General features: G+C 63.6%; 41 protein-coding genes (1 of these 41 running past the window's edge). 22 read left to right on the top strand and 19 right to left on the bottom strand.

Annotation, left to right across the window (positions count from 1 at the left end; translation table 11 throughout):
- Window positions 1–268: 268 nt before the first annotated feature.
- From ltrA to THIDRDRAFT_RS04385, 7 genes are all read right to left on the bottom strand, one after another.
- Window positions 269–1,603: a group II intron reverse transcriptase/maturase gene (ltrA, locus tag THIDRDRAFT_RS04355; protein WP_007039593.1), complete on the bottom strand. Its 1,335-nt coding sequence runs from the start codon at window positions 1,601–1,603 to the stop codon at window positions 269–271.
- Between the two features lie 615 nt (window positions 1,604–2,218).
- Window positions 2,219–3,706 (bottom strand): antiviral reverse transcriptase Drt5, encoded by a 1,488-nt coding sequence (gene drt5 / locus THIDRDRAFT_RS04360; RefSeq protein WP_007039594.1) that lies wholly within the window; start codon window positions 3,704–3,706, stop codon window positions 2,219–2,221.
- Window positions 3,707–4,149: 443 nt separating this feature from the next.
- A complete protein-coding gene (locus THIDRDRAFT_RS04365; RefSeq protein WP_007039595.1) occupies window positions 4,150–5,298 on the bottom strand; it encodes a VWA domain-containing protein in 1,149 nt (382 codons plus the stop codon).
- Entirely contained in the window at window positions 5,295–7,586 is a 2,292-nt protein-coding gene (locus THIDRDRAFT_RS04370; protein ID WP_007039596.1) for a DUF5682 family protein, read from the bottom strand. The genes THIDRDRAFT_RS04365 and THIDRDRAFT_RS04370 overlap by 4 nt, the downstream gene beginning before the upstream one ends.
- Window positions 7,583–8,680, bottom strand: coding sequence for an ATP-binding protein (locus tag THIDRDRAFT_RS04375; RefSeq protein ID WP_007039597.1), 1,098 nt, complete (start codon window positions 8,678–8,680; stop codon window positions 7,583–7,585). The genes THIDRDRAFT_RS04370 and THIDRDRAFT_RS04375 overlap by 4 nt, the downstream gene beginning before the upstream one ends.
- On the bottom strand, window positions 8,677–10,248 hold the full coding sequence (locus tag THIDRDRAFT_RS04380; RefSeq protein ID WP_007039598.1) for a DUF5691 domain-containing protein: 1,572 nt from the start codon (window positions 10,246–10,248) through the stop codon (window positions 8,677–8,679). Before THIDRDRAFT_RS04380 ends, THIDRDRAFT_RS04375 begins: the two co-directional genes overlap by 4 nt.
- Window positions 10,248–11,615, bottom strand: coding sequence for a coiled-coil domain-containing protein (locus THIDRDRAFT_RS04385; RefSeq protein ID WP_007039599.1), 1,368 nt, complete (start codon window positions 11,613–11,615; stop codon window positions 10,248–10,250). Before THIDRDRAFT_RS04385 ends, THIDRDRAFT_RS04380 begins: the two co-directional genes overlap by 1 nt.
- A 285-nt stretch (window positions 11,616–11,900) precedes the next feature.
- Between THIDRDRAFT_RS04385 and THIDRDRAFT_RS04390 the strand changes: the two genes are divergently transcribed.
- A complete protein-coding gene (locus THIDRDRAFT_RS04390) occupies window positions 11,901–13,070 on the top strand; it encodes a polyamine ABC transporter substrate-binding protein (protein ID WP_007039600.1) in 1,170 nt (389 codons plus the stop codon).
- Window positions 13,071–13,090: 20 nt separating this feature from the next.
- Complete coding sequence (locus THIDRDRAFT_RS04395; protein ID WP_007039601.1) at window positions 13,091–16,072, top strand: diguanylate cyclase; 2,982 nt, start codon at window positions 13,091–13,093, stop codon at window positions 16,070–16,072.
- A 133-nt stretch (window positions 16,073–16,205) separates the two neighbouring features.
- On the opposite strand, the gene eno is transcribed toward THIDRDRAFT_RS04395, so the two are convergent.
- The 6 genes from eno to THIDRDRAFT_RS04425 all read right to left on the bottom strand — a co-directional run bounded on the left by eno (window position 16,206) and on the right by THIDRDRAFT_RS04425 (window position 24,518).
- Window positions 16,206–17,471: a phosphopyruvate hydratase gene (eno, locus tag THIDRDRAFT_RS04400; protein WP_007039602.1), complete on the bottom strand. Its 1,266-nt coding sequence runs from the start codon at window positions 17,469–17,471 to the stop codon at window positions 16,206–16,208.
- A 209-nt stretch (window positions 17,472–17,680) separates the two neighbouring features.
- Window positions 17,681–18,019, bottom strand: coding sequence for a hypothetical protein (locus THIDRDRAFT_RS04405; RefSeq protein ID WP_007039603.1), 339 nt, complete (start codon window positions 18,017–18,019; stop codon window positions 17,681–17,683).
- Window positions 17,998–19,641, bottom strand: a complete 1,644-nt coding sequence (locus tag THIDRDRAFT_RS04410; protein WP_007039604.1) for a hypothetical protein — start codon at window positions 19,639–19,641, stop codon at window positions 17,998–18,000. Before THIDRDRAFT_RS04410 ends, THIDRDRAFT_RS04405 begins: the two co-directional genes overlap by 22 nt.
- Window positions 19,638–23,471: a DUF4132 domain-containing protein gene (locus THIDRDRAFT_RS23560; protein ID WP_007039605.1), complete on the bottom strand. Its 3,834-nt coding sequence runs from the start codon at window positions 23,469–23,471 to the stop codon at window positions 19,638–19,640. The genes THIDRDRAFT_RS04410 and THIDRDRAFT_RS23560 overlap by 4 nt, the downstream gene beginning before the upstream one ends.
- A 162-nt stretch (window positions 23,472–23,633) precedes the next feature.
- The gene (locus THIDRDRAFT_RS04420; RefSeq protein ID WP_007039606.1) at window positions 23,634–24,038 is read right to left on the bottom strand and encodes a hypothetical protein; all 405 of its coding nucleotides are present in this window, start codon (window positions 24,036–24,038) and stop codon (window positions 23,634–23,636) included.
- Between the two features lie 33 nt (window positions 24,039–24,071).
- Window positions 24,072–24,518 (bottom strand): hypothetical protein, encoded by a 447-nt coding sequence (locus tag THIDRDRAFT_RS04425; protein ID WP_007039607.1) that lies wholly within the window; start codon window positions 24,516–24,518, stop codon window positions 24,072–24,074.
- Between the two features lie 154 nt (window positions 24,519–24,672).
- Here THIDRDRAFT_RS04425 and THIDRDRAFT_RS04430 point away from each other — a divergent pair, with 154 nt between their 5' ends.
- The 5 genes from THIDRDRAFT_RS04430 to THIDRDRAFT_RS04455 all read left to right on the top strand — a co-directional run bounded on the left by THIDRDRAFT_RS04430 (window position 24,673) and on the right by THIDRDRAFT_RS04455 (window position 31,362).
- Window positions 24,673–25,149: a MarR family winged helix-turn-helix transcriptional regulator gene (locus THIDRDRAFT_RS04430; protein ID WP_007039608.1), complete on the top strand. Its 477-nt coding sequence runs from the start codon at window positions 24,673–24,675 to the stop codon at window positions 25,147–25,149.
- A gap of 277 nt (window positions 25,150–25,426) precedes the next feature.
- Complete coding sequence (locus tag THIDRDRAFT_RS26655) at window positions 25,427–25,801, top strand: hypothetical protein (RefSeq protein WP_007039609.1); 375 nt, start codon at window positions 25,427–25,429, stop codon at window positions 25,799–25,801.
- Between the two features lie 5 nt (window positions 25,802–25,806).
- Entirely contained in the window at window positions 25,807–26,106 is a 300-nt protein-coding gene (locus THIDRDRAFT_RS26660; protein ID WP_245535783.1) for a transposase, read from the top strand.
- A 21-nt stretch (window positions 26,107–26,127) separates the two neighbouring features.
- Entirely contained in the window at window positions 26,128–27,963 is a 1,836-nt protein-coding gene (locus tag THIDRDRAFT_RS04445) for a sensor domain-containing diguanylate cyclase (protein ID WP_083827433.1), read from the top strand.
- Window positions 27,964–30,318: 2,355 nt separating this feature from the next.
- Entirely contained in the window at window positions 30,319–31,362 is a 1,044-nt protein-coding gene (locus tag THIDRDRAFT_RS04455; RefSeq protein WP_007039613.1) for a thioredoxin family protein, read from the top strand.
- Here the strand turns inward: THIDRDRAFT_RS04455 and THIDRDRAFT_RS04460 are convergent.
- The 5 genes from THIDRDRAFT_RS04460 to THIDRDRAFT_RS04480 form a co-directional block, all read right to left on the bottom strand.
- Window positions 31,352–32,086: a hypothetical protein gene (locus THIDRDRAFT_RS04460; RefSeq protein ID WP_007039614.1), complete on the bottom strand. Its 735-nt coding sequence runs from the start codon at window positions 32,084–32,086 to the stop codon at window positions 31,352–31,354. The two genes, THIDRDRAFT_RS04455 and THIDRDRAFT_RS04460, sit on opposite strands and share 11 nt — an antisense overlap.
- A gap of 13 nt (window positions 32,087–32,099) precedes the next feature.
- The gene (locus THIDRDRAFT_RS04465; RefSeq protein WP_007039615.1) at window positions 32,100–32,654 is read right to left on the bottom strand and encodes a cyclin-dependent kinase inhibitor 3 family protein; all 555 of its coding nucleotides are present in this window, start codon (window positions 32,652–32,654) and stop codon (window positions 32,100–32,102) included.
- Between the two features lie 957 nt (window positions 32,655–33,611).
- On the bottom strand, window positions 33,612–34,817 hold the full coding sequence (locus tag THIDRDRAFT_RS04470) for a VWA domain-containing protein (protein WP_007039616.1): 1,206 nt from the start codon (window positions 34,815–34,817) through the stop codon (window positions 33,612–33,614).
- A complete protein-coding gene (locus THIDRDRAFT_RS04475) occupies window positions 34,807–37,191 on the bottom strand; it encodes a DUF5682 family protein (protein WP_007039617.1) in 2,385 nt (794 codons plus the stop codon). The genes THIDRDRAFT_RS04470 and THIDRDRAFT_RS04475 overlap by 11 nt, the downstream gene beginning before the upstream one ends.
- A complete protein-coding gene (locus THIDRDRAFT_RS04480) occupies window positions 37,182–38,294 on the bottom strand; it encodes an ATP-binding protein (RefSeq protein WP_007039618.1) in 1,113 nt (370 codons plus the stop codon). The genes THIDRDRAFT_RS04475 and THIDRDRAFT_RS04480 overlap by 10 nt, the downstream gene beginning before the upstream one ends.
- A 425-nt stretch (window positions 38,295–38,719) precedes the next feature.
- Between THIDRDRAFT_RS04480 and THIDRDRAFT_RS04485 the strand changes: the two genes are divergently transcribed.
- From THIDRDRAFT_RS04485 to ccmI, 11 genes are all read left to right on the top strand, one after another.
- Window positions 38,720–39,136, top strand: coding sequence for a YajD family HNH nuclease (locus THIDRDRAFT_RS04485; RefSeq protein WP_007039619.1), 417 nt, complete (start codon window positions 38,720–38,722; stop codon window positions 39,134–39,136).
- A gap of 147 nt (window positions 39,137–39,283) precedes the next feature.
- Window positions 39,284–41,446 carry a bifunctional 23S rRNA (guanine(2069)-N(7))-methyltransferase RlmK/23S rRNA (guanine(2445)-N(2))-methyltransferase RlmL gene (gene rlmKL / locus THIDRDRAFT_RS04490; protein WP_007039620.1) on the top strand — a complete coding sequence of 721 codons (2,163 nt, stop codon included), beginning with the start codon at window positions 39,284–39,286 and terminating at the stop codon, window positions 41,444–41,446.
- A gap of 115 nt (window positions 41,447–41,561) precedes the next feature.
- The gene (ccmA, locus tag THIDRDRAFT_RS04495) at window positions 41,562–42,179 is read left to right on the top strand and encodes a cytochrome c biogenesis heme-transporting ATPase CcmA (protein WP_007039621.1); all 618 of its coding nucleotides are present in this window, start codon (window positions 41,562–41,564) and stop codon (window positions 42,177–42,179) included.
- 6 nt (window positions 42,180–42,185) lie between these two features.
- Complete coding sequence (gene ccmB, locus THIDRDRAFT_RS04500; RefSeq protein ID WP_007039622.1) at window positions 42,186–42,857, top strand: heme exporter protein CcmB; 672 nt, start codon at window positions 42,186–42,188, stop codon at window positions 42,855–42,857.
- 57 nt (window positions 42,858–42,914) lie between these two features.
- On the top strand, window positions 42,915–43,673 hold the full coding sequence (gene ccsA / locus THIDRDRAFT_RS04505; RefSeq protein ID WP_007039623.1) for a cytochrome c biogenesis protein CcsA: 759 nt from the start codon (window positions 42,915–42,917) through the stop codon (window positions 43,671–43,673).
- Window positions 43,670–43,840 (top strand): heme exporter protein CcmD, encoded by a 171-nt coding sequence (gene ccmD / locus THIDRDRAFT_RS04510; RefSeq protein ID WP_007039624.1) that lies wholly within the window; start codon window positions 43,670–43,672, stop codon window positions 43,838–43,840. The genes ccsA and ccmD overlap by 4 nt, the downstream gene beginning before the upstream one ends.
- Entirely contained in the window at window positions 43,837–44,307 is a 471-nt protein-coding gene (ccmE, locus tag THIDRDRAFT_RS04515; protein ID WP_007039625.1) for a cytochrome c maturation protein CcmE, read from the top strand. The genes ccmD and ccmE overlap by 4 nt, the downstream gene beginning before the upstream one ends.
- On the top strand, window positions 44,307–46,301 hold the full coding sequence (locus THIDRDRAFT_RS04520; protein WP_007039626.1) for a heme lyase CcmF/NrfE family subunit: 1,995 nt from the start codon (window positions 44,307–44,309) through the stop codon (window positions 46,299–46,301). Before ccmE ends, THIDRDRAFT_RS04520 begins: the two co-directional genes overlap by 1 nt.
- A gap of 21 nt (window positions 46,302–46,322) precedes the next feature.
- A complete protein-coding gene (locus tag THIDRDRAFT_RS04525; protein WP_007039627.1) occupies window positions 46,323–46,868 on the top strand; it encodes a DsbE family thiol:disulfide interchange protein in 546 nt (181 codons plus the stop codon).
- Window positions 46,865–47,356: a cytochrome c-type biogenesis protein gene (locus tag THIDRDRAFT_RS04530; protein ID WP_007039628.1), complete on the top strand. Its 492-nt coding sequence runs from the start codon at window positions 46,865–46,867 to the stop codon at window positions 47,354–47,356. The genes THIDRDRAFT_RS04525 and THIDRDRAFT_RS04530 overlap by 4 nt, the downstream gene beginning before the upstream one ends.
- 7 nt (window positions 47,357–47,363) lie before the next feature.
- The gene (gene ccmI / locus THIDRDRAFT_RS04535) at window positions 47,364–48,674 is read left to right on the top strand and encodes a c-type cytochrome biogenesis protein CcmI (protein WP_007039629.1); all 1,311 of its coding nucleotides are present in this window, start codon (window positions 47,364–47,366) and stop codon (window positions 48,672–48,674) included.
- Between the two features lie 22 nt (window positions 48,675–48,696).
- Here ccmI and THIDRDRAFT_RS04540 read toward each other — a convergent pair whose 3' ends face one another.
- Window positions 48,697–49,185: a YbhB/YbcL family Raf kinase inhibitor-like protein gene (locus tag THIDRDRAFT_RS04540; protein WP_007039630.1), complete on the bottom strand. Its 489-nt coding sequence runs from the start codon at window positions 49,183–49,185 to the stop codon at window positions 48,697–48,699.
- A 349-nt stretch (window positions 49,186–49,534) separates the two neighbouring features.
- On the opposite strand from THIDRDRAFT_RS04540, the gene fusA reads away from it, so the two are divergent.
- The 4 genes from fusA to lpdA form a co-directional block, all read left to right on the top strand.
- The gene (gene fusA / locus THIDRDRAFT_RS04545; protein WP_007039631.1) at window positions 49,535–51,580 is read left to right on the top strand and encodes an elongation factor G; all 2,046 of its coding nucleotides are present in this window, start codon (window positions 49,535–49,537) and stop codon (window positions 51,578–51,580) included.
- 841 nt (window positions 51,581–52,421) lie between these two features.
- Window positions 52,422–55,076, top strand: coding sequence for a pyruvate dehydrogenase (acetyl-transferring), homodimeric type (gene aceE / locus THIDRDRAFT_RS04550; protein ID WP_007039632.1), 2,655 nt, complete (start codon window positions 52,422–52,424; stop codon window positions 55,074–55,076).
- A 34-nt stretch (window positions 55,077–55,110) separates the two neighbouring features.
- On the top strand, window positions 55,111–56,445 hold the full coding sequence (gene aceF, locus THIDRDRAFT_RS04555; RefSeq protein WP_007039633.1) for a dihydrolipoyllysine-residue acetyltransferase: 1,335 nt from the start codon (window positions 55,111–55,113) through the stop codon (window positions 56,443–56,445).
- Window positions 56,446–56,668: 223 nt separating this feature from the next.
- On the top strand, window positions 56,669–57,671 hold the 5' portion of the coding sequence (lpdA, locus tag THIDRDRAFT_RS04560; protein WP_007039634.1) for a dihydrolipoyl dehydrogenase. Its footprint extends 704 nt past the window's final position; the window shows 1,003 of its 1,707 coding nt (coding positions 1–1,003); it begins with the start codon at window positions 56,669–56,671; its stop codon lies beyond the right edge, outside the window.

Below are 57,671 nucleotides of genomic sequence, written 5' to 3' on the forward strand. Positions count from 1 at the left end.
AGTTTTTTGCGGAGCTGGATCTCTATGCGCCCCAACTGCGCACGCTGCTTGCTGAGAACTTCCAGATTATCGGTAATTGAGAACCGAAATCCTGCATTCGCTAGGTATAGAGTAGAGAGCAGGCATCCCGCACCCGTAGACCCGGCCTATCTGTTGCCGCCCCTTTCGTTTGGCGGTGCCTCACTAGCCGAATCATAGGCACAGGAGACCAGCCCTCCCTCATCAATCCGTGCATACGGTTTTCCCGTACACGGCTTTCCGATGTGCTTCACGCCGAGGCATGCGCCGATGTCCAGCCTGCGGTGGTTGGGACTTTGAACAGTCCAAGGTGGTCGTAGAGATGCGCGTTGGAGAACCGGATGTATCCTTGCGCCCGGCTCTGGAGCTTGTGGCGGCGACGCAGTTGCGTACGTATCCGCTCCTCGGCATGCGTTTTGACCCGACCAAGAACCTTTGAGCAGTTGCGGTAGTGGAAGTAGCCTGACCAGCCCCTGAGGGCTTGATTGACCTCCCCGATCATGTCCCTGAGCGCCACCGGGGTTCGGCGACGCGCCGTCAGTTCCTTAACCCGGTCCCTGATGCGCTGCTCGGCGCGTTTCGATGGCTCGACGTGCGGATAGCCTTTGCCGCTGCGACGACTCGTTCGCCAGGCAATCCGAAACCCCAGAAACTCGAACCCGTCGGCGCGCGCATCGACCACATGGGTTTTCTGCACGTTGAGCGTAAGGTCCAACTTCTCGAGGACCGCCGTGAAGACGGCCATGGGCTTCTCGGTGCTGTGGCGACAGAGGATCACCGCATCGTCGGCATAGCGCACCAGCCGTGCACCGAGTCGACGCTCCAAGTCGTGCCGCACCCAGATCCGGTCCAAGAGATGCAGATACAGGTTTGCCAGCAGAGGCGACGCAACGCCACCCTGCGGGGTTCCCCGTCGATTCCCTTTCCCACCCGTGGGACGGTGCTGGCCTCGCTCATCTTCCTCAATGACCGGGGCCTTCAGCCATTGCCGAATGAGTCCTAGAACAGGGCCATCGACAAGGCGCTCGGCGATCACGCCCATCAGCTTGGCGTGGGGAATCGTGTCGAAGTATTTCGACAAATCCGCATCAATGACCTGGGTGTGTCCCCGTAAGAGGGCCTCGGCAATCGCATCGATCGCATCATGGGCCGAGCGTTGCGGGCGGAATCCATACGAGTGTTCGCAGAAGTCCGCCTCGAAGATCGGCTCCACCACCAGCTTGAACGCCATCTGGACGATCCGGTCCCGGATCGTGGGAATCCCTAAGGGGCGCTCGCTGCCGTCCGGCTTGGGTATCCAGACCCGACGCACGCCATCCGCGCGGTACGTCTTCTGTTCCAGTTCCTCCCGCAGGGCCGCCACGTAGGCGTCTTTCCCGATTCCTGCCTCAATGGCCGTGAACGTGACACCATCGATTCCGGGTGCCCCGCGATTGGCTCGGACGCGCTCGTAGGCATGACTCAGAATGTCCGCCCGAGAGAGCTTGTCGTACAAGGCATAGAAGCGGAACGCCGGCTCTTGCTTGGCCTTGGCGTAGAGCTTCCGCTGCAGCGTCCTGATCGTTTCCGGAGTTGTTAGCGACATGGCCGCAATCTCCTGATCCTCCGCGCGTTGGTTGCATGCACAAAGTAGGGCTCCTTTCCTCGGGCCGGGTTATGTTGTCCCAGGCCCTCAAGCGGTACTATGAGCCCCTCCGACTCCCGTGATGGCCCCCGTCGACTTCGGACTTGCCTTATACGACGCGGTTGACGGTTCTGGGCCGCCACCACCACGGGTCTCCCGCACTGGGACTGATTGACTTCCACCACATGCCACCCCTGCTACCCCGGAAGAATCGGCGGGACGCTCTCGTTGTCTCTTCCCACCGGCGGCGGCCTTCCCCTTCTGACCACAGGGTCGGCTTCTTCGATTGAGTGACGAGGCTACATCTCGGTTCGCTTGCGCTGCGGCCTGCGGTTTTGCACCCACGAAACTCACGACCCTTGGTTACCCAAACGCCGCTCCGGGGCACTACAATGGTGTACGAGCAACTCCATCGGCGGAACTTGAATCCGCAAGTTAATCAGCATGTTACGGCATACGGTCAGGTCTTGCTTATTACGCAAAAAACAAGACCTGACCCCGTGTGACCCCGTGACCCCCGAAAAGCTTCAAGCGCTTTTGGGGTCGGCTTGATTCACTCGTTAGCTGTCGCTGCACCTACATAGACTTTTTGACGCCTTCTGAAACAAGGAAGTTCATAGGCGATGCTTTCGCGAAATATGACAACACGTAGTTTCGCTCATCGACTTTCAAGTTCTGAGAGCCGACGGCCGACGACCAGGAGAGCCAATCTGACTGCCCTGTCTTGAGGTATTCGCCACGAATTTCCTTAAAGCCGAAGTCCTGGACGGGAATCTCAAGCACTTTAGCTCTGGCAATCTTGAAATTCGGCGTTAGCTCATAGAGCCTGAGCAGTATGTCGCCGTAACAACCGTGACCAAGAAGATGGTCTTCGACGATAGCACCAATCCAGAAAAGCTGATACTCCAAGAATTCTTCAGATTCCTTTAGGTATTCCAGGATAACTTCCGACAGTGCGGCCTTTTCGCCAACCTCAGAACATACTGAATGAATATGCTTGATCAAATTCGGAAATCTTCGGAACAACGTTGGCAGATACTCGAGCAAACTGTCACTGTGCATCCGAAGGAAGCTCAAGATTCGATCAGCATCCGATTCTTCCAGGGATTCGTTTTGAAGGAGTTCGAGCAAGGCGTCAACCTGCTCTGGACTCAAGGAATTCTCGATCTCGACATCCGTCTCTTCTAGCTCGACGCCTGACGCAGTGGGTACCTCTTCGTACTCCGTGATGATTTCCTTTAACGACTCACGTAGTTCGGATAGGGTTTCCTTGACATCGCCAACCGAATTGTCAAAGGCCGTTTTGGACGGATTGATATTGAGTGCAACCTGGCCTAGAAGCTTCTGAATGGTCTGGAAATCTCTCATCAATACATCGGGATCATTGTCGAACAGGTGGAAATCATCCATGAATCGCACGATTTTGTGAGACTTCAACGGGCCGTAAAGATCGACGAACTTGAGGAACTCATTCCCAATCATTTTCGCGGGATAGATACCGTGAGGCATGAAGTCGACGCTTCGGCCAGAATTGATTTCACGGCAGAACTGAGAAAGCGCTGCTGAATCGACTGCTGCCACGTTGTCTTTTGCACTGAACCAGTGCGCAACATCATGGTGGTACATGCTGTTGAAATAAGAAGCGATATCAAACTGAATATTGTGACTATAGTTAGTCGAGCATGCGTTCAGTTCTTGTTTGTATCGTGCATACGCAATGTGCACGGGAATGTGATGACCATCTACGAATCTGTATCCGAAACTTCGTCGGAGTTCGCTAACCTCCGGCCGGAATATTCCACGATTGCGATACACGACGTCGTAGAGAAAATATTCGGCTACCGGATCCAATTTTGCAGTTCTCCGGAGATGCCCGCGAGGCTTCGTGGCAAAAACGCGTTGCTGCGAAAGGAAGTTGTCCTCTGGGTGGGCGTCATTCAGGACGCGCTGATAGATGTAGTCGGAGATTTCCGCGCTGTGCTTCTGAACGAGCAGTAGGTTCGTCTTAAGCGGAAACAAGGTTCCGGAAAAGTCACGCTCAAAAAAACTTACTGCTGAGGTCACATTTTTCTCCTACGCACAAAGGCAGCTAACAGTTAAATTGGCTGACGTCCGCATATGCGGTGCTAGGCTGACAGCAGCCTACTGCAATACTGGCCGACCGCAATACGCAGGCGCTAAACGTCGACAACATCCGATGCCCCAGCCCGTCTTGAAGTCGGTCTCCCGTTCGGTTGGGGCCAACATCTCTGGTAAATCGGTATCCCTTTATTCTCTGAATCGCCAGAATTTCTGTGCTTCGTCTATTGTCAGAGCACAAGCACATTGATGAATTCAGGTATTTTTAGGCGAGAACCTGCGTCTGGTCAAAACACACATCGCGTTGTCCGGGCGATGAACAGTCAACAGACCTGAACCCAAGCCAAACGCCTTCAACCGAATTCCCGCAAGCACTCGCTCATCGTGCCCAACGTCTCGCACCCCCAACCCTCACCAACCACTCAACCTCACCCCCGCGTAGTCACAATCTCCTCCCGCGCAGCCCAAGCATTAACATCCTCATGCCCAATCGCGGCAGCCATCAACGCCGGAAACTGATCCGGGGTGCAGGCGAAGGTCGGGATTCCCATGGCGGCGTATTGGCCGGCAATCTGGTGATCGTAGAAGGGAGCGCCCTCGTCGCTCAGGGCCAGTAAGGTGATGAATTCGACGCCCGATGCCTTGATGCTGGCGGCGCGCTTGAGCATCTCGGTCTGATCGCCGCCTTCGTAGAGGTCGCTGATGAGGACGAAGACCGTGTCGCTTGGGCGTCGAATGAGGCCCTGGCTGTAGGTGAGCGCCCGGTTGATGTCGGTTCCGCCGCCGAGCTGCACGCCGAAGAGCAGATCGACCGGATCGTCCTGAAGGGCGTCGCTCATGTCGACGACGGCGGTGTCGAACACCACCAGTCGGGTGCTCAAGGCCGGCAACGAGGCCATGACGGCCGCGAAGATGCTGGAATAGACGACCGAGGTGGCCATGGAGCCGCTCTGGTCGACACAGAGCACGACATCGCGCAGTGAAGAGCGCTTGCGCCCGAAGCCGATGCGCACCTCCGGGACGATGGTGCGTTGCGCCGGCTGGTAGTGCTTGAGATTGGCCTTGATGGTGCGGTGCCAGTCGATCTCCTTGAGCCTGGGCCGACGGTTGCGGACGGAGCGGTTGAGCGCGCCGGTCACGGCCTGACGCATGGGCTGCTCGAGCCGGCGCATCAGATCCTCGACCACACGGCGGACGACCTGGCGCGCGGTGTCCTTGGTGCGCGCGGGGACGACGTGCTTGAGGGTCACGAGGGTGGCGACCAGATGGACATCGGCCTCGACCGCCTCCAGCACCTCGGGCTCCAGCAAGAGTTGCTCCAGCCCGAGCCGCTCGATGGCGTCCTTCTGCATGACCTGTACGATCGAGGACGGGAAATACTGACGGATGTCGCCCAGCCAGCGGGCCACGTTCGGCGAGGAGCCCGCCAAGCTACCGCGCCGTCCCGCCTGACCGTAGACAGCGTTGAGGCATTGATCGATTCGGACATCCTCGCCTTGCAGGTCCAGCCCGATGCCGTCGGATTGCTCGCCGCCCAGGATCAGGCGCCAGCGCCGCTCGCGTGCGTCTTGACTCATTCACCCTCCTCCAGACCGAGCAGCCGCGACAAGAGCGGCAGCGTCGCCTCCGCTCGCGCGCGGTCGAGCTCGCCGAGATGATCGTGCGTCGAACCGAGCGCCATGGGTCCGCGTTTGACGCGCTCGCCCATCTGACGCCGCTCGGCGGCCTCGAAGCTGGAAAAGGTCCGTCGCAGCAGCGGGATGACCTGCATGAAGGTCTCTTCGGGAAGCTGGCACACCCATTGGTCGACGAGCTGCCAGAGGGCGTGGTCGTGGATCAGGAGCTGACCGCTGTCACGCAGAAAGCCGTCCAGCCAGGCGGCGGACTGACCGGGCTCATTGGCCCTCGACAAGGCCAGACCGAGCTGGCGTGCGGCGCCCTCCTCGTCCATCGCGCCGGTATCGAGCAGCAGCCGGCAGCAGCGCCCGCGAATGATGCCCTGCAGACTCTGGGTGTCGGCAAGCTGGCTCAGGGTGCGCTGCCATTGGGCTTGGAGCCGCGTGTCGTCGAGGAGCTGAAGCCCCTCGTGGACACCCTGGATGTGGTCGAATAGGGTCTCCGCCGCCTCCTCGTTGATGCCGCTGCAGGCATTGGGGAGGCCGATGAAGATGCGCGCCAAGAGGCCGTCCAAGAGTGTGTCGACGCGCTCGACCGCCGTCTTGCGGACATCCCCGTAGCGGGCCAGCCGGGCCAGCTCAGGGACGGCCTGCATCAGCACCAGCACATCGGCGGCGAGCGCCGCTCGGGCCTGGAGCTGTTCGATCACGGGCTCGATGGCCTCGCCCAGGTCGGCGAGCAGCGCCTGCCGCGCCAAGGCCGCCAGCTGGCCGATGTCCTCGCGCCGATGCGCCTCCTGCACGACCGCCGCCGTCGCCGCCTGCGCGATGCTGTTGCCCCAGCGGCCCGCCTCGATCAGCGCCACCTCGAAGTCCGGCTCCCACTTGATCCGCCAGGACTCCTTGAAGGTGCCCTTGCCCGCTTCGCGTCCGCCGTTGCGGCCCCAGGGGACATCGAGAAGCCTCAGCCGATGCAGGAGATGGCTGCGGGCCAAATCGTTCGGCTTGCGCAGATCGAGCAACAGTGACTGATCGCTCACGCTCGGCTTGAGCCGCAGACGCCGCTGCTGGGCGCGCAGATCCTCCTGCAGCGGCGTCGAGGGCGTCGAGTCGGGCACCTGCCCCAGCCGCTCGCCGACGATGAGACGCGCCTGGATGAGCTGCATCGGCGCCGATTCACCGAAGAGCATGACGGACTGGGTCGCGTCGTTGAGCTCGGCGAGCGACGGCAGGGGCCGAGCACGCATGGCCGCCAAGGTCTCGGCGAGGCGTACGGATTCGATGACATGGGCGCTGGAGATATCGATCCCCTCGGCCCGAAACGCCTGGGCGACCTTGATCAGCCAGGGAGTCGCGACGTCGCCGGACTGGGACCAGAGGTGGTCGTACCAGCCGGGCGACCCGATCCCGGCACCGTAACCGCTGTGGTAGCTCAGACGCCCATAGGTCCAGGGAACCCAGGTCGCGGTCACCTTGACCTTGGGCAGACCCTTGAGGAGCCGGTTGTCCTCACTCTGCTTGGGGCGCTTCTCCAACGCCGGGACGTGCCAGGCGCCGCAGACGACGGCGATGCGCTCAAAGCCCTCCTTCTCGGCCGCGCGCAGGATCTTGCGCATGGCGGCCTCGCGATAGCGCTCCAGGATCGGCGGATCCTGCACAAGCTCAGCCTCGACATGCTCGCGCAGCGCGGTCATGGCGGTGCGGATGCCGTCGAAGAGCGACTCGGTGTCGCGACGCTCCTCGACCATGTGCTCCCACCAGCGCTCGCTGTCCTCGTAACCGGCGGCCTGCGCGATCAGCGCGACTGGATCGCCGCGCCAGGGCTCTGCTGGCTCGGCGCTCGGCGGCTCGGCCCCGTCATCCTCCGAGGGGTCCGCGTCCGGTGCGGCACGCTCGGCAGCCTCCTCACGTTCCTCCCGTTCCCGTCGCCGAAGCGCAATGCGATTGGCGAGCGGCAGGTCCATGAAGCGTATCGGGAGGTCGCGCCCCAGGGCGTAGTGGATCGCCTGCCACTCGGGCGAGAACCGGGCGAAGGGATAATAGGAGGCGTCGCTCGGATCGTCCGGCGCATAGACCAGCATGGCGACCGGTGGGCGCATCTGGGCGTGACTGGCCAGCGCGACCAACGCATCGCCTTCCGGCGGGCCTTCGATCAGGACGATGTCGGGCGCCAGACGCTCAAGGGCGTCGAGCAGACTGCGCGCGGAGCCCGGACCATGGTGGCGGACACCGAAGACATGGGTGCTCATAGCACCTCGCGGCAGGCCCGATAGAGATCCTTCCAGTCCGAGCGCTCCTTGACGACGGTCTCCAGGTACTCCTGCCAGACGACCTTGTCCTGCACCGGGTCCTTGACGATCGCGCCGAGCAGCCCGGAGGCCACGTCGCCCGCGCGCATCTGGCCGTCGCCGAAATGCGCGGCCAGGGCCATGCCGCTGTTGACGACGGAGATCGCCTCGGCCGTGCTCAGGGTGCCGGAGGGCGTCTTGAGCTTGGTCTTGCCGTCGGCGGTCATGCCCTGGCGCAGCTCGCGGAAGACGCTGACGATGCGCTGGATCTCCTGGAGCGCGGGCTTCTCGGCCGGCAGCTCAAGCGCCCGCCCGAGCCGCTCGACGCGCTGCTCGACGATCTCGGTCTCTTCCTCCAGGGTCGCCGGCACCGGCAGCACCACGGTATTGAAGCGGCGCTTCAAGGCGCTCGACAGCTCGTTGACGCCCTTGTCGCGGTTGTTGGCGGTGGCGATGACGTTGAAGCCCTTGCGTGCCTGGACCTCTGTATTGAGTTCCGGCACGGGGAGCGTCTTTTCAGACAGGATGGTGATGAGGCTATCCTGCACGTCCGCCGGGACGCGGGTCAGCTCCTCGACCCGGACCAGGGCGCCGTGCTCGAGGGCGTGCATGACCGGACTCGGCACCAGCGCGGCCCGCGACGGACCGTCCGCAATCAGTCGCGCATAGTTCCAGCCGTAGCGCAGCGCCTCCTCGCCGATACCCGCCGTGCCCTGAACCACCAGGGTGGAATCGCCCGAGATCGCCGCGGCCAAGTGCTCGGAGACCCAGGACTTGGCGGTTCCCGGGAGCCCATAGAGCAAGAGGGCACGATCGGTCGCCAGCGTGGAGATGGCGATCTCCATCAGCCGGGCCTGGCCGATGTACTTGGGGCTGATCTCGACCCCATTGCTCAGCGTGCCGCCCATGAGGTAGGTGCGCACGGCCCAGGGCGAGAGCGTCCAGTTGGGCGGCCTGGGATGCTCGTCGACCGCCTTGAGCGCCTCGATCTCGTGGGCGAACTCCTGCTCGGCGTGCTGGCGCAGGATGGCTTCGTTGGGGCTTTGGGTGCTCAAGGCGTACCTCGTTGGTCTGATTCGATGCGCGCGGATTCGATGGCTTGGATCATGTCGTTGCGAAACCTCAGGGTGTCCAGCATCTCGGTCGCGATCTTCTGCCACGGGGAGGACGTCTGAAGGTACGGCCCCAGGCCCTGCTCCATGACCGGATATCCGCCCGGATCGAGATGTGCCGCAACCTGACGGAGGATGGCGTAGCGGGCATAGTTGGCGTCCGGCGTCTGCTCGCGGAACAGCTTGAGACAGGCCTGGAGCACGACCGACGAAAAGGACGGGCTCCAACGGTGCCCCAGATGACCGAGACGATCGAAGGCCCGCTTGAACGGCTCGCCCTTGCTCGGCATGGCGAGGGACTGGGTCAGCGCGTCCTCCTGCTCCGAGGGACTCAGGATCGCCCAGAGCGCGGCCTCGGAGTCGGAGTCGACTGTTCCCGCGATCAGCGCGCGCGCCCATGCGCCATTGCTGAAATGCCGGGTGGCGCGCCGCCAGCCCGCCAGCAGCGTGCCCTGCCACTCGTGCCCCTCGACCATGCGGAGGATCTCGGGGGGTGAGAGCTGCCAGCGTTCGACCCAATGGTCGGGGTCGACCAGACCCAGCAGCTGCTCCAGCCACCAGGCCTTTCGTCCCATCCCTTTAGGTGGTTTCTCGTGGATGCCGATCGTGGTCCAGGCGCTGTCCCAGTCCTCAGGCAGGGTGACGCTCAGCTGCCCCTTGCGGCCTTTGAGCGTCCCCATCAGTCCGGCCTTGGACTCGAACCCGAGCCAGCCATCCAGCAGCTCCACCGCACGTGTCTGAACCGTCGAGCCGGGTATCCGGGCCAGGAGTCCAGCCGCATCGCCGCGCACGTCCTTGCTGCGATCCGCGAGGGCGGACTCCAGGAAGGCCACATCCGCCGATCCGGGTGCATCACTCAAGACCCCCAGCAGCTTGCGTCGCTCACGGGCACCTTCTTGCGACCAGACGGCGGCCAGCAGCTCGACGGCCTGTGCGGGATCCTCGCGGCGCGTCTGGGCCAGATAGGCCAGTCGCTGCTCCGGTGTGCCGGTCTCCCACAGCGCCGCGTCGAGCCGCCCGAGATCCGCGACGCTCAGCAGGGATTCCCACTCCGGGCTCTGTCCCGCCAGCCACAGGCCCTTCGAGCCGATGACGGCCATGATGGCCCGCCGCAGATCGGGACTCCGCGAGGCCAGTCCCAGGAGCGTCGGAATGCTGGCCTCCGGGGCACGCAGCCCATGCTCGGCGATCAGCGCCAGCCATTCGGGAAACAGCGACTTGAGCCGATCGTCCTGGAGCAGGAGTCGCAGATGCCGGGTGCTGCCGAGGGCGGGTCGTGGATCCGGCTCGGCCGGCGATGGCGCTGCCGATGCGAGCCGAGCCGGCAATCGCCCGGCTTGCGCAAAATTGCCCACGACCGCCGAACAGCGCAGCAGCTGGACCGGGGCGTCCGTTTCTTGGACTTGCAGCCTGGACAGAACCGTCCCGAGCACATCGGGCGCGTCCCAGGTCCGGGTACCGCGCTCCGTGCCGAGCAGCGCGGTGCGCGTGAGGTCGTTCCAGAGCTCCATCACGAAAGCTCCATGTGCAGTGCATAAAAGCCCTGAAGACGCGCACCGTCCGCGATGGTCAGCGGAAAGAAGACATCTCCATCCCACTCACCGAACAGCTGCACCGGTTCGCCGCCGCCCATGGCCAGCAGCTCCCAGCGCAACGGGAACTGACGCGCGAGCGGGATCTGTCGGCGCTCCGCGTCGATCAGCAGCCAGTGGTCGTTCACCTTGATCGGGGTCAGGTCATGCAGAGCGGCCGGAATCCGCTCTAGCCAGGGGGTCGCGGCCAGACGCTCGGCATAGGTGCGGTAGAGTCCGTCGAGCCCGTCGCATGCGGCCATCAAGGTGTTCGGCTGCGCCGGTTCGATCCCCTGCTGCGTCTTCAGGAGCGCGCGAACGGGCCAGGTCGCCGGATAAAAGGCCAGCTCGCCCTCGATGCCGGCGCCCTCCTCCGGGGTGATCGGCAGCACGGCGTTCGCAACCGCGAAATCCAGCAGCAGCGCCCAGCGTCGAGTCCGCTCGCCGCGCAGCCAGGTGCGCTGGACCTGGAGACGATCCGCGTCGCTGGTCCACTTGCCCATGACCCGCCAGGTATCGGCGACGCCAGGCTGGGCCAGGATCCTCTCCTTGCCTTGGGTGACGCCAAGCAGCTCGTACAGATCCGCCCGGACCGGCTCCGGCAGCGTCTCGCGGCGCTGATAGGCGTCCAGAATCAACTGGAGACGCGACAAGGCCTGCAAGGCGGTGCCCTGCCACTGCTCGGAGCCATAGCGCGCATCCTGGCAGCGGCGGAGCCAGCGCGCCAAGCCCGGGATCTGCGCATCGACCAGACGTGCCGTCATGTGATCCCAGGGCTGATGCTGTTCCATGGCGCGAGCCAGGCCCTGGCGCAGGGTATCGGCGAGCCAGCGCTGCAGCTCCTCGACACCCGCCTGCATCTTCTCCTCGCGCTGCTCGCGGCGCTTTTCTTGCGCGGCGGCGCGGCGCTGCTCGGTGGCCGGGTCGAGCGGCTCGGTCGTCTTGGTCTGGCGTCGCGCCTCACGCTCCGAGCGCGCCTCGCGCTTGTCCAGCCATTCGGCGACCCACTGGGGCGGGGCATCCGTGGCGAAGGCCGAGGCGGACGCGGCATGGACCAGGGCAAGCCCCAGACTGTGCTTGCAGGGGAACTTGCGGCTCGGACAGGAGCACTTGAAGGCCGGGCCGGCGGTGTCGATGCAGGTCTGGTAAGGCGTGCTTCCGCTGCCCTTGATCTCGCCCCAGATCAGCCGATCCGTCTGGCCGAGCCTCTGCCACTTGGCGGCGCTCGCCAGCTTGCGACCCGCGCCGATGGACGCGGTGTCGGGCGCCATGCCGTTGACCTGCTCGACCGTCCAGGGTGCCGCCATCGCTGCGCTAGCCCAGCACGTCCGTCAGATCCTGGAGTCGCATCCGGCGGTCCATGAAGCAGCGAGCGGCGAGGGTCTGGCTTTGAGGTGCGTTCATCGAGCGGAGGATCCTTGATCGGAGTGAGCGCGCAAGCGGCGACTGGACGCTAGAATAACAGCGCAAACCTTACCAAGATTAGACCCATTACACATCCGATCCAGCACGTCAAAACGCTGTATGTTTTCGCGAACGTTTTCGGATGAATTCTTCGTCGCCGAAGCGGTGTCGAGCCCTGGAGGACTGTTGTGAATCCAGCATCAATCCGAGTCGGTCTATCCTGGCTCAAGCTGTCCCGAGGGTCGTGGGGCGCTTTGGCGAGCTGGCCGGAACTCTGTCTGCTCGGCCTCCTGACGATGCTCTGGCCGGCCTCCAACGGCCTGGCGCAGCCGGACCAAGCCGAGGGTCAGGGCACTCCAGACTCGGCCGAGGAAACAGCACCACCACGCGAACTGGTGTTCTACAACTGGACGGCCTATGTGGATCAGGACGTCGTTAAGGCGTTCGAACGCACATATAACGCGCGCGTGGTGCAGCGCTATTTTCAGTCCGCCGATGAGCGTGACGAAACCCTGATGCGCAACAAGGGCAAGGGCTTCGACGTGCTGACGGTGACTGCTGCCGATCTGCCGCCCTACATCCAGCATGGCTGGCTGCAACCGCTCGACAAGTCCGCAATCCCCAATCTCGTCCATGTCGACCGGCGCTGGATCGACGGCTTCGAGGGCGTGGATGACTATGCCGTGCCCTATCTCTGGGGCACGACCGGACTGATATGGCGCTCGGATCTGGTCGACGAGCCGCTGCGTCGCTGGGGCCAGTACTACGTGCCCAAGAAAGCCTGGAAGGGCCACATGATGGTGCTCAATCAGTACCGTGTTGCCTTCGGCATGGCGCTGAAATCACTGGGGTACTCCTTCAACTCGACCGAGCCGGCCGAAATAGAGGACGCCGCCCGGCTACTGCGCGCCCAGAAGCCCTTCGTACAGAATTACGGCTACTTCAAGACCGATGCCAACTCGGGCATTGTCTCCGGCGAGACTTGGATCGGCCAGACCTGGAATGGCGATGCGCTGCTATTGATGGAGCGCAATCCGGCGATTCGCTACAGGGTTCCCGAAGAGGGCGGCGAGCTGATGATCGACTACCTCGTCATCACGGCCAAGGCGCGCGATCCTGAACTGGCCAACGCCTTCATCAACTGGCTGCATACGCCTGCACATGCGGCGGCCTGCGCGGAGAGCCTTCGGTTCGCGACCACCAATCTAGCGGCCAATGCCCTATTGCCGGATGACTTTCTGAACAATCCCGTCATCTACCCGCCAACCGAGGTGCTTGAGCGCAGCGAGGTGCAAAAGCCGCTCCCGACGGAGGTCCAGCACCAGATGATCAGCATCTGGGCGCAACTGATCAACTAGCCGTGCCACCGCCCGCACCCATGAAACTGATGTCCCTGCGCGCCAAGCTGCTGCTGTTCCTGTTGCCATTGGTCATCGGCCCCTTGCTGGGGCTTGGGTGGCTGGCCTACGACCGTTTGCGCACCAATGCCCAGACCACGCTGCTGCGCGAGATGGATACCCTGCTTGAGCAAGTGGCGCTGAGCGAAGAGACCCACCGGCGCTCGGCGTTGGCCAATGCCAAGCTCTTTGCCGGTTCCAGTTTGCTCAAGCGCTATCTGTTCGCACCCGAGGACGAGCGCGTCAATTTTCTGTTGCTGCCGCTGCTGAATCTGTTTGCGAGTTATCACGACGCCTACGGCGACTATGGCGATATTCGCCTGGTCGATCCGGACGGTCAGGAGCTTGCGCGTTACCTGTCCGATGAACATACCGATGACTCGGCGCTGCTTGGCCTGGACGCCTATCTCGCCGAACTGAAAGCAAGCGACGCGGACGCACTGGCGCGCTATGTGCGCAATGAGAAGGGCGATCCCCTGTTGTTAGTCGGGCACAAGCTGGTGTTCGTCGATCCCACGTTTGAAGACAACAGCATTGCCAAGCCGTCGTTGCGCGGATATCTGCTGTTAGTCATTTCACCCGAGCATCTGCGCCGACAGGCGGAAAATAGCCACTTTGGACGAGCCGGGCGGATTCTGTTCGTCGATGCCCAGGCACGACGCTTGTTTGCCGATGAGTCGGCATCTGCGGATTCGCGGCTCGAAGCCGAGTTGCGCGATGCGGTCCAGGCCGCCGCCTCAACGCACAGCGCGCGGCAAGCCAAGCACAAGGGCCAGCGAATGCTTGTACGAGCGCGGAAACTCACCGACAACCTGTCGCAGATTGCGCTCTTACCAGAGGACGAACTCGACACCGCCAGCGCCGCACTGGGGCAAAACGTCGCGGTGATCGCGATGGTGACCCTGCTCCTGTCTTCCGCGCTCTTGCTTGTGGTCTTGCATGTGCTGGTGTTGCTGCCGGTGCAACGGCTTGAGCGCGGTGCCGCAGCGATCGGTGCCGGCGATCTGCGCGCGCGGGTTCCGGTACGCGGGCACGACGAACTGGCCCATCTGGCGTCGGTGTTCAACCACATGGCCGCCAACCTCGAAACCTCGCAGCAGGACAAGGACCGCGCGCAACAGGAAGCCCTGGCCAGCAAGCAGTTGGCCATCGATAGTCTGCGCCAGGCCGACAGACTGAAAGACGACTTTCTGGCCAACACCTCGCATGAACTGCGCACCCCACTGCACGGCATTATCGGTCTCGCCGAGAGTCTGCGCGGCGGTGCCGCCGGCCCGCTCACCCAGGCAGTGGACGACAATCTGCGTCTGATCGTCGCCTCCGGGCGGCGCCTGGCGACCCTGGTCAACGACATTCTGGATTTCTCCCGCCTGCGCCACCATGCGCTGGTGCTGAATCTGACTGCGGTCGACCTGCGCTCGGTTTGCGATCTGGTGCTGCAACTGGTGGCCAATCTGGCCGAACCGAAGGGACTTGAGCTGATCAACAGGGTGCCGCCGGGACTACCGCCGGCATGGGCCGATGAAAATCGGCTCCAGCAGATTCTCTATAACCTGGTCGGCAATGCCATCAAGTTCACCGATCAGGGCTGGGTGCAGCTGTGTGCCGGCATCGATGACGATGGACTGATCGCCGTGAGCGTTTGCGACACTGGCCCCGGTATTGCGCCATCGCAGCACGAGGCGATCTTCGCCTCCTTCGAGCAGCTCGACAGCGGTGCCGGTCGCGCGCATGGTGGCACCGGCCTCGGACTGGCGGTGACCCGCTCGCTGGTCAATGCACTGGGCGGAACCATTCGGCTCGAATCCCAGCCCGGTGCCGGTGCCTGTTTTCACTTCACCCTGCCGATGGCGGATTCAGTGACGGACCAGGACAGCCCGCCTGGAAAGGAGGCCCATGCGGTCGACAGCGCCCTGGCCGCCGATTCCACTCAGACCGAGGAGACCGAGACCGCGCCGTCTGTGATGGACGCCTGGCGCGGCGACAATCAGTTGGTGCTGGTCGTGGATGACGATCCCATCAATCTGCGCGTGCTGACCAACCAGCTCGGCATTCAGGGCTTTCGCGTTCAAACCGCCACCGATGGCGAAAAGGCATTGACCTGGATGAGCCAGACCGATGCCGACGAGACCTGCGTGGTGTTGCTTGACGTCATGATGCCGCGCATCAACGGCTTTGAGGTCTGTCGGCGGCTGCGCGAGCGCTTCTCGGCGAGCGAGTTGCCGATTCTGTTCCTGACCGCGCGCAATCAGGAGCGCGATCTGCTCGAAGGTTTCCGTGTCGGCGGCAATGACTATCTGCCCAAGCCCTTCTCGCGCGGGGAGCTGATCGCGCGCGTCCACGTCCATGTCAGCCTGGTCGAACGCACACGCGCGCTGCACCAACTCACCCAGGAACTTGAGCAGCGGGTAGCCGAGCGCACGCAGGCGCTGGAGCAGGCCCATGCCGAAATGGAACGCCTGGCGATGCGCGACTCGCTCACCCAGTTGTTCAATCGCCGCTATCTCGATCAGGCCCTGGCACGCGAGTGGGGACGCGCTCGGCGCCATAGCGAGCCGCTCGCGGCGCTGATGATCGATGTCGACTTCTTCAAGCAATACAACGACTGCTATGGGCATCCCATGGGCGATCGCTGTTTGCAATCGATCGCGGCCCTACTGTGCGAGCACGCGCGTCGCAGCGCGGATATTGTCGCCCGTTATGGCGGTGAAGAGTTCTTCGTGATCGTGCAGGACGACGCCGAGCAAGCACTCACGCTGGCCGAACAGCTGCGCGCGGCGGTCGCCGCGCTGGCCATCGAGCACCGCGACTCAACGGTGGCCGAGCATGTGACCGTCAGCATCGGCGTCGCAACCCTGACGCCAGATTCCACCAACCAGCCTGAGGATCTGCTCAGCCAGGCCGACACGGGCCTATACCAAGCCAAACAGCAGGGACGCAATCGCGTTGTTGCGCACGCATAGGGTCTGACCCGGTTGAGAAGGCGGAAGGCGTTGGAAAGCGTCGCGTCACCAACCGCCCTTTCGACGATGGCCGAGTCTGGGCTCAGCCATGTCCACAAGCCCCCAACACAACGCATATCGGGTAGTGAAAGGCTCAGCGCCCAAAGCGGGCCGCCGCCCCGAGTTCCCGCTCGATCTCCAGTAGGCGGTTGTACTTCGCAATGCGCTCCGAGCGGCACGCCGAGCCGGTCTTGATCTGGCCACCGCCCATCGCCACCGCGAAGTCCGCCATGAAACTGTCCTCTGTCTCGCCCGAACGATGGGAGATCACGATCCCCCAACCGGCGTTGCGACAGAGCTGAATGGCGGCGATGGTCTCGGTCACAGTACCGATCTGGTTGAGCTTGATGAGGACCGCATTGCAGGCGTGCTCGCCGATGGCGCGCGCAATGAACTTGGTGTTGGTCACGAGCAGGTCGTCGCCGACGATCTGGATCTTGTCGCCGAGGGCGGCGGTCATGCCCTTGAAGCCCTCCCAATCGTTCTCGGCATGGCCGTCCTCGATCGAGACGATGGGGTATTTGTTCACCCACGCCTTGAAGATCTCGGTCATTTCCTCGGCGTTCTTGTCTCCTTGACCACTGCGCGAGAGCCGGTATTGCCCCTCCTCGTAGAAAGAGCTGGCCGCCGGATCCAAAGCGATGGCGATATCCTCGCCCGGTCTGTAGCCAGCGGCGACGATCGCCTCGACGATCAGCTCGCAGGCTTCGTCGTTGCTCTTCACCTGCGGGGCGAAACCGCCTTCATCACCGACCCCCGTGGCATAGCCCTTGGCCGCCAGGATCGTCTTCAGGGCATGGAAGGTCTCGGCACCGTAGCGTAGCGCCTCGGCGAAGCTCGGCGCCCCGATAGGGAAGATCATGAACTCCTGAAAATCCATCCCTGAGTCGGCGTGCTTACCGCCGTTGAGCACGTTCATCATGGGCACAGGCAGATGCACCGCGCCCACACCGCCGAGGTAGGCATAGAGCGGCAGACCGCAGCTTTGGGCCGCCGCGCGGGCAACCGCCTGCGAGACCCCGAGTATCGCGTTGGCGCCCAGGCGCGCCTTGTTCTCGGTACCGTCGAGGTCGATCATGGCCTGATCGATCTGCGCCTGCTGGCGTGGATCGCATCCAGCAAGGGCCGGAGCGATGGTGTCGTTCACGTTGGCGAGCGCCTTCAAGACACCCTTGCCGCCATAGCGGGCGGCGTCGCCGTCGCGCAGCTCGACCGCTTCGTTCTCACCGGTCGAGGCGCCAGAGGGCACCGAGGAGGTGCCTGTGATGCCGTTATCCAGATGGACGTTGACCCGCAGCGTCGGGTTGCCTCGGGAGTCGAGAATCTCAAGGGCGTCGATGGCTTGGATGCGTGGTGTCATGGTCGTGCTCCCTTCTCGGTATCTCAGGTTGATGGACAGGACCGCAGCACTTGGACCCATGCGACAGACATGGGCGGTGAAGAGATCATCAAGATGCGCACAATGTCGGCGCCTCGCGTAATAGCCGCATGGCGGCGAGAAGCGGACGGCTTGGCTTCAAGCATCAATCATGGCGCATTTTCGTCTCGACTCCATTGCGGTATGGTCATCTAGGCGAGCGGCTGAGGCGTCCCTTCGGCGCGGCACCCCGCCGGGTGCGCCAGGCGATCCGCATCGCGCAGCCGCTGCAGGGTCTCCAGCCAGACGAGGAGATCCAAGAAGGCCGCCGTGGCGGTCGAGGCATCCTCCGCGCGCGACAGCCTTTGTGCGAGACGCTGGACCTGTGGCCACTCGGCGCTCCCCTCCTCGTCCAAGAGCCGGTCGAGCGCGGAGCGCGCGGCGGCGGAGGGTGAGGCGCAGCCGGTCTGTAGCCAGAGTTCGAGACAGGCCCGCCAGCGGTCGAGCAAGCGATCGATGCCGGTAGCATCTACAGGGTCAGACTCATCCATGCGGCGGCTCCGTCGTTCAAGAGGGCGATGGGATCGAGCGCCAAGCCGGCCTGGGCGCGATAGAGGGTCCCGAACAGCAGCCAGCCTTGGGCCGTGCCCGGTGCTCGGGTCTCCATGCGCTGGCGCTTCAAGGCGCTGACGGGATCGCGGACCAGAATGCCGATGGAGAGCTCCGCACCCTTGGAATCCGTCACGGTCTGCGTCCACCATTGGGTATGCGGATCGAATTGCCGGGAGCCGGTCTGGACGATACGGATCACCACCGGCAAACGCGGCGGTGGCGCCATGAGGTCCTGGACCATGGCCTCGGCGAAGCGTCCGCGCAGGGTGGCAAAGTCGGTCTCGACCGGCAGTTCCGCCGCCGGATCGCGCAGTGCGCAGTGCTCCAGACGGGTACCTGGGCGCCCGGACAGACGCCCCTCGGCACTGACCCAACCGGTCCGCAACAACACCTCGGAGGCCGGCAGCTCGCGCAGCGGCGGACCCTCGGCCCAGCGACCATGCCTCCAGACCTCGACTGGATCCCAGTGGCCCTGTTGGTCTTGCAGTGGACGGCGGGTCTCGGTCAGACGGTACCAGCGCCCTTCACCAGGCGCGTAACAATGGACGCTGAGACCTTCCTGACCCAGTCGTCCCTGCCAATGCTCGGCGGCCACACCGATCAACCGCAGTCCGGCAACCTTGCGATAGAGGGCACGATTGACGCCGGTCAGACGCAGCAAGGGGACCTGCGGCGCCGCCTTTTCGAGACTGCCGACCAGCAGGCGCAATGCAGCGAGCGTGCCGCCGATGCCCCGCACGTCGGCAAAGCTGCGTCCCTGACGATCCTGCTCCAGCAGGTCCAGCAGCGCAGCCATCAGTGCACCGACGCGCGGAAGATCCGCCTGACGGGCCGCCGTGCCCAGGACGCTCCCCTGATCGGTCATCGCCGGGGACAGTCCGGTCAGCCCGGCGCCCGCCAGTTGCGTCATCCACCGAGCGATGGCCGCGAGCGACTCGGTCTGATCGCGGCTCAGCGCGTTCTCGACCGACGCCGGGTCGAACAGACCCAAGCGGCGGCGCAGCTCCAGGACCACCAGCGCCCGATGCGGGCAACGGGGCGCGCCGCAGGTGCAGGTCGCGGCCTCGGGTCCAGCGGATCGGGCCATGCGCACACGCTCGCTCTCGCGCTCCGTGACCTCGGCGACCCAGCCCGCAGACCCCTCCTCCAGCTCCGGGATCAGACCGAGCCGCATCCAACGCCCGGCGCGATCCCAATGCGCCCGGCCCAATGCCCGGACCAGCGGGGCCTCGTCTCCGAGCAGCCAGTCCGGGTCGGCCGCTTCCGACTCCGCGACACTCGCCTTCCGCGCCGTCTTGGCCAGCAACAGCAGCGCCACCAGGTGGTGACAGGTCGCGGTCGCCGGACAGCCGCAGTCGAGCCGATCGAAGCCCGGTCCGCTCAACGTCTGACGATGACCGTCGAGCCGCGTCGTCAACCGCTCGCCGTCCGTCTCGACGCCATCCGCGCCGCTGGCATCCGCCAGCTTGCGCCCGCGTCGCAGCAGACCCTTGTTGGCCCAGTCCTCGATGTCCCCGTCGCCGATCTCGGCGAGCCAGGCGTCGATGGCGGCGAGCGTCACGACTTGGTGAGGATGCGCAGTTTCTCGATGACGGTCGCGACGAGCCGTGGCGGCACCTCGCCCAAGGCAAGCAGGTTGGATGAGCCCCACTCCTCGCCCATACGCCGGAATTCGAGGTCGCCGAGGATGCAGTCCTCGTCGAAGCTCATACTGATTTGGCATTCCTGCATGCCGATCTCGACCCGGATCCGGCTGAGCGGATAGCCGTGGGTGTAGCCGAAGATGTGGGTGCCGTCCTGATCCGCGACCCTGTAGTCCCACTTGGTCATGAGTCGCTTGACGTTACCCCAAGGCGCCTTGGCACCGGAGAAGCGGCTGAGCGACAGCGATGCGCGCTCCTCGTCCTCCAGGCCGTTCACGGGCGCCTCGGTCTGGACGATGAAGGGGGTCAACTCATAGTCGGCGAAGTGGTCGCGCCAACCGGCGATCTCCGCCTCCGTCGACTCCAACGGATGCCAGAGACGCACCTCGCCCTCGACGAGCACGACCGGCTCGTCCTCGCGATCGATCAGCGAGCCGTCCTCGCTGATGCGAAAACTCTGAACGCCCTGCGCCGTCGTGCCGCTCCAGATCAGGCTCTTGCCGACGAGCAGCAGGATCGGATGCTCCAGGAACAGTTGCTGCCAGCGCCCCGTGCTCCAGGACTTGCCGCAGTCGAAGGCCTCCTCAAGCCGTGGCCCCAACTGCTGGACCACCGGCTTGACGTTCTTCTTCAGCAGCGCGAAGCGGCTCTCGGCCACCGCGCGCAGCGCCGGGTCCTCGTCCTTCTTGGCCTTGGGCAGTGACTTGCTCTGCTTGCCCGTACCACCGTGGATGACCCGCAGCGACAGGTCCGGCATCAACAGGGCGCGATAGACATAGGGGCCGACGTCCAGCACCAAACCATCCGGCCCCATGTCCAGCGTGGGCACCAGCTCGTCGTACAGCTCCTGGAGCGGGAGACCCCGACGCTCGGCGGCATGCCGCAGGGCCTGGTAGGCATCCCCGCGCACCACGTCCCGATACTTGCCGGTCTTGCGGATCTCATCGAGCGTAAAGAGCGCATAGGTGGTATCCAGCTCCCCGAGGGTTCCGACCACCCATCCAGCGCGCTGGTAGTGCTTCTTGTTCCAGAGCGCGACCAGCTCCTTGAGCTGGGGAACCAGCCGGTCATCCCCGAAGGCCGACGCCAGACGCAGCACCCAGCGGTCCTTGTTGTCCGCCGCGCCCTGCCCCCAGGCATCCACCAACCGGGATGCCAGCTCGGCGCGCTGCTCGGTGCCGAGCAGCGCCCACAACTGCCGCACGCCACGCGGCATCTGCCCCCATTCCTCGTCGCGCACCAGCATGCAGCTCCAGTGCAAGGCATCGCGCGAGAACGGCAGGTCCAGGTCCTCGATGCGCGGATTCCACAATCGCTCCAGCGCATCGCTGCGCTTGCCCTTCAGTCCCTTGAGCGCCTGGGCCTCGAAGGCGGCGAGATCCGCGCCCATCAGTGGATCCAGGTCCGAGACGTCGCGACCGAAGTGCTCCAGCCGATCGAGGATGTGGCCGCGCTGGATGTCGGTCCAGCGGCTCGCCCGCTCGCCGAGACAGTCCTCCAGCACCGGCGCCGCATCGGCATCGCTGCGCTCGCAGAGACCGCGCAGTGCGAGATCGCGGACCGCCTTACGGCTGTCGGACAGCAGGCCAGCATCGCGCAGACGTCCGGGCGAAATCCGGGCCAGTCCCTTGGCCGCATGCGGCAAGACCGTTTTCTGGCTCGCGAGCGCCTGTAGCTGAGGCAGGCTCGCCTCGAATCCCGCCTCACACAGATGCAGCAAGGCCCAGCGGGCGGCATCGCGCTGTGCCAGCAGGGGGGCGGGATCATCGGCCATACCTCGATCGAGCAGCGCGACCACGGACGGCTGATTGAGCCAATGGTTCAATCGATAGTCTCCAGCCCCATCGAGCTCGCTCGCGAGCGCATTCAGCACGGCGCGACGGCTCGCGAAACCGAGCCAATCCCAGGCCGCGTTCGCGACGCGCCAGTCGACCTCCTCGATCGTCGAGAACGCCCGATCGGACAGGGCCGGGTCTTGCAGATACCAGTCGCGCAGCCGGTCGAGGGCCGGCCCCGCAACCTCCGCGAGCGCCCCGCCCTCCTCGTCCTCCTCATCCTCGGTCACCGAGGCCGCCTGCGAGAAGGCCTTGAGCAACAGGACTCGCTCATCGCCCGCGACGCGGTGCGCCCAAAACCAGTCCATCCACTCATCCGGGAGGATCGATGGCTGCTCGCACCAGATGCGCAGACAATCCGCTCGGCGCAAGGCCAACAGTTCCTCGTCCGGCGCCAACCCATCGAGCTGCCAGCCCAGGTTGGCGATCGCCACCTCTTGCAGCTCAGAATCGCAGCGGCTGTCGAGGATCAGCCGCCGCAGCAAGGCGCGGTCACCGACCAAGCACAGATGCGAGGCCCGCAGACGATCGACCCCATCGGGATGCGCCTCGACCCAATGACTCAACACCCGCGCCTGGACCTGGCCTTGCACGCTGTCGGACCAGCGATAGCAGCGACGCGCCCCGTCCGCCCCGATCCGTTCGAGCAGTTCCAGGGTCAGGTCGCTGCCGACCTCGGCGATCAGCCAGTCGGCCATGCCATCCCAGCTCGCACTGTCGCCGCGTGCAGGCAACTGCGCGGGCAGCAGCCCCTCGCTCGCCAGGACGCGCGCCATCGCGAGCCAGCCGCCCGGCTGACCCTTGCAGGCGGAGAGATGATGCGCGGCAAAGGCAACACGCTGGGACGGCGTCAAGGCCGCGACGAAACCCGCGAAGCCGTCGAACGCGGATCCGAGCAGGTCCATGACGCCCGCCAGATACTGGAAGGCGTCGTTGCGCAACCGCCGGGGGTGCTCCAGCATGAAGGTCCGGGTCCGCTCATCGACCAGCGCCAGCCAGGGATTGTCGGCATCGGCGCCCTCCTCGAAATCGATACCCGAGACGATGGTCAGGATCCAACCCCTCAGATCGAACAGCCCCGCCCGTGCCGCCCGCGTGATCGCCTTCGCCTGCGTATCGACATTGATCGCCGCCTCGGCGGCGATGCGTCCCGCCACCAACGCCTCGATCGAAAAGAAGGGTGCCTCCAGCATCACCCAGCGGGCGTAGACCTCGCCGGTCCGCTGATCCGCGTCCAGGTTGCGGACCTCGGCCAGCAACGGACGATAGTCCTGCCATGCAACATCGGGACGCGCCCCCGCTTCGATCCGCGCCTTCAGCGCCAAGAGCCAGGCGGTCACGGGCTCGGCATCGCTTTCATGCATCAGAAAGCCGAAGAGGGTCTCGGTGTCCGGCGCATCCGGCACGCCGGAGAGCCCCGCCGCCATCTCGACATAGGCCCCACAGAAGGCCCGCAGACGCTCGACGAGCGCGACGGCTCGCCGCTTGGCCTCGTACCGGTCGAATTGGTCGAACAGCGCCGCCTGACGCTTGCGGTCGATGCCCAGCGGGTCCAGACAGGCCCGGCGGTCCTCAGACTCGACCCAGCGCCCCATCAACACGCGCATGATCACCCGCCGACAGTCACCGTTGATCAGTCCACGCTCGACGATGGCGTCCAGCACCAGCTCGGCGGTCTCGCGCCCACCCTCCAACGCTCGCAGCAGCGGCGTCTTGCCGGAGGCATCGAGACGCATCGGATCCGCCCCCTGGGTCAGCAGCAAGGCGACCGCACCGGGGCGCTGATGCTCCACGGCATAGCCCAGAGGCGTCAGCCCCTGGTCATCGATCGGGTTCTCCAAACTGTCTGGAGTCAGTGCCTGCTCGATGGCCTGGGCATCGTCTTCCTGGATAGCGGTGGTCAGCGTCCCCATGGGGCGAGGTCTCCTCGGGTCGGTTCTTTTGTTGTCGGCGATGCATCGCCCGAACGGACGCGCCTGCTCGACTCGGATGGGAGTCGACGGCGCGCCCGAGCAAGTTGGGAACCTTAACCCGAAGTCGCGGCGCGTTTCGTGACCCTTGGCACAGGGCCGCACCTATCGAGAGTCTACGCAGCGCTCGACCACCGCCGAGCACCGCTTAATGCGGCCGAATCCCCAGCCTGCACGATTGTCGTGCGCAATCGAGACGATGCGCCCATCGCGCACCCGAATGTCGAAGACGCAGGCCGAGGCATCGCGTTCGGGATCCGGGGCGGGTTCGGCCAGCAGTCGTCCCTCGGCATCGTGCGATTGGGCCGACGAGTACCGATGCAGCCGCGTCGAAGAGGAGCCGGGCACATCACGGATCTCCAGTGGTTCGCCGATGCAATGCGCCAATACATCGGCATCCTCGCCGATCAGCGCCTGTTCGGCCCTGTGCAGGGTCTTCAGATGAGGGGCGCCGCAGCCGGCGAGTGCCAGCGCGGGAAGTGCAACGAGCAAGACGTGCTTGGTACGCATGGTTTCTCTCCTCAGATGGATCCTTCCGGGTCTTCAGGCGGTGGCGGTGCGCAGCCGACCGCTCAAACGCAGACCGTCGCGCAGACTCATGCCAAGCAGGGCAATGTTGACGGCCCCCGCGATCAGCTCGACGGCCTGAACGCCATAGAAGACCGCATCGAGCGTGCCCGACTGAGCCTTGAAGGACAGCAGGAAGGCACAGGGGACCAGGATCAGCAGACCGTTCGCGGCAATAAGCGGCATGCGTCGGCGCTTGGCGGCGACCAGTCCGCCGGACCGGTCGCGCGCGATCGCGAAGCCCGACCCGCCAACCGCCGCGAGAGCCGGGATCAGGATCGTCAGGCCCCAGGGAATGGCGGTCTTGACTGCGACGATGGTGGCCGTGTCGCCAAGCGTCTCTGCCAAGACCGTGGCGACCCAGAAGGTCAGGATGGTCAGCAGCGCGATCGCGCCGGCGACGGGATGGAGGCGTCTGGGCATGGCATAACTCCGTCTCGAATAAAAAACATAGCAGGCTATATAACATTGCATATCAAGCTATGCAAGTGGTACCAAGACGGAATCCGGCCGCTGGGATGCGTCGATCGCATCCTTCCGGACAACGTGGGACAGGCTTCAATCGAGACGAGATCAGATGACCTTCAACAAAGACGAGTCGGCGGGCTATCTCGCCAATCACCTGGCGCGGCTGTTCGCGCGCGAGCTTCAGGCACGGATCAAGCCGCTGGGATTGAGCACAGGGACCTTCCCGGCGCTGCTGGTGCTGTGGGAGGGCGATGGTCTGACCCAGCGCGAACTGATCGAGCACCTGGACATCGAGCAGCCGACCATGGCCAACACGCTGACGCGCATGGAACGCGACGGCCTGATCCAGCGTCGCAAGGATCCGGCCGACGGGCGGGTGCAGCGCATCTGGCTGACAGATCAGGCGCGCGCACTCGAAGGTCCGGCAACGGCGGCGGCCGAGGCGGTGAACGCCGACGCGCTAGCGGGGCTCGAATACGAGGAACGCGTGGCCTTCCAGGCGACGATGCGCCGAATCATCGCAACCCTGCAGGCTCCTGTCGGAGATCGGGGCATCCCGGCTAGGCGCCGTGCCGAATCCGCATAACCTTGGGTGGAGCCTATCGCGCCAGAGATGAGCTGGCCGAGACCCCGCATGACTCACGCCGTCGGGGACCGCCATACCAGATCCAGCTGATCGTCGTGTCCGTCGACGGCCTATTCGGGCTGGCAGAGGCCGTCATGGGCCAAGAGCGCATGAAGTCCGTCGGGATAACCGTTCCATTCCAGCGTAAGACGCGCTATTAGATCGCCAGCACCGGCACCGACGTGTCGGTCTTCGCCCGCGCCAGCACAATCCCGATGCCCGGGAAAATCTGGCGGTGATGCGGCGCGTTGACTTGACGCGCCTCAAGCACGACGACACCAAGCTCGGTATCCAGAGCAAACGCCTGAAAGCCGCCTGGACTACGTCTAGCAAGAAGCCCAAGCTCATCCCTGGAACGGCCGATCCCGAGGCACAGAAAACCTTCCTCGCCGAGCACGAAAAACTCAAGAAAACCAAGGGTGATGCGGATCCCATCTATTTCATGGATGCGGTCCACCCGCAGCACAGTCCACTCATCGCCCAGGGCTGGATCAAGCGCGGCGAGGTTTGCAAGATCCGCTCCAACGTCCGTTTCGACGACAGCATGAATGCGGTGTCTCGACCATCGCTCTGCTGCAGCAAATCGAGCAGCGGCATCCAGACGCGGCGGTGATTCACGTGATTTGCGACAATGCTCGCTACTATCGCTCCAAGGCGGTTCGTAAGCACTTGGAGACATCACGCGTGCAATTGCTCTTTCTTCCGCCCTATGCGCCAAACCTCAATCTGATCGAGCGATTCTGGAAGTATTTTAAAAAGATAGTGCTCTATAACCGCTATTTTGAGTCGTTCGCCGACTTCAAAGCGGCTTGCGAGAATTTCTTTCGTCACCCGAACCAATCTGATGGTGACTTACGATCGTTACTGACGGAAAACCTCGTCATTGTAGGCGAGCAAACGCCGAAAAATTGGCGTTAGCTCAGCATATTCAAAACGAAAATGGGCAATCCGATTTTGCATTTCACTCGATCCATCGTATCGGTCCTCCTGTTTCTGATGGCTTGCCCAGGAATTGCCGGCACGGATATTTCCAGCGCCAGCCGAATACCCACTTACGAGGTCTCAACAGCAGGAATCTCACCAGACCGATTCAGGGTCTACACCATTATGGACCCATCGAGAAGCTTGACAATCGACGAGATTGCGTCCGATCAAATCAAGGGTGATGGACCGACCGGTACCCTGAAACCTGCTCGTGTATATATCAAATCCCCTAACATCGATTATTGGCTCATCTTTCGACTCACGAACAGTTCGGAAAAACCCGTCAACCGTATCGTTCGCTTTGACGAACCTTTCGCGAAATATGCCAACATCTACTATAGAGAAGGAGATGAATGGAGGTTCCAATCGGCAGGGCTCGCGACGCCAATCGATAACCGCCCAGTTCATAATAGAAACCCGATCTTCCCGGTCAACATCGGACCGAACGAGACAAAAACCATTTATTTGAAGCTTCATTCCAATTACGGAATGATCACAATCGGAATTCATTGCAACGAGCCGGAAGCGTTTCTGAACTGGGAACTCCTGCAGACAGCCTGGTACATGTTCTACTTCGGTGCGACTTCCGCGCTAGTCGCATACAACCTCTTCTTATTCTTCGCATTGCGCGAAAAACTCTATCTATATTACGTGCTACATGGCACATGCTATATCAGTTGGGTTTTAATTTATAGCGGTTTCGACCTCTACCTGGGCGTCAGCGAGATCATGCATTACCGACTGAACTCGGTCGTCGACCTCGTACTCGTATTTCTCGCACTGTTCACCAGACAGCTCCTTCAGACCCCGATCAATCTCCCGCGAATCGACAAGGTGCTGATCGGGATAGCCGGCATTGCAATCATTCATGGAATTGCAAGCTATATTGAGATCACCTACTACCATTACATTACCTTTCTCGCCTTTCCTTCCTATCTGTTCTTCATGCTACTCGGTGTTTACGCGGTAATGAAGAACATCACCCTCGCCGGCTACTACCTCTTGAGCATGGGGCTCTATTTCTCAGGAATTATCGTGCTCGCCCTGCTGTTGATGGGCCTGATTCCCTACAACCCGCTCTCGCGGTATCTGTATATGCCAGGCTCCTTAGCCGAATTCACGACGCTCTCGCTCGCCCTGGCCTACCGGGTCCGGTTATTACAGAATCAGAATACGCTCTTCCAGAAACAATTGATTGAAACCGAACGACGAACCAAAGAACGGCTGGAACGAGCGGTCGCCGAGCGCACGGACGCACTCCGTAAGGCCAACACCGAACTGGAACGAATGGCGAAAAAGGACGGCTTGACCGGCTTGGCGAACCGGCGACTTCTAAATGAGCGTCTGCGCCATGAATGGAAAAGGCTCGCTCGGGAGCGCCAACCCATGGCCGCTATCCTATGCGATATCGATCATTTCAAGAAGTTCAACGATCAATATGGCCATCAGGGCGGCGACGAATGCCTGATCAAGGCCGCACGAACCATCGAACGCTGTCTCCATCGTCCCGGCGACCTGGCCAGCCGCTATGGCGGTGAAGAATTTTTGATCCTGCTTCCGAATACCGATAGCGCAGGCGCCCTCACCACGGCCGAAAGAATCCGTTCGGCCATTGAGGATCTAGCGATCAAACACGAAAATTCCGAGACGAGCGATCGCCTGACCATGTCCTTCGGAGTCGCTGCGGCGAATCCCCACGAAGGCGTCACCGCCGAACAGCTCGTGGCGGCGGCCGACGAGTCCCTGTATCGGGCCAAGAATCAAGGCAGAAATCAGGTCGTGCGCAGCTGAATGCCTACCCCACCGGAGAGAGAGCCCGCGTAGGGCGTAATAGCGATAACGTATTGCGCCGAAAGGAATGCCACACCGGCGCCAGACGTCTTGCCAACTTGCCTTCGCCGCGAGGAAGGCCTCGCCCAGCAGGGCGGGCGATCGCATCAAAATATTAGCGCATACGATTGGACTGGTTAGCCGGATTGCCCCAGACTCGTGCGCCCGTTTTTGCTGCCCTTGCGAGAGTCATAGCTTTACCCATAACTCGCCCCCGCAGAGCGCTGAGCCTCGAGAGCGAGCACGAACTCAGCCGCGTGCTGCAGTCCGATCCAGAGGGATTGCGGTCCTGTTACGTCCCGTGTGATTATCTACCTCAACGGCCAGAAAGGTAAGGCAGAAGTGATAGCAGGAGGCCCAACGTTAGCCGTCGGCATACCCGCTTCTGCTACATATAGCCGCAACGTCGATTTTGTCGACGATCTTGCCAGGGTTGATCCATTCGTATTCGGCGGTAGCGCAAAGTATGCTTATGCGTCATGGGGAATGACCTGGGCTGGATATAGCTACCAGGCGCTGCAGTTAGGAGATGCTCGAGCAATTGGAGGGGGGGGGGAGGTGGGGGGTGGACACCAAATGGGATAGGACGCTTCAATCGCATTCGGGGCTGGAATATCTACTGTTGTCAGCAGTTCCGTTGAACCATGCAAATGTGAAAGCCGATGATATTCTTTTTAAATAAGAAAATACGGCTGCAGCGCAAAATTGGCTACATGGGTAGCATCCTAATTGTTGGCGGAATTGTTCTTTTCTCCATAGGCGTTCCGTACGACTTAAGGTACGACCAGCTTCTTAAGCTGTCATCCACTTTGTTTGTTGCTGGCTTATCGCTCCTAATAGTCACGATGACGCATCATAACACAAAGAAAAAATATGGAGTTGTCGCGTTTTATTTTGTGGCTTCAGCAATACCGGCAATATGCCTCATACTGTCATACATATTGAGCATGCTGGCAATATCAGAGCAATATGCAGAAGCATATGTTCTTAACCAAAGCGCCATGACAATGACTATTAGTGTTCCGCTTTCAGTTCTTGCTTCGTTTTTCTTGCGGAAGGCAAGACGAAGTAAGTAGTACCTGACCGAAAACCGTGTTTCGGGACGGTGTCAGGCGCGGGGTCGGGCTTAACGAGGAACGGGGTCACCATTTAGCTGCCCCCGATCAATAAAGCGCTCTTCTCCGTTCATGGTCGATCCCATGTTCTCGAGTTGGCGTCAAGCTCAGTCGTCGACGTTGGCGCGCCTTCGGCTTTCATTTCGGCGGTGACGGAGTCGTAGAGATCCGCACCAGTCACCCTTCTGGATCAAGGCCACGGCGTCGCCTCCTGAGAGGTCGATAGCCGGCCCCTGGCTCGCTGGAGCCCCAGAAATGCGTCGGTTCCCTGCTATGTCCAAGTGTCTCGGGGAAAGCCCTCTTCACTGGCGCCGCCCGCGACCGATGGACGTTGTTTGTCCATCGCGAGCGGGTGGCAATTGGGCCGCCCCACCTCACAGATCGCTGGCTCCTCCGGGGTGGAGGTCCAACCCCTTCGTGGCTCATGACAGAGGCGCATCCGTCTCAACCTGCTCTTGTACATCAAAAAGAAAAAGGGACAGTGCGGCCTGGCAAGGCCGCGTGATCTAGCGGATGGGAATCCCGCCTGGGTAATCGTGAGCCGCGAGCCCAGTATCGAGCCTTGCGGCGTAGCTGGTAACAGCCGTGTCGATGCGTAGGCACGAAAGCAGGCGAGGTGCAAAGGAAGCGGGTGAAGCCGCCCTTGAAGGTGTTGGTGTTGAGCCCCGAAAATTTTTGCGTTGGGAGTGCCGACGGGTTTGTCCCTCCGGCAGGCCACAATCCATGCCACGCTCTGGCGAGCGGCATGGGTACTCCCCGGGGTCCGAGGCCGTGTCGAGCCTGACATCGAGAGCACGTGGTCACCAGGGAGATCCGAGCATCGGTCCGCCGGAAGCGGGCACCCGCGAACAAGCCCGCGTAGGGCGCAATAGTGATAGCGTATTGCGCCGAAAGGAATGCCACACCGGCGCCAGACGTCTTGCCTGCTTGCCTTCACCGTGTGAAAACGGTGCCTAGAGCCAAACACCGTGCCAACCTCACATGCGGCGCAATACGGCCGCCAACCTTCGGTGCGTGGGGGATGCTGCTGGTCTTACGATGCCTTGCAGTTGTCTGCTCTGGCGTCAGTCGCGGCCTATTGCGCCCTACGCTGGGTCAAGCGGTGTCGGTCTTGTCTTTTGGCTTCGACTCCCGAAGCGTTTAAAGAGACGGTCATCGCATACATAGTGCCTTGAGGCCGATTCATGTGAGGACTTCCCCCATGCTCCAAGCGCTGACGATCCTAGCTCTTCTCTTCCTGACCGCTCCATCGATGGCCGCCTCGGACGCCCCTGCCGAACTGGGAGCCGGGATGCAGAACCCCGGATACGAGGAACAGCCCGCCTGGTTCAAGACCTCCTTCCTGGAACTGAGCGAGGATGTCGCGGAGGCCGCGGCCGAGGACAAGCGTGTTCTGCTCTATTTCTACCAGGACGGCTGTCCCTACTGCGCCAAGCTGCTGAGGGACAACTTCACCGACCGCGAGATCGTCGAGCTGACGCGCCAGGGCTTCGACGTCATCGCGATCAACCTCTGGGGGGATCGGGAGGTGACCGGACTGGACGGCGAGACCACGACCGAGAAGAAGCTCGCCACCCTGCTCGGGGTGCAGTTCACGCCGACCCTGCTGTTCCTCGACGAAGCCGGCAAGACGGTGCTGCGGCTGAACGGCTATCTGCCGCCGCACCGTTTCGCGGCCGCGCTGAGATACGTCGCGGGACGCCACGAGCGCGACGGCGAGCGCTTCAGCGAATTCTATGTCCGCACCAATCCGCGCGAGGCCGAGGGCGAGTTGCACCAAGAGGCGGGCTTTCTCGCCCCGCCGCTACGGCTCGGCGACAACCGCCGGAAATCGCCGCGCCCACTGGTGGTGATGCTGGAGCAGCCGGTATGCCGGGAGTGCGACGAACTGCATCAGGACGTCCTGCGCCGCGAGGCGGTCGCGCTCTCGCTCGCGGCCTTCGATGCCGCCATTGTCGACGTCTTCTCGCGCGAGCCCTTGCAGACGCCGGACGGACAGGAGACGAGCGGACGCGACTGGGCCGCCGAATTGGGGATCGAATACACGCCCAGCCTGGTCTTCTTCGATACCGAGGGCCGAGAGGTCTTCCGCACCGAGGGCTATCTGAAGGCCTTCCACGTCCAGGGCGCGCTCGACTACGTCGCTACCGGCGCCTACCGCTGGCAGCCGAGCTTCCAGCGCTACCTTTCGGCGCGCCGCGATGCGCTCGCCGAGCGCGGGATCCAGATCGACATCATGCGTTAGCCGATTCCATCATCGAGGCGCAGAGGCTTACGGCCGACTCGAAGGTTCCCAACCTCCCGGCCATATCCGCCTTACGCGCAATCATCTTCTCGGCTAGCTTGCGACTACCGCCGCCGTCGAGGATGACCTGGAGGATCCGCTCGTCCGGGATCCGAACCACGACCTCGATGGCCTCCTCGATGGCCTCGGAACGCATGTCGGCGAAGAGCCGGAGCGCGTGCGGGTTGTCCTCGTCGCGGCGCAGGATATCCAGCTCGTCGACCCGGGTGCCGAAGGCCTTGCCCTTGGGATCGCCATGGGCGCGAAAGGACAGCGCGCCGCCCAGATCAAGCGTCAGCACCTGTCCGTCGACCACACCCTGGTTGTCCCCGTCGAAGCCGGCGGCGTCCCAATTGGCCGTCCAGGCATGCACCCCGAACCAGCGCTGGGCCTGGCGGCGCTCACGCTCGCTCAGATGCGCCACGCAGCGTTTGTCGAGCTGGACCCACTGTGTCGCAATCTGCTCGGGCTCGACCGTGCGCACATAGGTCAGGGTCGGGGCACCGGTCAGCCGGTAGAGCCGGGCGGCCATCGCCTCGTTGCGGGCATGCATCGGGGACTCCAGCGTCTTGACGTAGAAGCGCCGTCCGCCATCGTCCTCGAAGAGGCCGGCTGGATTGGTACCCAACTGCCCGCCGACCCGATGCATGGCGGTGGTATCGATGGGTGGAATATCGGAGGTCATCGCGAATCCTGGATCAGGGAATGGGGCGGGTTCGGCGCACCAGGGCGAGTTGCGAGGACGTCTCGATGGCGCCCCTGCGTTCGCGGCGAACGTCGCGGATCGCCTCGTCGGGCTCCATGCCGAGTTCGACGAGCAGTCGCGCGGCGATCATGCCGGCCCGCCCGAGGCCGCCCTTGCAGTGCAGGAGCACATCCTCTCCGTTGCGGAGCATCTGGCGGATCTCGCGGCCATGGACGAGCCACAGATCCTCGAAGGCCTGGTTCGTAACCGAATAGTCGGCGATGGGAAGATGCCGCCAGACGATGCCCCGGCTCTCAACCTCCTGGCCGAGGTGCGGCACCTTGAGCATCGCCAGCTCCTCGGGTTCCACCAGCGTCAGCACCAGCTTGGCGCCCCAGTCGCGGATGGCGTCCAGATCGGTCCCGAGGTCGCGCTTCCAGGCGCCCGTGTGGGCGAAGGGATCCTGCTTGCCCGGACAGAAGGTGATCCCGATCCGTCCGTGCGACGGGCTCGCGCGGACCTCCGAGATCTGGATGGGATGTGTCTGGCTCGTCCGAACCTGTGTCATAGGGACATCTTGACGGCATACTGAAGGTCGGCGGACCAGTGTATCTCAAGTCGGTGAAGAAGGATCTGAAGGATCGCTGAAGGCGAACTCAGTCGCCTCACGCCCAGGTCCTTCCGCCACCTCGCCTCTGCCCTGTCAACCTCGCATGCGGCGCAATACGGCCGCCAGCCCTTGGCGTGTAGGTGATGCTGCGGGTCTTACAATGCTTTGCAGTCGCCTGGTCTGACGTCAGACTCGGCCTATTGCGCCCTACGCCGGGTCACGCGGTTTCAGGCTAACCCCGGCGGGCATCGTCTCTCCGACCCAGTCGGCTAGACGATCCGGTGTCATGACGCCGATCTCCATGTCGGCGGCAGCAAGTCCGCGTAGGGCGCAATAGCGATAGCGTATTGCGCCGAATGGAAGCCACACCGGCGCCAGACGTCTTGCCAGCGTGCCTTCCCTTCGCCACAAGGAAGGCCGCGCCCAGCCCCAAACACCGTGCCAACCTCGCATGCGGCGCAATACGGCCGCCAGTCCTTGGCGTGTGAGTGATGCTGCGGGTCTTACGATGCCTTGCAGTCGCCTGGTCAGGCGTCAGACCAGGCCTATTGCGCCCTACGCTGGATCAAGCGGTTTCAGGCTAACCCCGGCGTGCCATCGTCTCTCCGACCCAATCGGCTAGGCGATCCGGTGTCATGGCTCCGATTTCCATGCCGGCGGCGGCAAGTCCGCGTAGGGCGCAATAGCGATAGCGTATTGCGCCGAATGGAAGCCACACCGACGCCAGACGTCTTGCCAGCGTGCCTTCGCCACAAGGAAGGCCGTGCACAGCCCCAACACCGTGCCAACCTCGCATGCGGCGCAATACGGCCGCCAGCCCTTGCGTATGGGTGATGCTGCGGGTCTTACGATGCCTTGCAGTTGCCTGATCTGGCGTCAGATTCGGCCTATTGCGCCCTACGCTGCGGTTTCAGGCTAACCCCGGCGGGCCATCGTCTCTCCGACCCAGTCGGCTAGGCGATCCGGTGTCATGGCGCCTATTTCCATGCCGGCGGCGGCAAGTTGGGCGGCGAGTGGACGATCGTAGTCGGGGTTGCCCCGGTCGTCGAGGGCCGCCAGTCCGAGCAGCGCGACACCACTCTGATGCAGCCGTGCCGTCAGCTGGACGAGCGTCGCGGAGTTGCCGCCTTCGTAGAGGTCGGAGACCAGCACGATCAGGGTCCGACGCGGTGTCTCGACCTTGCTGCGGGCGTAGTCCATGGCCGCCGCGATGTCCGTGCCGCCCCCAAGCTGGACCCCAAGCAGAAGCTCGACCGGGTCGCCGACACGCTCGCTGACGTCGACCACTCGGGTATCGAACAGGACCAAACGGGTGCGCAGGACGCGCAACCCATGAAAAACGGCGGCGACCACAGCGCTGTGAATCACGGAGCTCAACATGGAGCCGCTCTGGTCGACGAGCAGGATCAGGTCCCAGGGCAGCCGTCGCCGCTGGCGCCTCCAGAACCACAGCCGCTCCGGGATCACGACACCCAGCTCCGGCTGATAGTGCTTGAGGTTGCGCCGCAGCGTAGTCGCCCAGTCCAGATTGGACAGCATGCGCGCACCGCCGTGCTCCTGGCGCAGACGCGGCCCCAGGACGCTGTTGCGCACGCGCCGCGTCAGGCGTTCTTCCAGCTCGGCGACGACCTTGCGGATCAGCCGGCGCGCCTCGCCCATGGCCGTGTCGGACAGCAGGGAGCGATATTGGATAAGCAGTCGCACCGTCTCCAGATCGGCGGGCGCCTGGCGCAGCACCTCGGGATCGACCAGCAGCTCCCGCATACCGTAGCGCTCCAGGGCCTGACGCTGGATGGTCTCCGCCGTCGAGCGCGGGAAGAGCGCGCGGACCCCGGCCAGCCACTGGGGGACACTGAGCCCCGAGGACTCGCGGCCGGCGCGTCGGGGGCCGCCGGTCTCATAGACACGCTTGGCATGCTCGCGGCCATAGAGGTGCTCCAGCAGGCCATCGCGTTGACGATCGCGATCGCCGAGGACGGGATGACGCTGCCCCTGTTGGTCACCGGACTCACCGCTGGTCGCGGCGCCGGAGACAAGCCCGTCCTCGGCGGCAGGCCCCAGGATCAGCCGCCAACGGCGCAGCAGCTCGGCGCCCTCCTCGTTGGACAGATCAGTCAGCATCGGTGAATCCCCAGGTCTGCAAGGCCGCGAAGGCCCGGTCGTGGAGCTGGCGCGCGGCGGCGCGGTCCTGATCGCTCCAAACCACAGGGGACGCCGACGATTCGCCGGACAGCAGACGCGCGATCAGCGCCCCCAGATCCGCTGCCTCGCGGGGCTTGAGCGCGGTGAAGGCGAGCCGCAGATGCGGCAGCACCGCGAGTAGCTGGTCCTCGTCCCAGCGCAGCAGCACCCGGCTCATGGCCGCAATCAGCTTCGGTTCCTGGACCAACAGTGCGCGGGTTGGAGGCAGAAAGCCTTGCAGGAAACCGCCGAACCTGATCGGGGTCAGCTCGCCCTGGCGCATCGCCCGCTCCAGTGACGCGCGCCCCTTCGCGCTCGGCCAAAGCCCGCGCGCGGTCAGGATACCCGCCGCCCGTCCGGCCAGGATCGGCGCCGGAGCACCGTCGGCAACCCCGATCAGACTGTCCCCGAACAGCCCCAGATCGCACCAGGGTGCGTCCGATCGCGCCAGGCCGTTCAGCAGCCCCAAGGACTCGGCGCAGTCGGCATCGCGCTCCGGTTCCAGGTCGCCGATCCAGGACAGGCGCCGGCAAGCGTAACGGAAGCCGGTGCCGAGCAGCGCGTCCAGGGCCGGTGCGTCCTGGGACTCCAGCAGGTGTCGAGCGTTGCGCGCCAGCTCGATCCGCGCCAGTCCGGCAACCAGCGCCACGAAGTCGCCCTCCTGACCGAGCCAGACGGACAGGCGTTCGAGCAGTCGGTCGATGCGATCGCGCAGCCCCATCTGCAGCGCCGAGATCAACAGCGATGCGGCATCGCCGCCCTGGTCGAGCCGCTCGATCAGCCGAGTCGAGGCCGCCTCGCCGACCTGGGCGCCGTAGAGGCTGCATTCGGTCAAGGCCGCGTCGGTCTCCGGTCTCCAACGCAGACGCCAGGTCTCGCGCACCCGATCGAGTCCGGTGCCGGCGACGAAGTCGGGACCGGACTCCCACTCGGCATAGGGGATCCCGAGAAAGTCGAGCTGCCATAGAAAGCGCGACACCTCACGGTGCCGCTCGGAGCGATAGAGATCGAGCACACGCACCCGCTCGGCACCGGCCGCGTAGGCGAGGCGAAAGCGCTTGCAGCGAGCACGGAAGTCCTCGACCAGCGGCGCTACCGGATAGCCCTCGGGGACCCGCCCGACACAGGCCTCGGCCGCCAGTTCGCGCAGCCAACGGCGCCAAGCAGCGGGGTCCGGCTGCAGTGTCTTGGCGAAGGCCGTCTCCATGGCGTCGAACAGCTCTGGACGACCCGGCGGACAGGCGCGCAAGGCACCCAGGCGGTGCGCGATCAGCGTTGCCTCCAGCACATCGGGCAGGGTCACCGGCTCACCGCGCTCGCGCATCTGGCGAGCGACACGGGCGGCGGAGACGCGAATCGCCTCGGCCCGTGGGTCCGGCTGGGCGCGTTGTCGCCACAGCGCCTGGTAGTAGCCGCTGTCGGCGATGCCGGCCGCATAGCCATTGGCGGCATCCAGACGGGACAGGGAGTAGGGAATCAGATAGGTACCCTGCTCACCCGACGTGCGTAGATCGGCGGTCGGCGGATCGGCAACATCGGCAGGCATCTCCAGCAGCCGCGCAATGGCCTCGCTGTGATAGCCGCCGGTGACCACCAGACAGCGCCCCTCCTCGGCACGCACGCTGCGCACGGCGCTCGCCATCGCACGCTCGCGTGCCGCCGTTTCGGCGTCGTCCGGGTCGCCCTCCGGGCGCAGCAGCAGACACCAGTGCAACAGGGTGCGAAAGAAGGTCTCGGGATCGCCGGCCGGGGTGCAGGACTCGAAATAGCGGTCCCACCATTCGTTGAAGTCTCGGCAGCCGGCGCGCTCGACCAGACGGCTGGTCGCCCAGGACTGCTGGAGCAGCCGGTCCTCGGCGAGCGTGCGCTCGACACCCTCGGGAGCTGGGTCTGGCTCTGGCGCATCCGTGTCGGGCAGACTGATGCGCGCCGCATAGGGGAGATCGATGAATCGCACCTCGGCACCGAGCCGCAACCCCTCGCGGATCGCGATCCATTCCGGGGAGAAGCCGGCCATCGGAAAGAAGCTGCGATAGCGCACGGGCTCGCCGCCCGTCGATCGGGCCGGCGGCGCATGGAAGCAATAGATGGCCAAGGGCGGGCGGGCGTCCTTCGCGGCCAGGTGCGGGATCAGGGCGGTGGCGTCGGCGGGGCCTTCGATCAGGATCCGGCTTGGCCGGACACGGCGAATCAGGGCCTGGAGATGCAGCGCACAGGCCGGGCTGTGGTGACGGATCGGGACCAGCCAGAGGTCGGGGCCGAAGGGGATGCGATCCAGACGCGACTCGCCCGCCTCGGCCGCGCTCAGAGCCACGCCTCCCCCTCCAGCAGCGCCCGCCAGGCCGGGTCGTCCGAGCGATGGCTGCGGACCAGGCGCAGATAGTCGCCTAGCCGGCGGCGGTCGTCCGCTTCGTCCTTGATGACAGTGCCGCCGAGATGACGCAGCAACTGGGCTGGACCAGGCGGACCGCCGCCGAGATACCAGGATTCGGCCATCGCGCTGTAGAGGACGTTGATGGCCTCGGCGGTCGAGAGGACATTGCTCAGCGGCTCAAGCGCAACGCCCAGCGCCTGGGCCTGGCGCAGTTCCTGAAAGAGTGTGATCAGCAGTCCGGTCAGATCCGGCGCCGGAGCGGTCTCGATGCCCTCCGCCGCCAGCAGACGCGCCGCCTCGCGGCTCACCAGCTCGCCCTCCAGCCGGGCGTCGGAGAGCGGCTGCATGGTCTCGAAGTTGAGCCGGCGTTTGAGGGCCGATGACATCTCGTTGACGCCGCGATCCTTCAGGTTCGCCGTCGCGATGAGGTTGAAGCCCGGCCGGGACAGCAGCATCGCCCCCTCGCCCTTCAGCTCCGGCACATGCAGCACGCGATCGGACAGCACCGGGATCAGCAGGTCCTGGATCTCCACCGGGCAACGGGTGATCTCCTCGAAGCGCATCAGCGCCCCCTGCTCCATCGCCCGATGCAGCGGGCCGGGCACCAGCGCCGCCGGGGTCGGACCGTCACGCAGCAGCAAGGCATAGTTCCAGCTGTAGCGGATACCCTCCTCGACCGTGCCGGCGCTGCCCTGGACCGTCAGCGTGCTGCTGCCGGAGATGGCCGCCGCCAGCAGCTCGGAGAGCAGCGACTTGGCGGTCCCCGGCTCGCCCGCCAACAGCAGCCCGCGCTGACCCGCCAGCGTGACGATGGCCCGCTCCACCAGCACGTCGTTGCCGTAGATCTTGCGCTCGATGACCTGGCCGCCGAGCGTCTCGCCGTCACTGCCGAGGATGAAGAGGCGAACCGCACGCGGGCTCAGTTGCCAGCCCGCCGGACAGGGATGGCTGTCCCAGGCGCGCAGTGCCGCGAGTTCGTGGGCATGGAGCTGCTCGGCGGGAAGACGCTGGACGGAAGAGCCGGGTCGGGAATCGGACGTCATCGTTCGCGGGATCCTGAACTGAATGGTCGGTCGCCAGGCCAGGGCACGGGTGCCGAAAACGCGATTGAGCCAGAGACGCGCGACGTCGCGCTCGCCCCGTCCCGACCAAGCATGAACCGCGATGATAGGCGAGATGCGCGTCAGGGTGTGCGAACGCGGACACGCTTGCGAGATGAACGCGCCGAGCGACGGTGATTACAGTGGGACAAAGCCCGCAACGGTTTGCTAACATCCCGCCTTTGAGACGCGCGTCGGACTCTGCTGCGCACACCGGGCATACAAGCCCCCGCAGCCCGTTCGCGCATCAGGCTCCCGGCATGATTTCACCCAGCCTTGCGGATCTCCGGTCTCTCAGTGCGGCCACCATGGCAACCAGCGAAGCCGTCCGGATCGGCCAACCGCACCTTCTCGATGAGGACCCACAGATGGCCACCAGCAACGGCCCACGTCATTCCAAGACCGGCAAACCGATCGATGTCAATAAGCTCGACCGCGTGGTCGCTCAGGCACGCCAGGCCAGCGACGAGCGCGCGGCAGGCTATCGCGACCAGGCGCTCAAGCTCTATCCCTGGGTCTGCGGACGCTGCGCCCGAACATTCACCCGCGAGAACCTGCGCGAGCTGACCGTCCACCATAAGGACATGAACCACGACAACAATCCGTCGGACGGCAGCAACTGGGAACTGCTGTGCATCTATTGCCACGACAACGAGCACCAGAAGTACGAGGAGCACCTGGCCTCGCTCGGCGGGGGACGCGGCAAGACGCAAAAGGACAGCGCCAACCAGACGACCTTCAACCCGTTCGAGGGCTTGGCCGATCTGTTGAAAAAGGACACCTAGGGCATGCGCCGCGCTGCGGATTCGCCCGCGTCGCCATAGACCCGCGCGCCATCCGCCCGCAATCGCCCCCTTTCCAGCACACACCCCGCCACGAAGGAGCCCTGCCCGGCCTCCCCAGTGACTCGCTACCGGAGTTCTCGCCCCGCAATGTCCCCGCTGATCTTCTTCGCTTCCGCCCCGAAAAACATGGGGAGCCTTCTCGCCGAGGAGCTGATCAAGCTCGGCATGCGGGACGCAACCGAAACGCGCGGCGGCGCGCGCTTCTCAGGCACTCTGGAAGACGGATACCGCGCCTGTCTCTGGTCGCGGATCGCCAACCGTATTTTGCTGCCCATCGCACACTCGTCCGCCAGCGGACCGGATGACCTCTATGAGATCGCCCGCGAGGTTCCCTGGGAGGACCATCTGGCGCCGGACCACACCTTCGCCATCCAGTTCGACGGCTCGCTGCCCGGCATCAGCCACAGCCATTTCGGCGTGCTGCGCGTCAAGGACGCCATTGCCGACCGCTTTTCCGAGCGGTTCGGCCATCGACCGAGCGTCGACCCGAACCACCCCGATCTGCGCGTTCACGTCTATGCCCATCAGGGCTCGATCGGCATCAGCATCGATCTCTCGGGACAGTCGCTGCACCTGCGCGGCTATCGGGACGAGGGCTCGGCGGCCCCGCTGAAAGAAAACCTGGCCGCAGCCGTGCTGTTGCGCGCCGGCTGGGCCGACATCGCAGCCGAGGGCGGTGCACTGCTCGATCCCATGTGCGGCTCCGGAACGCTGGTGATCGAGGGCGCGCTGATCGCCGCCGACATCGCCCCCGGACTCATGCGTGCGCGCTTCGGCTTCCATGGCTGGCTCCAGCATGACGAGCCGACCTGGCAGCGCCTGCTCGGCGAAGCCCGGATCCGACGCGATGCCGGTCTGCGCCGGCTCGGCGGCCTGCGCGGCTACGATGTCAATTCGGACGCGATTCGCATCTCGCTGCATCATTTGGAGCGAGCGGGCCTCGCCGGCTATGCGCACTTCGAACGCCGAGAGCTGAACGATTGCCGCCCCGGTCACCCCGAGGACGAGGGTCTGGTGATCGTCAATCCGCCCTATGGCGAGCGTCTCGGCAACGAGGACGAGCTGCCGGATCTCTATGCCAGGCTCGGCTCCGTTCTCAAGGAACGCTTCGTCGGCTGGCGCGCCGGCGTCTTCACCGGCGCCCCCGAGCTCGGCAAGTGCATGGGACTGCGCGCACAGCGCATGCATACCCTCTATAACGGCCCGATCGAGTGCAAATTGCTGCATTTTCGCGTCGAACCGCGCTATTTCGTCTCGAACCAGCCGCGTCCGCTACCGCCCGAGGAACGCAGCCCCAGCGCGACCATGCTGGCGAACCGAATCGCCAAGAACCTCAAGTCGCTACGCAAATGGCAACGCAACGAGCAGGTCTCCTGTCTGCGCATCTATGACGCGGATCTGCCGGAATATGCCCTGGCGGTGGACATCTACGAGGGCGAAAAGCGCTGGGTCCACGTCCAGGAATACGCCGCACCAGCAAGCGTGGATCCCAAGCGCGCCCGTCAGCGTCTGCGCGAGGCGCTCGGACTCATTCCAGAGGTGCTGGAGGTCCCGGGCGAGCAGGTCTATTTCAAGATTCGGCGCCCACAGAAGGGGGTGAATCAGTACGAAAAACTGGCCGAGACGCGCCATTTTCACGAGGTCTCGGAAAGCGGTCACCGCTTCCTGGTCAACTTCGAGGATTATCTGGACACGGGACTCTTTCTCGACCACCGCGACGTGCGCCGACTCATCGGCGCCCTGGCGCCGGGCAAACGCTTTCTGAACCTCTTCGCCTACACGGGAACGGCCAGCGTCTATGCCGCCATGGGCGGCGCCGTATCGACGACCACGGTCGACATGTCACGCACCTATCTCGAATGGGCGGCGAGCAACCTCGTGCTCAACCGCATCGAGGGCGACACCCACGAACTGATCCAGGCGGACTGCATCCGCTGGCTGGAATCCATGGCCACGCGGCGTCAATTCGATCTCATTTTCCTCGACCCACCGAGCTTCTCCACCTCCAAGCGCATGTACGGCACGCTCGACATCCAACGCGACCATGTGGGGCTCATCAAGTCGGCGATGCGCGTCCTTGAGCCGGGCGGAGATCTCATCTTCTCGAACAACCTTCGACGCTTCAGCATCGATCTCGACGCCTTGGCACCGCTGGAGGTCGTCGACATCAGCGCCGACACGCTGCCCAGGGATTTCGCCCGCAATCCGCGCATTCACAACTGCTGGCGGATCCGGCATTCGGCCTCCTGAACGGGACGACGCATCGCGGTCAGGTTGTGGAAATCGACCCAAGCGTATATTTTGCCGCCCTTTGGTCCCCGGTCCGCGAGGCCGGGTCACTCGCCCTATCCAAGCCAGAATCGAGATGCTCGAGGTAACCAAGCTGGAATGCCGACGCGGTGACCGGCGGCTCTTCACCGATCTAGGGTTCGCACTCAACGCGGGCACCCTGATGCATGTGCGCGGACGCAATGGCAGCGGCAAGACCACCCTGTTGCGCACGCTCTGCGGCCTGTTCATACCGGATGAGGGTGAAATCCGCTGGCGTGGCGAATCCATCCGCGCGCTTGCCGAGGACTATCGGCGCGATCTGCTCTATTTCGGCCATACCAACGGAATCAAGGGCGAGCTGACCGGACTTGAGAATCTCGCCATCGGGGCGACGCTCGACGGAGATCGTCTCTCGGAGAAGGCGATCTGGGACGCGCTCGAACGCATCGGACTGACCGGATTCGAGGATCTGCCGACCCGCATGCTGTCCCAGGGCCAGAAGAAGCGTGTCGCGCTCGCCCGACTCATCCTGACCAAGGCGCCGCTCTGGATCCTGGACGAGCCCTTCACCGCACTGGACGTCGACGCAGTCGCCCTGCTCCAATCGCTGATCGCCGACCATGTCGCGGCCGGCGGAATCGCCGTTCTGACCACTCACCAGGAGGTTCCACTCACCTCCGGGCAGATCGAACAACTGAACCTGGGGAACTGAACCGCCGTGCTGCGAGTCTTCTGGTGCATCCTTTCACGCGACCTGACACTGGCCATGCGGCGACGCACCGATGTCCTGACCACACTCTTCTTCTTCGTGATCGTCGTCAGCCTCTTTCCGCTCGGTGTCGGAACCGAGAGCAAGGCGCTCCAGATCATCGGCCCCGGCGTGGTCTGGGTCGCCGCACTGTTGGCCTCGATGCTCGCGCTGGAGCGTCTTTTCGCCGCCGACTATGAAGACGGCACGCTCGAACAGATGCTCTTGACCGCCCAACCGCTCTCGCTCCTCGTGTTGGCCAAGGTCACGGCACACTGGATCCTGACCGGGCTGCCGCTGGTGCTGATCGCCCCCTTGGTGGGCATGCAGTTTCAGCTCACCGACAACGCCATCATCATCATGATGCTCGCGCTCTTGGTCGGAACCCCGATCCTGAGTCTGATCGGCGCCATCGGCGCAGCCCTCACGCTCGGGCTGCGCGGCGGCGGCATTCTGTTGTCGCTGCTGATTCTGCCGCTTTATATTCCGATCCTGGTCTATGGCTCGGGCGCCGTCGAGGTGAGCCGCATCGCTCTCGCCGATACCCAGCCCTATTTCGCCCTGCTCGGGGCTTTTCTCCTGGTCGCGCTGATCTTTGCGCCCGTCGCCTCCTCGGCGGCGCTGAAGATCTCGCTCGAATGAGACAAGCGCACACCAGCCCGAACGACTTCCAACTCACACGACAGTCCTCGCAAGCTAATGACTCTGAATTGGTTCAAATTCGCGTCGCCCGCGTCCTTCTACCCCATCGCCGGGCGTCTGATTCCAGTCTTCTGGATCCTCACGCTCCTACTGCTCGCCATCGGCCTCTACTGGGGCTTCTTCGAGACGGCCAGCAAGCTCGGCGGCAGCAATCCGCAGAAGGAGTACTACCGCATCATCTTCATCCATGTGCCCTCCGCCTGGATGTCCATGTGGCTCTACATCGTCCTGGTGGGATGGGCCGCAATCGGTCTGGTCTTCAACACGCGTCTCTCCTTCATGATGGCGAATGCGGTCGCGCCCACCGGCGCCATCTTCACCTTCCTGGCACTCTGGACCGGCGCCTTCTGGGGTCGCCCGAGCTGGGGCACCTACTGGGACTGGGATCCGCGTCTGACCTCCGAGCTGGTGCTCTTCTTCCTCTACATCGGCTACATCGCGCTGCACTCGGCGATCGACGACACGCGTCGCGCCGACCGCGCCTCGGCCCTGCTGGCCATCGTCGGACTGATCATGGTTCCGGTCATCTTCTGGTCGATCAACTGCCCGGATCCCAACCAGTGCGCGGCGCTGCATCAACGCTCCAATCTAACCCGCATCGACGGCAACATCCTCTTCTCGATGCTGACCATGACACTGGCGTTCTGGATGTACGGCTTCGCCGCCACCTTCATGCGGCTACGTAGCATCATCCTGACACGCGAGGCCGAAAACACCTGGGTCCAGGAATTATTGAACGCGCGGAGGCAGGCATGAGCGAGTTCCTTTCACAAGGCGGATACGGCTTCTTCGTTTGGGGCGCCTATGGCATGGTCGCCGTCCTTCTGGTAGCGGAAGTGCTGCAATTGCGCGCGCAGCGGCGAACCATTTGGTCTCGGCTCGGTCGATTGACCCGGATGCGTGACACCGGAGGAACAGAATGAAAGCAAGACAAAAGCGGCTCGTCTTCGTCGGCCTGGCCGTGCTCGGCGTGGCGGCGGCCTCGACCCTGGCGCTGACCGCGCTCAAGGGGAACATCTCCTACTTTTTCAGCCCATCCCAGGTAGTCGCCAACGAGGCGCCCCAGGATCATGTCTTCCGCATCGGCGGTCTGGTGACCGAGGGCACGGTCCGACGCGAGGGCGACGGGCTGACCGTCCATTTCGACGTCACCGACAACGCCGAGACGGTCAAGGTCGCCTACACCGGCATCCTTCCCGACCTCTTCAGCGAGGGTAAGGGCGTCGTCGCCAAAGGCCGACTCGGACCCGATGGTGTTTTCCTCGCCGAAGAGGTGCTGGCCAAGCACGATGAGGAATACATGCCGCCCGAGGTCGCCAGCACCCTGAAGACGACCCATGCCGAGGGCGTCGCCGAAACTGCGATCCAAGCGAGCGAGGCAACCAACTGATGGTGCCTGAAATCGGTCATTTCGCCCTGCTCCTGGCCCTGGTGCTCGCCGTGGTCCAGTCGAGCGTTCCGCTGATCGGCAGCTTCACCGGCAACCGGGTCTGGATGGGCATGGCCCGCCCGCTCGCCTGGAGCCAGCTCACCTTCATCGGCATCGCCTTCCTCTGTCTGATGCAGGCCTTTCTGACCGACGACTTCTCGGTCATCTATGTGGCGACCAACTCCAACTCGCTGATGCCGACCGTCTACAAGATCTCGGCGATCTGGGGCGCGCACGAAGGTTCGCTGCTGCTGTGGGTGCTGATGCTGGCCGGGTGGGGTGCCGCCGTCGCGGCCCGCAGCCACTTCCTGCCGCTGCCCATGATCGCGCGAGCCATCTCGGTTCAGGGCATGATCGCAATCGGCTTCCTGCTGTTCATGATCCTGACCTCCAATCCCTTCGATCGCATCTTCCCCGCGCCGCTCGAAGGACGCGATCTGAACCCATTGCTCCAGGATCCGGGACTCGCCATCCATCCGCCCATGCTCTACATGGGCTACGTCGGCTTCTCGGTCGCCTTCGCCTTCGCCATCGCCGCACTGATCGGCGGCAAGCTGGACTCGGCCTGGGCGCGCTGGTCGCGCCCCTGGACCACGGTCGCCTGGGTATTCCTGACCATCGGCATCGCACTCGGCTCCTGGTGGGCCTATTACGAGCTCGGTTGGGGCGGTTGGTGGTTCTGGGATCCGGTCGAGAACGCCTCTTTCATGCCTTGGCTGGTCGGCACCGCGCTCATGCACTCGCTCGCCGTCACCGAGAAACGTGCGGCCTTCAAGACCTGGACCGTGCTGCTGGCCATCTCGGCCTTCTCGCTCTCGCTGCTCGGTACATTCCTGGTGCGCTCGGGCGTACTCACATCGGTCCACGCCTTCGCCACCGACCCGGCGCGCGGCAGCTTCATCCTGCTCTTCCTCTGCATCGTGATCGGCGGCTCGCTGGCGCTCTACGCCTGGCGCGCACCCTCCATTTCGAGCGGCGGTCGCTTCGATCTGGTCTCGCGCGAGAGTTTCCTGCTGGCCAACAACCTGCTACTCGCCGCCCTGGCGGTTCTGGTCCTGTTCGGCACCCTCGCGCCGCTCATCTACGAGGCTGCGGGCTGGGGCAAGATCTCGGTCGGCTTCCCCTGGTTCAACAAGATGTTCATCGCGCTCTCGCCCATGCTGATCCTGGCGACCGGCGTCGGACCGCTCACCCACTGGAAGCACGACTCGCATCGGCGACTGCTGGGCGCACTCTGGCTAGCCATCCTGCTCGGCGTGGCAGCCTTCGTGCTGATCGCGTTCCCCGTCCTGTCCTCGACCGGGGATCTGTGGGTCGGCTTCGGCGTCGCCATGGCTGCCTGGCTGGTCGGCTCGCACCTGAGCAGTCTCTTCAGCCGTCTCCGACACAAGGGCGGGCTCAAGGGGTTGCGCGCGGACATCGCCGGCAACAGCCGCAGCTATTACGGTATGTGGCTGGCCCACATGGGTCTGGCCGTCTTCATCGTTGGGGTCACGCTGGTCTCCAATCATGGCGACGAGACCGACGTGCGCATGTCGCCGGGCGGCGTGCATGAAGAGGCCGGATATCGCTTCCAGTTTAACGGTGTCACAGCAGTCCCTGGCCCCAACTACAGCGCCTTCCGAGGGGACTTCACCGTCTTCCAAGGCGAGCGCGAGATCGCCAGGCTCTATCCCGAGAAACGCAGCTATTTCTCGGGTGGCATGCCGATGACCGAAGCCGCAATCGACGCAGGTCTGCTACGCGACATCTATATCTCGCTCGGTGAGGCGATCGGGGACAGCGGCGACTGGGCACTGCGCATCTATTACAAGCCCTTCGTGCGCTGGATCTGGCTCGGTGCGCTGCTGATGGCCCTCGGCGGCATCGTCTCCGTCTCCGATCCGCGCTATCGCGCCATCCGCCGCACCGCCACCGCTCCAGCGCAAGCGGCGAACACGGCGCCAGCCATCTGACACAATGGATTCGAATCGATCATGACCACATCCGCCTCTCGCGCACTGATCCCTCTCGGCATCTTTCTCGCGCTGGCTGCCCTGCTCTTCTACGGACTGGGTCAGAACCCGCGCGAGATCCCCTCGCCGCTGGTCGACAAGCCGGCCCCCGATTTCGCGCTTGCCTCGCTGAAGGCCCCCGACCGCACCCTGACCAAGGATCTGCTACGCGGCAAGGTCTCGCTGGTGAACGTCTGGGCCTCCTGGTGCCCCTCGTGCCGCCAGGAGCACGCCGAGCTCATGCGCATCGCCCGTGAGAACGACGTCCAGATCATCGGTCTCAACTGGAAGGACAACCGCCCGGAGGCGTTGCAGATGCTGCAACGGTTCGGCGATCCCTACTCCGAGATCATCTACGACCCCGACAACAAGACCGGCATCGATTGGGGCGTCTACGGCGCGCCCGAGACCTTCGTGGTCGATGGCGATGGCATCATTCGCCACAAACGCATCGGGCCTATCGACCAGCAGGTCTGGGAGTCCGAGATTCGTCCAATCATCGAGCGTTATTCGGCCAAGAAATCATGATGCGTCCAACCTTGAAAGCACTCGCGACCGCCGGACTCTTGACCGGTGCCATCGCTATCGGGACCGCGCATGCCTTCACGCTGGAGGAATTCACCTTCGAGGATCCGGCCAAGACCCACGAGTTCCGCGATCTCGTCGGCAAGCTCCGCTGCCTGGTGTGCCAGAACGAATCGCTCGCCGGTTCCCAAGCCAGCGTCGCCCAGGATCTGCGCAAAGAGGTCTACCGCATGATGCGGGAGGGCAAGAGCCGACAGGAGGTCGTCGACTTCCTGGTCGAGCGCTACGGCGATTTCGTGCTCTACGATCCGCCGATCAAGCCCTCGACCTACGTCCTCTGGTTCGGCCCCTTCCTCTTCGTCGGATTCGGCGCCTTCCTGCTGCTGCGCACCTTGCAGCGCAAGAAAGAAGAGCCCGAACAGGATCTGAGCGAGACGGAACAGGAACGACTGCGCCAACTGCTCGCCAAGCCCGGCAACCAACAGGACTAGACAGCCAATGATCATCTTCTGGATTATGGCCGGCGGCCTGATCGCCCTGGCCCTGTGGTTCATCCTGCCCCCGCTGCTGCGCCGGGAGACGCCGACCGACGCACCGGATCAGGATTCGCTGAATCTCGCCGTGTTCGAGCAACGACTCAAGGAATTGGAGGACGACCGCACCGCGACGCTCATCGACGAGCAGAGTTATCTGGCCGCGCGCCACGATCTGGAGCGCGAGCTCCTCTACGATGTCGATGAGACCAAGAGTCAAACGACACCGCATCCCGCATCCGCTGCCAGCCGCTGGTTGCTGGCGATTGTTCTGGCCACGGCGGTACCCGCCTCGGCGGTCCTACTGTATCTGGATATCGGCAGCCCGGAGATCATCGACCAGATCGAACTCGGACCGAACCAGGTCGCGGAGAACGAGAACGGCGCGGAGGCTCAATCCGCTGCCTCGTTGGAAGAGCTGGTCGACCGGCTGGAAAAGCGACTGAAGCAGGAGCCCGAAAACCTCGACGGCTGGCTGATGCTGGGCCGGACCTACTTCGCCACCGACCAGTTCGATAAGGGACTAGATGCCTTCGAAAAGGCCTATTCGCTGGCCCCGGACGAGATCCCGGTCATGCTGGCCTACGCCGAGGCGCTCGCCGCCGCCAGCCCGACGAAGAGCCTCGCCGGCAAGCCGGCCGAACTCATCCAGGCCGCGCTGGAACAGGATCCTCAAGATCCGACCGCGCGCTGGCTGAACGGGATGATCGACTTCCAGAACAATCGGTTCCAAGAAGCTGCCGATGCCTGGCAGAAAATTCTGGACACCCTGGAGCCGGGAAGCGAAGAGGCGAAGAACCTGGGCCAGATGGTCACCGAGGCACGCAATCGCGCCGGCCAGACCACGACCTCGGCGACCGCGCAAACGCCAGCGACTCAGCCCACCACGAGCGAGAAAACGCCAGCGCAGGAGACGTCCGCGACAACCGCCGCAAGCCTGAAGGTCAAGGTGAGTCTGGATCCGACGATCGCGGCCCAGGCAGCGCCCGAGGATACCGTCTTCGTCTTCGCCCGGGCGACTCAGGGACCACCCATGCCGCTCGCCGCGCAGCGCATCCAGGTCAAGGATCTACCCGCAGACGTCACGCTGGACGACAGCCAGGCGATGAGCCCGGCGCTCAAGCTGTCCAGCGCGAGCCAGGTCAACGTGGGAGCTCGGGTCTCCAAGAGCGGCAATGCTACACCACAACCTGGAGACCTACAGGGAATCAGCGGGCCGGTCGCCGTTGGCGAGACCTCGAAGGTCTCCGTGGTGATCGACAGCGTCCGACCCTAATGTCAGCCGGCCTCAGGCCGGCTCATCTATCCGCCTTAGGCGCATCGTAAACACCCACCAGCTCGGCGTGGGCAAGGATGAGCTCCTCCATCGCGAGCAGGAGTTCGTCCTTGGTGGGCTGTCCCAGGACATCCGGGAGTCGGGTGTCCAGGGCATAGAGACGATGAAAGTAACGATGACGGCCGATCGGCGGACAGGGTCCGCCATAGCCCGTCCGTCCCCAACTGTTGATTCCCTCCCCGGTTCCCTCGGGTAATCCACCGCGCGCCGCTCCCTCGACCAATCCGGAGCAGGTCGGCGGGATGTTGTAGAGGACCCAATGGTCCCAGACCATACGCGGCGCCGCCGGATCCGGGGCATCGGGATCGTCCAGGATCAGAACCAGACTCTCGGTCCCCTCAGGTAGATCCTGCCAGGTCAACGGAGGCGAGATATCCTCCCCTTCGCAACTGAAACGACGCGGAATCGGATCTCCGTCGACGAAAGCTTCTGATTTGAGAACCAGTGCCATCTTCCAACCTCCAAGGGTGTGCTAACGTCTTAGGCAACATGCGGAATTATGGTTCAAAACGGAAGAGAATCATTCTTTATTTCCCTAGCTGTGCGTCCTTCGGCGACCGATTCGGTCGCCGTTTTTTTTGCCCGCTCAACAGCGAATCCGTTTACTGCAGTCAGCCCGCACGCCGCGCGGGGACCCATTGGAATCCTTGATCTGAGGCAGCTCGCTCCTCATTCACCGTCGCCCCCGCGCCTCCTCGATTGCGCCTGGGTTACAGTATAGTTTCGGCTTGTCCGAACGAATCCGAAGGGGCGTCGTCGAACGCCCTGGAATCCATTCAAGCGCCACAACGGGATCAAAGATGTCTGACTACAATGCCGAGGACGTCCGCAATATCGCTCTGGTCGGCCATGCCGGCTCCGGAAAGACAACGCTGGTGGAGACCCTGTTGGCCGCCACCGGTGTCATCCCAGCCGCAGGAAGCGTCACCAAAGGTTCGACAGTTTGCGACTTCGACCCGCTGGAAAAGGAACTCCTGCATTCATTGGACGCCGCCATCACCAGCTTTCAAACCGGCGGAAAACACATCAACCTGATCGACACCCCCGGAGCGCCCGACTTCCTCGGCCGCTGCATCTCAATGCTGCCCGCCGTGGAAACGGCGGCACTGATCATCAACGCCCAAAACGGCATCGAGCCCATGACGGCCCGCATGATGAAGGCCGCAGACAACCGCGCGCTCTGCCGCATCATCATCGTCAATCAGATCGACGCGCCAGATACGGACCTTCCTCAGCTGATCGAGCAGATTCGCGAGTCCTTCGGAGCCGAATGCCTGCCGATCAACCTGCCCGCGAACGGCGGCCAGCACGTCGTCGACTGCTTCTTCCAGCCCAAGGGGGAAACGACGGATTTCTCCTCGGTCACCGAGGCCCACAGCCAGATCGTCGACCAGGTGGTCGAGGTGGACGAAGACCTGATGGAGGTCTATCTGGAACAGGGACAGGAGCTGAAGCCGGAACAGCTCCACGACCCTTTTGAAGCGGCACTACGCGAGGCGCACCTGATCCCCATCTGCTTCGTCTCGGCCCAAACCGGAGCAGGCATACCGGAGTTGCTCGAAATTCTGGCGCGCCTCATGCCGAATCCGGCCGAGGGCAACCCTCCGCCCTTCCTCAAGGGTGAGGGGGCATCGATGGAACCGATACAGGTCAGCCCGGACCCCAACCTCCATGCCGTGGCCCACGTCTTCAAGGTCATCAACGACCCCTATCGCGGCAAGATCGGCATCTTTCGCGTTCATCAGGGCCGGATCACACCCAACAGCCAACTCTTCGTCGGCGACGCGCGCAAGCCGTTCAAGATCAGCCATCTGTTCCGCCTGCACGGCGCGGAGCTGATCGAAGTTCCCGAAGGCGTTCCCGGAGACATCCTGGCGGTTGCACGGGTCGACGACATCCATTTCGACGCCGTGCTACACGACTCGCACGAAGAGGATCACTTCCACCTCTCGACCATGGAGTGCCCGATCCCCCTCTTCGGACTCGCCATCGAGACCACCAAGCGTGGTGACGAGCAGAAACTGACCGACGCGCTCCACAAGCTCCAGGACGAGGATCCCTGCTTCCACGTCGAACACAACGCCTCGGCCAACGAGACCATCGCCCGAGGTCTGGGCGAACTCCATCTCAAGGTCATCCTGAAACGTCTGGCCGAACAGTTCCATGTCGAAGTGGAGACCCATCCGCCGAGTATCCCCTACCGCGAGACCATCATGGGCCATGCCGAGGGACATCACCGTCACAAGAAGCAGACGGGTGGAGCCGGGCAGTTCGGCGAGGTCTATCTGCGAATCGAGCCCAACGAACGGGGCGCGGGATTCGCCTTCGTGGATGCGGTCGTCGGCGGTACGATCCCGGGCAATTTCATCCCCTCGATCGAAAAAGGGGTACGCCAAGTCATGGACGAAGGGGCAATCGCGGGCTATCCGCTACAGGACGTCAAGGTCACCGTCTATGACGGTAAGCACCACCCGGTCGACTCCAAGGACATCGCCTTCGTCACCGCCGGCCGCAAGGCCTTCATCGAGGCACTGCTCCAGGCCCAGCCCGTCGTTCTGGAGCCCATCGTCAAGATCCGCATCACCGCAAAGGACACGGCGATGGGCGATCTGGCAGGCGACCTGTCCAGCCGACGCGGTCGAATCAACGGCAGCGAGACCAAGAGCCGTGGACGCATCCTCATCGAGGGCGAGGTTCCACTTGCCGAACTCTCGGGCTATGACGCCAGACTCAAGGCGCTCACGGGTGGCGAGGGCACCTACAGCATCGAGCTGAGTCACTATGACCCGGTGCCCGGCAATATCCAGAAACAGATGATGGATGCGTACCAGCGCTCGGACGACTGACCTACCCTGTCGTCGAGCGCCGATTTAGACGATTTTCGGGTATAACGTGACCCAATGGTCGGCATGGGTTGGGGTAAGTGGAGACGAACCCCAACCCACCAATCGCCTTGGCGAACGATCACAGCGAAATCGCTGCGTCAGCAGCGCTCGGGCCATCAAGAAGCGTCGGCCTCAGGCCGATGCGCCACTTCCGAATGGTCGCCTCGCGTGTCTATAACGGCTTGCTTTCCCGATTCTTGGCAAGGGTCGCGAGGGACTCCAGTCTCCCGGACACCCGATAGCAGACTGGACTCCTGCGTCACCGGACGCCGCCCTCCCTGCTCCTCTAATTGCCTCATGAAAGAGAGCCTGAGCTCGCAGCTCTCCCAGATTTGACTGTTGCAGTCGGCCCGGTCGCAGCCACATTCACATGGTGCAAGACTATCCGGAACCCTCTCGACCAAGCGCAAACGAGCGGTCAGTGCCTGCCAAACTCTACGCACGATCGCGCTCGCGCTTCTACTTTCCTTAGGGATCATTACTGGACCTCATCATCCGACATCCGTTGAAGTCAGCCTGGTCGATCCTGACCTTGGCCTCTAACCGCAAGCGCGTTCGCTGCCCCCAAAAGCCCCTGTCAGCTCACAGCAAGGCAGCTCGCGATCGATCCTTCAGAAGCCGCCTCGCAAGAGCATGACGCAGAACCGACCTCAACCAGACCAGACGCGAGGCGCACCAAGACCCCGGTCAACAATCGGCGCATTGCATTAACGAATCCTTAGTATTTATATAATGGATGGCTGATATATAATCCGGGTCTTGTCTGAACCGTATCTGTCTTGAACGCATTCCTGGGAGCGACATGACCAACAAGCCCGACATCGACCCGCAAGAGACACAGGAATGGCTCGATTCGCTCGATGCCGTACTGGAAAACGAAGGCATCGAACGCGCCCATTTTCTGCTGGAACGTCTGATCGACAAGGCGCGCCGCTCCGGAGCCTATCTGCCCTTCACGGCCAACACCGCCTATCTGAACACCATCCCGGTGCAAAGCGAGCAACGCTTCCCCGGCGACCTGGCGATGGAGCGACGCATTCGGTCCTTCGTGCGCTGGAACGCCATGGCCATGGTGATTCAGGCAAACCGGCTCTCGACAGAGCTGGGGGGACACATCGCAAGCTTCGCTTCCTCGGCCACCCTGCTCGACGTCGCCTACAACCACTTTCTCCACGCCCGCACCAAGGATCACGGCGGTGATCTGGTGTTCTACCAGGGTCATTCCGCGCCCGGCATCTATGCCCGCGCCTTCCTCGAAGGCCGTATTGGCGAGGATCAGCTCTACAATTTCCGCCAGGAAGTGGACGGCAACGGACTCTCCTCCTATCCACACCCCTGGCTCATGCCCAACTTCTGGCAGTTCCCCACCGTATCCATGGGACTCGGTCCCCTGATGGCCATCTACCAGGCGCGCTTCATGCACTATCTGCGCGATCGCGGGCTGGTCAACACCACCGGGCGCAAGGTCTGGGCCTTTCTCGGCGACGGCGAGATGGACGAACCCGAATCGCTCGGAGCCATCTCGTTGGCCGCCCGCGAGCGCCTCGACAACCTGGTGTTCGTGGTCAACTGCAACCTGCAACGTCTCGACGGACCGGTGCGCGGCAACGGCAAGATCATCCAGGAGCTGGAGGCCGTTTTCCGAGGCGCCGGCTGGAACGTCATCAAGGTGGTCTGGGGCCGTTACTGGGATCCGCTCTTCGTCCGCGACAAGCAGGGCCTGCTGCTCAAGCGCATGGAGGAATGCGTCGACGGCGATTACCAGGCCTACAAGGCCAAGGGCGGTGCCTACACGCGCGAACACTTCTTCGGCAAATATCCCGAGCTGAAGGAGATGGTCGCCAACATGACCGACGAGGACATCTGGCGCCTCAACCGTGGCGGGCACGATCCCATCAAGGTCTTCAACGCCTACCTGGCCGCCATGGAGACGACCGACAAGCCGACCGTGATCCTGGCCAAGACGGTCAAGGGCTACGGCATGGGCGTCGCCGGCGAGGGTATGAACATCACCCACTCGCAGAAGAAGATGGGCGAGGCCTCGCTCAAGGCCTTCCGCGACCGCTTCAATATCCCGATCTCGGACGATCAAATCGGTGCCGCTCCCTTCTACAAGCCACCGGCGGACAGCGAGGAGATGAAATATCTCCACCAGGCACGCGAGCGCCTCGGCGGCTATCTGCCCGCACGGCGCGACGATGCGCCGCCGCTCGACATCCCGGACCTGGAGACCTTCCATAGCCTGCTCGAGGGGAGCGGCGACAAGGAGATGTCGACCACCATGGCCTTCGTGCGTCTGCTGACGCTGATCATGAGGGACAAAAACATTGGTCAATACGTCGTCCCCATCGTTCCGGACGAGGCGCGCACCTTCGGTATGGAGGGCATGTTCCGCCAGCTCGGCATCTACGCCTCGCAGGGCCAGCTTTACGAACCGGTCGATGCCGACCAGGTCATGTACTACCGCGAGGACAAGAAGGGTCAGATCCTGCAGGAAGGCATCAACGAGGCCGGCGCCATGTCGTCCTGGATCGCGGCGGCCACGGCCTATGCCAACCACGGCCAAAGCATGATTCCCTTCTACATCTACTACTCCATGTTCGGCTTCCAGCGCATCGGCGATCTCGCCTGGGCGGCGGGCGACATGCAGGCGCGCGGGTTTCTCATCGGTGGCACCGCCGGTCGCACCACGCTGGCTGGAGAGGGACTCCAGCATCAGGACGGCCATAGCACCATCCTGGCCTCGACCATCCCCAACTGCGTCGCCTACGACCCGGCCTACGCCTATGAGATGACGGTCATCGTCCAGGACGGCATGCGACGCATGTACCAGGACAAGGAGAGCGTCTTCTACTACATCACCGCGATGAACGAGAACTACGTCCATCCGGCGATGCCTGAGGACAGTCGCGAGGGCATCCTGCGCGGCATGCATCGAGTCCATCGCGGCGAGGAACGCGGCCACCGCGTTCAGTTGTTGGGTGCCGGCACCATCCTGCGCGAGGTTCTGGCCGCCGCCGAACTGCTGGAGAAGGACTTCGAGGTCGGCTCGGATGTCTGGAGCGTCACCAGCTTCAACGAGTTGCGGCGTGAAGGAATCGAGGTCGAACGCTGGAACATGCTGCATCCCGAACAGGAGCAGCGCACCACCTATGTCGAATCCCAGCTCACCGAAACGCGCGGACCCATCGTTGCCGCGACCGACTACATGCGGACCTATGCCGACCAGATCCGCCCCCATGTCCCCCGTCGTTATTTCGTGCTCGGGACGGACGGATTCGGCCGCAGCGACATGCGCAGTCAGCTCAGAAAATTCTTCGAGGTCAACCGTTACTACGTAGCGCTCGCCGCGCTCAAGGCACTGGCGGACGAGGGAGAGATCCCAATGACGAGGGTCTCCGAGGCCATCGCCAAGTACCGCATCGATCCGGACAAGCCTAACCCGGTCAGGGTTTGAGACATCCGGCATAACAGGCCCAGGAGGACATCGCGTGGCAAACGTCGAAGACATTCTGCTGCCCGACATCGGAGATTTCTCCAATGTCGAGGTCATCGAGATCCTCGTCGCCCCCGGCGACCGGATCGCACCGGAACAATCGCTGCTCACACTGGAGAGCGAAAAGGCAACCATGGAGATCCCCTCGCCTCGCGCGGGGGTGGTCGAGACGCTGCTCGTCGAACTCGGCGATCGCCTGAACCCCGGCGATCCCATGTTGAGGCTCGCGACCGGCGCCGACCAAACCGCCGAGTCGTCGCCCCAGAAACAGGAGCCCCAGGAGGAAACACCCCCCCCGCAACCGCCCTCGCCCGCCAAACCCGCCCCAGAACCGACGCCTCGCGCCCATGGCGAGACCGAGCGACGCCAGGCACCCGTGCTACCCCGCCCCGAGGACATCGCGGCCATCGCCCGAGGACGCAAGCCACACGCAAGCCCGGCCGTGCGCCGTTTCGCACGCGAACTGGGCGTCGATCTGGCGCGTGTCCGTGGATCCGGCCCCAAGGGCCGCATCGTCAAGGGCGACGTCCAGGGCTTCGTCAAGCAAATCCTGAACCGTGGGCCGGAGTCCGATCATGACTCGGGCGCCGCATTTCAGCTCCCGAGCGCGCCCGAGGTCGATTTCTCGCGTTTCGGACCGATCGAAACCGAAGAGCTGTCGCGCATCAAGAAGATCAGCGGCAAGCATCTGCACCGCTGCTGGCTGACGGTTCCCCATGTCACCCAGTTCGAGGAGGCGGACATCACCGAGCTTGAGTCCTTCCGCAAGGGACGCCAGGAGGAGGCAACCCGGCAAGGCATCAAGCTCACCTTCCTGCCCTTCCTGCTCAAGGCGGTCGCCACCGCGCTTGAGCGCATGCCGATCCTCAAAGCCTCACTGAGCGCCGATGGTGAGCGACTGGTGATGAAGCGCTACACCCATGTCGGCGTGGCCGTCGACACGCCCAACGGACTGCTGGTCCCCGTGGTCCGCGACGTCGACACGAAGGGACTGCTCGCGCTGGCCGCCGAGCTGGCCGATCTTGGCGCCAAGGCCCGTGCCGGCAAGCTGCTTCCAGGCGACATGCAGGGCGGCTGTTTCACCATCTCCAGCCTTGGCGGCCTTGGAGGCACCGCCTTCACGCCCATCGTCAATGCACCGGAGGTCGCGATTCTGGGTGTCTCGCGTTCCGAGATGAAGCCGGTCTGGGACGGCCAGCAGTTCGTACCGCGGCTCATGCTGCCGCTCTCGCTCTCCTACGACCACCGTGTCGTCGACGGCGCCGACGGGGCACGCTTCACCGCCCTGCTGCGCAACCTGCTCGGCGACATCCGGCAGCTGCTGCTATGAGCGAAACCGCCTGACGCAGGACCGTCCGGCCGCTCGACATCCCGACCGAATCCGCGAGCGCTCCCGACCTGGGAAAGGCTCGCGGACTCGGTCGGACCCAACATCTCGCGACACGACCATGTTGTAGCGATTTCACCTCAGCATGGCCGATCGTTTAGGATTGGCGCCTGCAACTCGTCCCATCACCCAGGGCCCACGGCGGCCAAGAGAGAAACACCCCACCATGAGTAACAGTATCGAGGTCAAGGTCCCGGACATCGGCGATTTCAAGGATGTGGAGGTCATCGAGGTCTTGGTCTCATCCGGCGACCAGGTGGCCCAGGAGGCATCTCTGATCACGCTGGAGAGCGACAAGGCTACCATGGAAATCCCGGCCCCAGCGCCCGGCACCGTCGGAACGATCGGTATCAAGGTCGGCGACCGTGTCTCACAAGGCGATGTCATCCTGACGATGGAGGTCGCCGATGATGCTGTCATCACCGAGATGGCGCCGAAAGAATCCATCATGGCGGCCAACCCCAACGATATGGTCACTGAGGTTGTCGTCCTGGGGGGTGGCCCAGGCGGCTATACGGCCGCCTTCCGTGCGGCAGACCTTGGCAAGAAGGTCGTCCTGATCGAGCGCTACGACAGGCTCGGCGGTGTCTGTCTCAACGTCGGCTGCATCCCCTCCAAGGCACTGCTGCACACCGCCATGATCATGGAAGAGGTCAAGACGCTCGGCGTCATGGGCGTGACCTACGGCGAGCCCGAGGTCGATCTCGACAAGATGCGCGCCGGCAAGGACAAGGTCGTCGCCAAGCTCACCGGCGGGCTTGCGGCCATGGCCAAACAGCGCAAGGTCGAGGTCGTACAGGGCACCGGCCGCTTCGAGTCGCCGAACCGCATCGGCGTCGAGACCAAGGAAGGCCGCGTCGGCATCCGCTTCGACCACTGCATCATCGCCTGCGGTTCATCGCCACTGAAGATCCCCGGATTCCCGCACGAGGATCCGCGCGTGATGGATTCCACCGATGCACTCGCATTGGCTAACGTCCCGGCACGCCTGCTGATCGTTGGGGGCGGCATCATCGGTCTGGAGATGGCCGGCGTCTACAGCGCACTCGGCGCCAAAATCGATGTCGTGGAACTCAAGAATCAGCTGATGCCGGGTGCCGATATCGATCTGGTCCGTTGCGCCGAAAAGGTGCTCAAAAAGCGCTACGACACCATCAAGCTGGAGACCA

The organism is Thiorhodococcus drewsii AZ1, from assembly GCF_000224065.1.
GTDB lineage: Bacteria > Pseudomonadota > Gammaproteobacteria > Chromatiales > Chromatiaceae > Imhoffiella > Imhoffiella drewsii.

Bases quoted from the DNA above. Each gene is read 5' to 3' on its own strand.
- ccmI (WP_007039629.1), top strand. From the start codon at position 47,364: ATGATCATCTTCTGGATTATGGCCGGCGGCCTGATCGCCCTGGCCCTG.
- THIDRDRAFT_RS04530 (WP_007039628.1), top strand. From the start codon at position 46,865: ATGATGCGTCCAACCTTGAAAGCACTCGCGACCGCCGGACTCTTGACC.
- THIDRDRAFT_RS04365 (WP_007039595.1), bottom strand. From the start codon at position 5,298: ATGAGTCAAGACGCACGCGAGCGGCGCTGGCGCCTGATCCTGGGCGGC.
- ltrA (WP_007039593.1), bottom strand. From the start codon at position 1,603: ATGTCGCTAACAACTCCGGAAACGATCAGGACGCTGCAGCGGAAGCTC.
- THIDRDRAFT_RS04430 (WP_007039608.1), top strand. From the start codon at position 24,673: ATGACCTTCAACAAAGACGAGTCGGCGGGCTATCTCGCCAATCACCTG.
- ccmD (WP_007039624.1), top strand. From the start codon at position 43,670: ATGAGCGAGTTCCTTTCACAAGGCGGATACGGCTTCTTCGTTTGGGGC.
- eno (WP_007039602.1), bottom strand. From the start codon at position 17,471: ATGACACCACGCATCCAAGCCATCGACGCCCTTGAGATTCTCGACTCC.
- ccmA (WP_007039621.1), top strand. From the start codon at position 41,562: ATGCTCGAGGTAACCAAGCTGGAATGCCGACGCGGTGACCGGCGGCTC.
- THIDRDRAFT_RS26655 (WP_007039609.1), top strand. From the start codon at position 25,427: ATGCGGCGCGTTGACTTGACGCGCCTCAAGCACGACGACACCAAGCTC.
- THIDRDRAFT_RS04405 (WP_007039603.1), bottom strand. From the start codon at position 18,019: ATGGATGAGTCTGACCCTGTAGATGCTACCGGCATCGATCGCTTGCTC.
- THIDRDRAFT_RS04540 (WP_007039630.1), bottom strand. From the start codon at position 49,185: ATGGCACTGGTTCTCAAATCAGAAGCTTTCGTCGACGGAGATCCGATT.
- THIDRDRAFT_RS04470 (WP_007039616.1), bottom strand. From the start codon at position 34,817: ATGCTGACTGATCTGTCCAACGAGGAGGGCGCCGAGCTGCTGCGCCGT.
- THIDRDRAFT_RS04480 (WP_007039618.1), bottom strand. From the start codon at position 38,294: ATGACGTCCGATTCCCGACCCGGCTCTTCCGTCCAGCGTCTTCCCGCC.
- THIDRDRAFT_RS04465 (WP_007039615.1), bottom strand. From the start codon at position 32,654: ATGACACAGGTTCGGACGAGCCAGACACATCCCATCCAGATCTCGGAG.
- THIDRDRAFT_RS04420 (WP_007039606.1), bottom strand. From the start codon at position 24,038: ATGCGTACCAAGCACGTCTTGCTCGTTGCACTTCCCGCGCTGGCACTC.
- aceE (WP_007039632.1), top strand. From the start codon at position 52,422: ATGACCAACAAGCCCGACATCGACCCGCAAGAGACACAGGAATGGCTC.
- THIDRDRAFT_RS04455 (WP_007039613.1), top strand. From the start codon at position 30,319: ATGCTCCAAGCGCTGACGATCCTAGCTCTTCTCTTCCTGACCGCTCCA.
- THIDRDRAFT_RS04520 (WP_007039626.1), top strand. From the start codon at position 44,307: ATGGTGCCTGAAATCGGTCATTTCGCCCTGCTCCTGGCCCTGGTGCTC.
- THIDRDRAFT_RS04395 (WP_007039601.1), top strand. From the start codon at position 13,091: ATGAAACTGATGTCCCTGCGCGCCAAGCTGCTGCTGTTCCTGTTGCCA.
- THIDRDRAFT_RS04445 (WP_083827433.1), top strand. From the start codon at position 26,128: ATGGGCAATCCGATTTTGCATTTCACTCGATCCATCGTATCGGTCCTC.
- THIDRDRAFT_RS04380 (WP_007039598.1), bottom strand. From the start codon at position 10,248: ATGGAGCTCTGGAACGACCTCACGCGCACCGCGCTGCTCGGCACGGAG.
- THIDRDRAFT_RS23560 (WP_007039605.1), bottom strand. From the start codon at position 23,471: ATGGGGACGCTGACCACCGCTATCCAGGAAGACGATGCCCAGGCCATC.
- ccmE (WP_007039625.1), top strand. From the start codon at position 43,837: ATGAAAGCAAGACAAAAGCGGCTCGTCTTCGTCGGCCTGGCCGTGCTC.
- rlmKL (WP_007039620.1), top strand. From the start codon at position 39,284: ATGTCCCCGCTGATCTTCTTCGCTTCCGCCCCGAAAAACATGGGGAGC.
- ccsA (WP_007039623.1), top strand. From the start codon at position 42,915: ATGACTCTGAATTGGTTCAAATTCGCGTCGCCCGCGTCCTTCTACCCC.
- fusA (WP_007039631.1), top strand. From the start codon at position 49,535: ATGTCTGACTACAATGCCGAGGACGTCCGCAATATCGCTCTGGTCGGC.
- THIDRDRAFT_RS04525 (WP_007039627.1), top strand. From the start codon at position 46,323: ATGACCACATCCGCCTCTCGCGCACTGATCCCTCTCGGCATCTTTCTC.
- THIDRDRAFT_RS04485 (WP_007039619.1), top strand. From the start codon at position 38,720: ATGGCCACCAGCAACGGCCCACGTCATTCCAAGACCGGCAAACCGATC.
- THIDRDRAFT_RS04370 (WP_007039596.1), bottom strand. From the start codon at position 7,586: ATGAGCACCCATGTCTTCGGTGTCCGCCACCATGGTCCGGGCTCCGCG.
- THIDRDRAFT_RS04460 (WP_007039614.1), bottom strand. From the start codon at position 32,086: ATGACCTCCGATATTCCACCCATCGATACCACCGCCATGCATCGGGTC.
- THIDRDRAFT_RS04385 (WP_007039599.1), bottom strand. From the start codon at position 11,615: ATGGCGGCACCCTGGACGGTCGAGCAGGTCAACGGCATGGCGCCCGAC.
- THIDRDRAFT_RS04425 (WP_007039607.1), bottom strand. From the start codon at position 24,518: ATGCCCAGACGCCTCCATCCCGTCGCCGGCGCGATCGCGCTGCTGACC.